The following is a 57671-nucleotide window of genomic DNA, read 5'->3' on the forward strand; positions in this document are numbered from 1 at the left end:
GACATGGGCGAAGGAGTTAGGCGGAAAAGGCATTACGGTAAATGCAGTAGCGCCTGGATTTATTAGAACGCCAATGACAGAAGCTGTGCCTGGGAAAATCTTAGAAATGATGCGGGCGAAAGTACCGGTGCAGCGCCTGGGCGAACCGGAAGATATCGCGCGTGCCTATATGTTTCTAGCGTCGCCTCACTCTTCCTATATTAACGGAGCTGTGCTTTCTGTGGACGGAGGAGTTGTTCTATAATTTTCTCTTTTCAAAATCTCCTCCATCTTCTACTATGTATATATTATTACAAAGTTAGATGGAGGGGAATTTATATGAACAGCAAATTGGCAAAAGGGTACGGCGCGAAGCAAGAAATGATTAACAAATTTGTGGATAAGCATGCGGCATGGACAGTAGAAGTGCGGCGCTACCTCCATCAATATCCGGAATTGTCGCATCAAGAATCAAAAACGGCGCGGTACATTCGCGAACAGCTTGAAAGCATGGGGTTAGCCGTGCGGTCTTATACAGGCAAAGATGTCGTCACCTACATAGAGGGAACAGCGCCTGGCAAAACGGTAGCATTGCGTGCTGATATTGATGCGCTCCCGATTCAGGAAGAGACGGGACTTCCATATGCATCGAAAAATCCGGGCATTATGCATGCGTGCGGGCATGACGGTCATACCGCGATTTTATTGGGAGCGGCGCGCGCATTAACGGAAGCGAAGCTATTGTTTGCTGGCCGGATTAAACTTATTTTTCAGCATGCTGAAGAAGTGGTACCTGGCGGAGCATCCGAATTGGTGGAAGCCGGCGTTTTGGAAGATGTAGATGCTATTTTTGGTTTGCATTTGTGGCAAAATTTAGAGGTTGGTCTTTTAGGTACCTGCTCTGGCCCGATCATGGCTGGTTCCGATTCCTTTACGATAAAAATTCAGGGGAAAGGCGGACATGGTTCGATGCCGCATCTGACGGTTGATCCGATTGTCATTGCGGCTCATCTTGTCACACAGATACAGACGGTAGTGAGCCGTTCTCTTGATCCATTATATCCAGCGGTCGTGAGTGTAGGGCAGATTCATGCCGGCGACACGTACAACATAATTCCGGACACTGCGCAACTGCAAGGAACGGTACGCTATTTCCACCCGGATGTACAGAAAGAAATTCCAGCGATCTTAGAGCGCTTGGCGAACGGCGTGTGTGCGTCATTTGGCGCGACGGCAACGTTTGAATATGTGGAAGGTGATCCTTCTGTTGTTAATGACTCGCGAATGAATAATATCGTAGAACAGGTGGGATGTACAGTGCTGGGGAAAGAAAATGTGCGACCAGCTGTTCCGAGCATGGCAGGAGAAGACTTCTCTTATTATCTGCGGCAGGTGCCTGGCGCGTATTTTTTCCTGGGTATCCAAGGAGACGAGGCGGCGTATGGCCACCATCACCCTCGCTTTACTATTGATGAGCGGATGCTTTCTGTCGGAAGCAAACTTTTGGCAGGTATCGCTCTTATGTATTTAGACCAGCAAGCGAAGTAGGCGCAGATAAGTTGGAAGAAACATGAACGCATGCGTGGAAGCGGAAGGGCACACCCTATGTAATAGGGAAGGGCTGTTCGCTTTCACGCGCCGGCTCTCCCTTGATTTAGCAAAAGGGGGGGTTTTTATGCCACAAGGTGTAAAATGCAGCGTTTCAAACTGTACGTACTGGGGACAGGGAAATAATTGTGTGGCTGAAGCCATTATGGTTGATATTGACCGTCACGCAGATACGAATTATAAGGAAGAAATTGGGGAAATTGGGATTTCTTCAGATCGACAAGAAGTAGCCCAATATTCCAGCGAGACGTGCTGTCATACGTTTAAGCCGAAACAAAAAGCATAATAAGCCCGAATATTCCAGCGAAAGAGATGAGAATGGGCATGAAAAGAACAAAACGCCGTGATAACATCATTTTGTTCCCGTTTCGGGAAGAAGTAGCCAGTGAATTTCATGTGCCGGCTCCGTCGCGCCGCATAATTAAACGGCGGAGAAGTCGGCAAGGAGATTTGGAAGCGGGCGAACGGAAGAAAGCAGGTGGAACAGGACTGGGCGTTCTGGGACTTATTATGAGTCTGCTTGCTTTTTTTATGATGCCAGTTGCGCTTGGGATATCCGGTTTTATCGTCGGATACATTGCCGCAATGCGTGGTTCTGGAATTGGAAGATGGGCGATGGGACTCGCTGTTGTTGCTGTCGTTTTGCCTTTGTTTTTGCGTGTATTTTACTAATGTATTGATCAGATCAGCCGGATTCTTAATCCGGCTTTTTGTCGCTTAAGAAATACGGCCGTTGCCTACCCGATGCCTACCATAAGGAAAAGAGGAAGTAAAGAATACGTCTCTTCCTTCTCCGCGCCTTTTGACTTTCCAATTATTATAATATTGAAACTTTATGCGTTTTCCTGCGTATGGACATAATAAGAAAAATTTCTTGACTTAACCGTAAGGAGGCAATCAATCATTGGCGGAGACAAAAAAGAAAAGGCGCGGATGGGGTGCGCTGGGGGGACTGATTGGATTTCTTGCGCTCTTAGGCAGCAAACTGAAATTTTTGCTTCCCTTATTAAAAATGGGCAAGTTCGGAACAACCATCTGGACAATGGCGCTGTCAGTCGGGGCTTATATGCTGATTTACCCGTGGACATTTGCGATCGGGCTTGTTATTATGCTGTTTATTCATGAAATGGGACATGTATGGGCGGCCAAACGCAAAAAACTACCCGTTTCCGTCCCTGCTTTTATTCCGTTTTTGGGGGCGTTGATTACGATGAAAAAGCAGCCAAAAGACGCGGAAACGGAAGCGTACGTGGCACTTGGTGGTCCGCTTCTGGGTACGATTGGTGCGGCAGCTGCGTTGTTTCTGGGGATTGTTACCGGTTATCCGGTGCTTTATGCTATTGCAATGATCGGTTTTTTTCTTAACTTAATTAATCTGCTTCCGATTCATCCGCTCGATGGAGGGAGAATTGTAACCGCGATTTCCCGTTGGCTTTGGGCGTTTGGGCTAATTGGCGGACTTATTATCATTTTGTATTTGAAAGCGATTATTTTCCTATTGTTCTGGGCACTATTCGCTTGGGAGTTGTACGATAAATATATACGTAAGAGGAAAAAGGAGCGAAACGGCTCCCGGTTGCGGAAAGAGTATGTATTTTTATGGATTCCGGTACAGCAATTTGATGAGAAAGGGTTATTTATTCCGGCAGCCGAGCATTGCCGTTCTCTGCCATTTACACATGTAGGAGATATGGCGGCAAAGCGGGATATGCTGAAGATTGACTATCCGGGAATTGAAGAAACGAAAACGTTTGAATATACGTCCGGGCTGGTGCATAATGCGCAGCTTGTGAAAACAGAAATCGCAAATGACCAGGTGAAGATGACAGTTGAGCTTACGGTGGAACCTTATAAAGAGGAGCAGGGCTTGATTCGGGATGACAAATATTATGAAGTGTCGCCGCGCACTCGCTGGATATACGGTCTCGCTTACTTTGGGCTGGCGATTGTGCTCGGTCTTTTGATGGTGTATACATCGGTAAAGATTCCGCAAATTCCGCTCGCAGGATAAATGCCAAAAAGGGCCGAAACTTTTCCGCTGCATGAGTTTCGGCCTTTTATTTATGCGTTAGCCGTTGTATACTTCGGTGAGAAATACATCGGTATCCAAGCGTTCGAATCCTTGAATGGGTTGTTCCTGAAGTGCTTTTAATTCACGTTGCAGTCGAGCGATTTCTGCTTCCATTTTTTTTAGTTTTTCTACTTTCACCATTACAGTCATATTAATCTCTCCTTTATTTAAATATTCAGAAAAAATATTGAATTTTTCTGCAATCTTTTGTTGAAAATTATGAAAAAGAAGACTATGAATTTTTAATTTATTGAAAAATATAATAGCAAGCAAGGTTTCATTTGTAAATAGGTTTTTTAAATGTAATCGTTTGCAAAAAAGAAAAATAAAGAATGCACAGGGAGAAGGGATAGATTCGTCAATAACTATATTTTCTAAACAAAAATAAATGTGCTATGATAAAATTCGAGCTTTTTTCTATATGTGCGGGTAATACTATGAGAAAAGGTAAGAAGGGGAAATTATGATCTATTTTGATAATAGCGCAACAACTCTTCCTCATCCGGACGTTGTAAAAGCGTTTGGCGATGTGGCAAGCCAATTTTTCGGCAATCCGTCTTCGCTCCATCATCTCGGCGGAAAGTCGGCGCAATTGCTCGATCAAGCGCGCAAAGTCGCTGCGGATTGTCTCGGTGTTCAGCCGGGGGAAATTGTATTTACATCCGGTGGTACTGAGAGCAATAATGCCGCGTTGAAAGGTGTAGCGATTCAGCATCGTTCGCGCGGTAAACATATTATTACAAGCAGCATAGAACACGCTTCGGTGTACGAAACATGTAAACAGTTAGAGGAATTAGGATATTCAGTAACATATTTGCCGACAGATGATAAAGGGCGTGTGCGGCCGGAGGATGTACAGCGCGCGCTCTCTGATGATACGATTCTTGTCTCGGTAATGTATGTGAACAGCGAACTAGGTACGGTGCAACCGATCGAGGAAATCGGTCGAATTTTGTCCGCGTATCCGAAAACATATTTTCATGTGGATGCGGTACAGGGGTTTGGTAAGTTGCCGCTTATGCCAGGAAAATGGGGCATTGACCTGTTGTCGCTGTCCGCGCACAAATTTCATGGGGTGCGCGGTTGCGGTCTTCTGTATGTTCGACGCGGCGTGATGCTGTCTCCGCTTATTATCGGAGGCGGACAGGAAGGAGGACTTCGTTCCGGCACAGAAAATGTACCAGGTATCGTCGCAATGGCTAAAGCGATGCGCATGCAACATGAGAGGCTCCAGGAAAACCATGAACATATGAAAAAGCTGCGTGCCCGCTTGATCGATGGCCTTCTGCCGCTTGAGTACTGCAAATTGAATGGCCCAGGCAAGGACGATGCTTATGCGGCACCGCATATTGTGAATGTCTCGTTTCCGGGCATAAAGGCGGAGGTTGTATTGCACGCACTTGAGAAGGAAGAAATTTATGTATCAACCCGTTCCGCTTGTTCTTCTAAGAACAGTAAACCGTCCCGAGTATTACTTGCGGCCGGGATTGACGAGGAGCGAGCACGCAGCGCATTGCGCATAAGCTTCTCGCCTGATAATACGGAAGCGGAAGTGGACGTGTTCATACGGGCGATCCAAAAAATTGTGCCAAATTTAGCAAAGATAATGAGGGTGTGAAGCATGCAGTATGAACATATTTTAATCCGTTATGGCGAGCTAGCGCTCAAAAAGCGTAACCGTGGCGATTTTGAAGCGCAGCTTGTCCGCAACATTAAAAAAAGCTTACAGGCTCACCCGAACGTACAGGTTGAGCGGGTGTACGGTCGGCTATATCTCGCATTAAACGGTGAACCGTATGAGCAGGTAGCAGAAAAGTTGAAGAAAGTATTTGGAATTTATTCGTTTAGCCCGACTCGCTTTCTTAAGACGTTCGAACTCGAAACGATCCAGCAAGCGGCACTGGAAGTGTTGAGAGACGTAGAACCAGTCCCGCGTACGTTTAAAGTAACGGTGAAGCGGCCAAACAAGCAGTTTCCGTATCGTTCCCAGGAGATGAACCATTTGGTGGGTAGTTACATCCTGCGCAATACGGAGAATATAAAAGTGGACGTGCACCATCCGGAAGTCGAACTCGTTGTGGAAATTCGTATCGAGGGGGTGTTTATTTCTTGTCGCACCATCCGCGGTATGGGTGGGCTGCCGACTGGAAGCAGTGGAAAAGCGATGTTGATGCTTTCTGGTGGTATTGATAGTCCAGTAGCGGGCTGGATGACCATGAAGCGCGGCGTACGCATTGAAGGCGTGCATTTTCACAGCTATCCATTCACTTCGGAACGGGCCAAGCAAAAGGTGATCGATCTGGCACGAATTTTATCGCAGTACAGCGGCGGAATGAAATTGCATATCGTGCCGTTTACGGAGATTCAAACCCAGATTCGTCAGCACTGCCCGGAGCATTATATGATTACGATTATGCGCCGCTTTATGATGCGCATTACGGAACGGTTGGCGCAGAAGCACGGAGCGCTGGCGATTGCGACTGGAGAAAGCCTGGGCCAAGTCGCTTCGCAGACGATGGAGAGTATGTATACGATTAATAGCGCGATCCATACGCCGGTTATTCGTCCGTTGATAGCGATGGATAAGGAAGAGATCATGGCAATTTCGAGACGAATTGGAACATATGAAACATCGATTTTGCCCTATGAAGATTGCTGTACGATTTTTGTGCCCAAATCTCCGGTGACGAAACCAAAACCGGAGCAGGCGGAAAAATTTGAGCGTGCGTTGGATGTGGAACGTCTCATTGAAGAAGCGGTTAACGGGGTAGAAACGATATGGATTGAATTTGGAGACGAAAAAGTAGAGCATCAAAATTTCTTCTAGAATTAGAATAACAGGGAAAATCATCTGAATTTCTTTGTCTCTTATATGCAAAAAAAGAGCAGAAATAACCTGCTCTTTTTTTGCGTTGCCTTTTTTATTTTGATCTTTGTTCCAGCCAGTCTCCGATCGTCGGATAAGTCTTGTTGATCGCCTGACGGCCGAAGCAAACGGAGACGTGACCGGTAGGCATTACCACATACGTTTTGTCTTTGCTTGAAATAACGGGCATTAAAGCTTCAATCTGGTGTGGAAGTGCGATATGATCGCGTTCGGCGGCAATGTTTAGCACGTTTGCCTTAATATTGCTCAAATCGACTCTGCGTCCCCGGATATACAATTCGCCTTTTAGCAGTTTATTATGTTGATAGAATTCACGAATCCATTGGCGGAACGCTTCACCAGGAAATGGTATTCCGTCATTTACCCATTTTTGCATTAATTTCCATCCGGTAACGAAATTATCATTTTCCGCCCGGTCAACGAGATTTACATATGGCCCATAGAAGTTTACGATTGGTTTCAACATTTTATTTCCAAAGTCGATCATCTCCGGTGGAATGATACCCAGTGTATCGACCATTTTATCCAGATTGAAATATTTTTCATCGAGCCAGTGCGTAAATAAGCCAGCGTCAGCGAAGTCAAACGGACTCGTCATAAAGATAATGTTGCGGATCGGCAGATCAGGGTGGAGTGAAGCGAAAATAGACGTCATCGTGCCGCCCATGCAGTAACCGAGTAAGGAAATTTCGTCAGCTCCAGATGTTTTCAGCACTTTACGGACAGCGCGCGGAATGTAGTCCATGATGTAGTCGTCCAGCTTCATGTTACGATCTTCCAGCGCGGGTGTGCCCCAATCGATAAGATAGATGTCGAAGCCGCGATTTACCAAGTATTCGATAAGGCTGTTACCAGGGGATAAATCAAGAATATATGGCTTATTGATCAGTGCATAAATCATCAGTAACGGCACGCGGTGTTTTTTGGGTATGGCCGGCTGATAGCGGTATAGCTTTGCTTTGTTTTTTGTCCAGATAATTTCCTTTGGAGTCAGACCTACTTCCGGTTCAGCTTCTGTCGTCAGTACTTCCGTCGCTTTTTTAAAGCGGCGGTACGTGCGCTTTATCTCCTGGGGCATGGAGTCCAGCAAATCTTCCCAACTTTTTTTTGTTACTGGAGTTGCCATGTTTCCTCTTCCCTCCAACCTTCGAAATATTGGTGAAATATTTTGTCTTTTTATGTAACTACATGTAAAGACCGCCGTTAATGTTTAATTGTTGTCCTGTGATATATTCCCCGTCTTGGCACAAGTAAATAACGCCGCGCGCGATTTCCTCTGGAAGACCGAAACGTCGCACAGGGATTTTAGCCACGATTTGTGCACGGATTTCGTCCGGAATGGCCTGCACCATTTCGGTGTCGATAAATCCGGGGCAGATGGCGTTCACGGTGGTACCTGTTTTTGCCAGCTCAAGCGCGAGCGATTTGGTAAAGCCAATCATGCCAGCTTTAGCCGCAGAGTAGTTTGTTTGACCAAATCCACCGGCCTGGCCAATGATAGAGGAGATGTTAATAATACGTCCCGCGTCAGATTCTAAGATGTGAGAGAGAGCAGCCGTTGTCATATTGTAGACGCTGTTAAGATTGACTTGAATGACTTTATTCCAATCTTCATCGGTGATTTTGCGGAAGGTACGATCACGGGTGATCCCGGCATTATTTATCAGAATATCGAGCTTTCCATATTTGGTGATGGTTTCTTCCACAAGAACACGTGCTTGCACCGTATCGGATACATCAGCTTGTGCGGCAAACGCTTTGCCACCGACTTGCTCGATTTCTTTTACGGTTGTGTCCGCAGCTTCCCTGTTGCTGCTGTAGTTAATCACAACTTTGACGCCATGCGCCGCCAATTCTTTGGCAATCGCTGCGCCGATCCCACGGGAGCCACCTGTCACAATCGCTACTCTACCGTTTAAGTTCACCATAAATGAAACACCCCTTAGCTGACGTCATATTTATTAAAGAAAATAATAGATTAAGCACATTCAAAGAGCAGTCCTATCAAGAAGAGGGCGGACAGAACGTTTACTCTTTTTTCTGCTCCGTTTTTTCTTTGGATGTTGTTTCTTTGCTCGCTTCGACTTTCGTAACAGAAAGGGATGGTGACTTTGCTTGTTTTTGCAGCAGATCCATTACCTGGTTTAGTTTTTTATCAAGGTTTTTCATTTCATTTTTTACCTGAGTAATTTCCCGAGCCATATTGAGACTATTAAGCTGGTGCGATAACTCTTCCTCAATGATTTCTTCTAGGTTGTCAATTTTTGCTTCGAGATTGACGATAAGGGAAGCAAGATTGGAAATGTCTTCCCGGGAAGGCATGTTAGCCTGCGCCAGGTATTTCTCTGTGGATTGTTTTACCATGTTTTGATATTGAAGGTACATGTTGAGAAACTGTCCCATAAATTCGGAGAAGTCTTCTTTGCGCATGGATTCATCAAAAATTTTGCTCCATTGTGATTCAGTTTTGTCATACAAGTCTTTCCACATCGCAAAAAGATCGAACGGGATTTGATTACTCACTTGCTCATCTCCTCTTTGGAATTAAATTTTTCCACCTCACTATATGTATGTAAAGGAGGAATTTTTATGTATGAAAAATACATTTCATGTAAAAGTATAGTAAAGGTGGTAATGAAACTCAAATGAAAACATTCGATAAATTATGATATTTTTTTAAAGATTTTATGAAGGTTTTATGAACTGAAAGGAAAAATTTCATTTTATAGTTTAGGTTCTATGACCTATTCTATTAGTCATGATAAAAACTTTATGAAAAAATTAACGGAAACGTTTGACAAAAATTTCTTATAGGTGTAAATTACATATAAGAGATATTTACAGATTTGTAGGTGATGCACATGTCTGCGAGTGATGAAAAAGCTCGTTCTGGAGCCCAAATCAAAGAAGAAAAGCCGATTAGTAGTGCGCCCAAGAATTTAATGGTTCCGTTCCTTCTGTTAAGCCTGCGCGGTTGGAACGTGCACGGCTATGAACTGATTCAGCAACTGATTAAATTTGGCTTTCCCTCCATTGATCAGGGAAACGTGTATCGGACGTTGCGGCAGCTGGAGAAAGAAAAAATGGTGAAATCCGAATGGGACACGTCAGCAGGAGGACCAGCTAAACGGGTATATTCGCTGACGGATGCTGGTGAACAGTATTTAAAATCGTGGGCCGCTTCGCTGGAGCAATACCAGACCATGCTGGATCGTTTCTTTGATATGTACACCCAATTCTTCATGTTGGCCCCTAAAGAGAAAAACAAGGCGGAAAAAGAAGAGAAAAAGTAATAACGGCGGTACTGCAGCATGCTGCACTTACCATATACACTTTTCTTTTACTCATTTCTTTAAGGAGGAATTGAGATGGCAGTCAACAAAAAAGCAGAAAAAGAGCCTGTTGCAGTGCAGGCGGCTAACCAGGGCGGCGCAAGCATGATTGATACGATGTGGGATGGCTGGATGAACGGCGTAAAGATGGTATATGCCTACCAGCGCGAGATGGAAAATTTGATGCTGCAGACGCTTGAGCGCCAAAAGGAAATTTGGGAGAAGACAACAGAGAACCTTGAAAAGGTGGAAGAGGAAATGAAGAAATTCCTCGAAGATGCAAAAGTAAGCTACCAGAATAACATGAAAAATGTTGGCGGTGAACAATTGGGCAAAACGTTTGAAGAATGGGCGCAGCGTCTTGATGAAATCGCAAAGCGTATTCAGCAGCTCACGTGGACACCGGGAAAAGCCAGTCTGAATGTCGTGAACAAATCGCAGGAGCAGTTGGAGGTTTCCTTCAAAAACTTGCTTGCTCAGCAACAAAAAACGCGTGATGAAGTGCAGGCATTAATGGATAATTTCTTGCAACAGGTAAAAATGACCCAAAAAGGCTTGCTAGAATCTTTAGAGGCAAACAAAAATAATACCATTAACATGTTTAAATAATATTTTCTCTTCCCCCCGTTGTTCGGGGGATTTTCCTTGTTTTTTTGTCGAAAGATGTCAAAATAAAAAGAAATACGTAAAGAAAGAGGAAAAGAAAATGGATGTATATGAAAAAGCAAAGCATGTAGTAGAAAGAGCATACGAGGATATTAACATTGGGGACAAGGCGGAAATAAGCAAAACAATTACGAACGAGGATATTGTGGCTTTTGCGGAGTTGACCGGCGATGTAAATCCGATTCATTTGGATGAGGAGTTTGCCAAGAAGACGTTTTTTAAGGAAAGAATTGCGCATGGAATGTTGACGGCTAGCTTTATTTCCACCATATTGGGCACGCAATTGCCGGGGACAAATACTATCTATTTATCACAGAATGTAAAATTTAAAGCGCCTGTCAAAATTGGTGATACCGTTCGTGTGATTGCTGAAGTGGTTGAGAAAAGGGATGACAAAAAGATTATCAAACTGCATACTACTTTGGTGAACCAAAACGGCATCACCGTTGTCGAAGGTGAAGCTGTTGTCATGAAAATGAAGTAGAACAATGAGAAAAAATGAAAGAACCCGGAACAAATAGCCGGGTTCTTTTGCTGGAACAAAAATTACTCTGTTTCACCGCGTGCTTGTGCAAGTAGCAAAGTGATTTCATAGACGCTAGGAAATTCCCAATCTTTCCAGTCAATCGCTTCCATTGCTTTCCTCTCCTTTCTTGCAGTTCGGGTTATATCAACGTATACTCAATGAGTGAACAATGAGAGATGAGTAGTAAAGACTTTTTTCAGGTAAGTGTAATTTTCACCTATTTTCTACTAGTCTACCCGAAATGGGTTGCGATTATTCCGCATTTCATATGTTGATTTTTTATACATAATATGACCTGTACTTGAGTAAAAGGAGGTGGAGAGCGTATGCCTCTTTTGTTATACCATCGGGGAGAGGCATGTTGCTCTTTATGATGAAGAAAGTAAAACTGGCCGAGGAAATGGTCGAGGTGGGACGCCGCTTGTACCAGAGTGGATTCGTGGCCGCTAATGATGGAAATATTAGTGTCCGGGTCAATGAGAAGCACGTGCTTATTACGCCAAGCGGTGTGAGCAAAGGGTTTATGAGCGCGAGTTCGATGCTTCTTGTAAACCTTGAAGGTGAGGTAATTGAAGGAGAAGGGCGTCCGTCTACGGAAAGCGCAATGCATTTTGATATTTACAAACATAGACCAGATGTGCAGGCGGTTGTACATGCTCATCCGCCGACGGCAACGGGATTTGCGGTAGCTGGCATTCCGCTTGACCAGTTGGCGATGCCTGAGCTGATTGTCACAATGGGGACAATTCCGCTTGCACCGTACGGCATGCCAGGTACAGATGAACTTCCGTCCACGCTTCGTCCATATTATCAGGAGCACGACGCCATTCTTTTATCCAACCATGGCGCTGTTACCATGGGACGAACGCTTACGGAAGCGCTTTTTAAAATGGAATCGGTGGAGATGTGTGCCAAGATTTTATTTACTGCGCGCATGCTTGGGCGCGTAAGGGAATTATCTGACGAACAGGTAGATAAGCTTGTAGATTCTCGTTCGTTTTATGGGTTAAAAGGCGCCCATCCGGGCAAAAAAATCATTGAACAACGCCGTAAGAAAGGGGAACAATCATGACAAAAACGTATCAACCTCTCCGGTCTGTACGCTGGGAAGATGATGAACTTGTACTTTTGGATCAAACAAAATTGCCGGAACAAACGGAGTTCCTGACGCTAAAAGATGTCAAGCAGGTTTGGGATGCTATCGAGCGCCTGAAAGTCCGCGGCGCCCCGGCTATCGGCATTACCGCCGCATATGGTGTGTACGTGGCCGTGCGCCATTTCCCGGCCGCGACAGCGGAAGAGTTGCTCGCTGAAGTAAAGAAACAGGCCGATTATCTAGCTACTTCGCGCCCGACTGCTGTTAACCTATTCTGGGCGCTAAATCGTATGGTCAAGATAGCGGAAATAGCGACAGCGCAGGGACAATCCCCGGAAGCAATGAAACGGATGCTGCTTGTGGAGGCGCAGGCGATTCAAGCGGAAGATGAAGCGGTGTGCCGCGCGATTGGCGAACATGCGTTGACATTGTTTTCAGATGGCATAGGCGTGTTAACACATTGCAACGCCGGAGGGCTGGCGACTGCCAAATACGGCACGGCTACAGCTCCGATGTATTTGGCACATGAAAAAGGCTGGAAGATAAAAGTTTTTGCCGACGAAACGCGGCCGGTGCTACAGGGAGCGCGTTTGACAGCGTACGAGCTACAGCAAGCCGGCATTGATGTGACGCTGATTTGTGACAATATGGCAGCTAAAGTTATGGCTAACGGATGGGTGCAGGCGGTTATCGTCGGTACGGATCGTGTAGCAGCTAACGGCGATGTAGCGAACAAAATTGGCACCTACGGACTTGCCGTTCTGGCGCGCGCTCACAATATTCCGTTCTATGTGGCTGCGCCGCTGTCATCGATTGATTTAAATACACCGACTGGAAAAGAGATACCGATTGAAGAGCGGGAAGCGGATGAGATTATCCGTGGTATGGGACGCCAAATCGCTCCGAATGATATTAAAGTATATAATCCGGCGTTTGATGTGACCCCGCATGAGCTTGTTACGGCTATTATTACGGAGAAAGGTATTGTACGCGCACCTTATAAAGAAAATTTACGAGCTTTGTTTGAAAAATAAGTAGCGAAAACATTAATAAAATATATCTGTTAAAGCGATACGCCTCTTCTAGTTTTGCAAGAATATAATAACGCATAGCAGAAGAGGCGTATTTGTTTGCAGAAGTTTAAAAAACTAGCGGCGTCAAGTGAAAATAACCGACAAATACCGAACGGTTAGCATAAACCATGGCTTTTGTGGTAGGCTTAGTGTAGAAAAAAAAGGAAAATATGGATATGAAGAAGCAGCGTCGCCACCAAACGTTGTTTATTTCTTTTGCCGCCGGCGGCCCGAATCAGTACACCGGCAAAAGTATGCGGAAAGCGCATAAAGGTATGAATATTAAACATGAGCATTTCATGGCGATCGTTAACCATTTGGCTGCTGCTTTGAAAGAGTTTAATGTGTCTGAAGAAGATATTCAAGCCATCGCTGAAAAATTAATGCTGATGGAAAAAGAAATTGTCGAAGCGTAGAAATTTTATCGTAAAAAGGCTCTTCACCATAAGTTAAGCGCACTTTGTGTGGTGAAGAGCCTTGTTTCTTATTTTCGCCTTCTTTTAGCGTTTATCCTTTTATAAGTTTGCCGAATGTCCCCGTTTTTTTCCTATCCGCTGATCGACAAACCCTTTGACGTTAGCGACAGCTAAATATAAACTCATTGCTAATAGTGCAAGTTCGAATTCATAACCGCTGTTTGTACCATCACCAAGCAGCCCGAATGGCAGTTTTGCTTTTATGATCGCTCCTGCCATAACAATCGTGAAAAGCATGCCAATATAAGGGACGCCTAAACCAATAATGAGAAATATTCCGCCTATCACTTCAATAAAAGCGACAATGTAAGCAAGCATCCCCGGTAGTCCAATGCTTGCGAACCATTGTGCGATTCCGTCTAACCCCGATTGGAATTTCATCATGCCATGAGCAAGAAAAATAATCCCTAAAATGACTTGAATCAATAAATTCGCAACTTGTTGCCGATTGCTCATATATAACTCCTTTCGTTTTTGGTTATATAAAAAAAAGTTTTCTTTTGATAAACTAATGATATAAATACGATAGGTTTTTGTCAAATAAAATTAAAATTAATATAAGTTACTAAAGTCTGTTAAGATAAAAGTATATAAATATAACTTGATACATGGATATCCTTTGGTGGTTTCAGGGAAGAATCAGGTAACCCCATCATAATAAATGTCAAAACATCAAAAGTAATGGATATAAGGAGTAATAGCAGATGAATATTGGTGCAACGATTCGTGAAATACGTCAAAGAAAAGGGATTACGATTGCACAATTATGCGAAGGAACCGGGCTATCAAAAGGGTTTATGAGCCAAGTCGAAAATAATAAAGCCTCCCCTTCCATTGAAACATTAGCCACCATTGCCAAGTTTTTAAATGTTCCGCTTCCTTACCTGCTACTTGAAAAGGAAAATCGGATGAAGGTGGTTCGGCACAACGAACGAGAACGTAGCATATACGGAAAAGACGGGTTAGTTATTGAACATGTTGCTGAGGAAGGAGGATTACGTTTGTCGCTTGTCGAGATTCCGGTCGGATTTCCAAAAGAGAATGAGCCGAATGCTCATGAAGGGGAAGAGTGCCATCTTGTATTGCGCGGAAAATTGGAAGTGCAGCATGGAGAAGATGTTGCCGTTGTAGAAGAAGGGGACTCTTTTTCTTGGTGTGCTTGTGTACCGCATATTGTTCGGAATATTGGGGATGAATCAGCATTGCTTCTTATTTCAAACTATATTGAAAATCGAAGAAGGATTTATTAAACGCTTTGATATGAAGGTAATCCTGTTTCCTATTTTCCTCCTCTTTTATTTGTGATGATCCTTTTCCTTCTTGATATAATCTGCCAGAAAGCGTGGAAAAGTATAAGTACCGAGATGTATAATTTCAGGGAGAAGAAGAAAGCAGGAGATTTGGTATGATTCATAATCGTTACTATCGTATTTTTGTTATTGTATCGATGACAGTGCGCTTTTTTCTTCAGGTGTGGTGGTTTCAACGCACACACCGGAACGGGGAGCGAGCGGATATTCAGGAGCGGTGGGAAGCGCTCGTTGCAAAGCAGGCTCGTGAGTATAAACGGACGGCGCTTCGCCTTGGCGGATTGCTAATTAAAATGGGGCAATTTTTAAGCACGCGCGCCGATATTATGCCACGCGCGTTTACCGTAGAACTGGCGGATTTGACAGACCGCGTGCCCCCGGTGCCGTGGGAGAAAAGCCGGGCGATTATTGAAAAGGAGCTCAATCAGCCGATTGATCACCTGTTTGCTAATCTGTCAGCAAAGCCGGTTGCTTCTGCTTCGATCGGTGAAGTGTACGAAGGGTATTTAAAAAATGGAAAGCGAGTGGCGATCAAAGTACAACGCGCTGGCATCGAAAAAATTATCGATGCCGATTTAGCGGCTGCCAGAGTCGTTGTTCGTCTGGCAAAGCGATTTACCCGCCTTGGAAAAACAATGGATTTGGACGCATTGTACCGCGAATTGGAGCGCACTGTTTCCCGCGAATTGGATTTTCGTAAAGAACACGCCTATGCCAAACGCTTTGCCCAAATGTATGAAAGGGACGATAAAGTGCAGGTGCCTCACTATTACGAAGAATGGATAACGAGGCGGATTCTTGTGATGGAATGGGTGGAAGGAGCGAAAGTTACCGATCACGCATTTTTGGAAGCGCATCGAATTGATCGTGATGATATCGTGCAGCGCTTGACAAACATGTTTTTGCAACAGGTGCTTATTCACGGCTTTTTTCATGCTGATTTGCATCCGGGAAACATTTTTATCCGACCTGACGGCACGATTGTATTGCTTGATTTCGGAATGGTAGGGGAAATTAGGCAGGAATCGCGCAAGCATATTCAAACTCTGATTCAGGCTGTGGTGCTTAAGGATTACGATTTGATGGTACAGGCGCTTGATGCTTTGCATTTTTTGGCACCACATGCTGACAAAGAACAGGTGAAGCTCGCCTTGCAACATGGACTTGAAATGTATTTTAACCGGGTGTTTGAGGTCTTGGATGACGAATTACTGGAAGAAATTCAGCTTAAGATTCAGGAATTTGTGCGGTTACAACCGGTTCAGCTTCCTGCGGAATATGCGTTTCTTGGACGAGCATTCAGCACAATTGTCGGCGTGCTCACGACGATTAAGCCGGATATTGACTTTATAGAAGTGGGGCGTCCGGTCGTTTCGGAATGGCTTAATCAACAGGAGATGTGGCTGGATAACCGTCGTCTGCTCGGCCAATTACTCCGGGATGTTGCCCGGGAAATGGTCGCTTTACCTCGTCAGATAAACCGTTGGATTGATTCGTCGATAGAAAAAGAGTATCGGGAACGAAAGCAGGCAGACATCGCGTGCTGGCTTGAACATTACAGAACGAAGCAGAGGGCGACACTTGTTTTTACGATCGTTGCGTGGGGAAGCGGCTTGACGTTATGGTTGGCCGCTCATACGCTGGAATCATATTTTTGCTTTGGAGTTACAGCATTGGCGCTGCAGCAGTGGATTTCAGCGTATCGTAAAGTCAGAAATTTATTGAAAGAGCATTCCGGAGAAGGATGGAATCGGAGAATAAATTAGGAAAAGCTTGGTTGACTTTTTCGCAAGGAAGCACACCGCCAGGAGGGGGGATTGGAAACGAATCTGTTTCGTAAGCAAAAAAGGCAACCAAGCTTATGGGAAGAAGATAGGGATTGGAGGAGTTTCAGGGTGAAAAATGGTACTCATCTTTAATTATTTTGTAAGTCACGTTTTAATACTGTTGCTTCGACTGTAGCGCCTTTCTCTTTAACCGCGCGTTCTCCCCATTTTTCATATAGTTTATCCACTATTTTTACCGTTCCCCAACCAAGTATCATGCCAGCAATTACATCGATGACCCAGTGAATTTCAAGGTACATGGTTGAAAAAATAATAAGCGAGCAATACGTTACCATAAGCCGGCGGAAGATTTTTCCCTTTTCCCTTAAGGCGAGAAGCAAGATGGCAAATGAAACGGACGTATGCATGCTTGGGAAACAATTCAGTGACCAGACGGCTGCTTGCTCCGGCGTGAAGTTGCGTGCCATTCCATCGGGATGACCGAGCACGTACCACACCTCTTGAAGAAGCACGGTTGTGTAAAATGGCACAATAATCGGAAGCTGGAACGTATGGCTGGAGAGCACATAGCGAAGCATTTTCCCTGTATCTCTTGTCAGAAAACTACGGATGACAGCTACCCATAATGCCAGCGAGAAACCGTATCCGTATACCCAACGCAGGAAGATGGTCAACCACTCCGGCTGGTAGATGCGGACGAAAGACGCATCATTAAAAGGAATGCTACGAAACAAGTGGTTCCAATTGAAAATATGTTTAATGTTTTTCATTTCCCATGAAGCGAGTTTATACCAGATATACGGTGCATAGCGATATATGTAATAAAGAATAAACAGCAGAAGAACGCCTTTGGGCAGGAAAGCGAGCCAGTTAATTGGCTTTTGGTCTTTCTTGAAATCGAGCAGTAACAATCCTAAGAAGATCCAGTTGAAAATAATCCAATTTTCTACAGTTGAGATATTCCAGACGATGATCCCTGCCAATACCAGCCAGATAACAAGCAAAATGCGCCGCGCAACAGGCATGCGCGTGATGCGGTGAAGCAACCCCTCTGTATGTTGTAGCATAGTTACACCTCTTAATTTTTAATATTCTATTTACAAAACGTTAATATTCAACTCATTATACTGAAAAAGATTGAAAGCTCGCTACTTGTTTTATTGGAAATGATAAAGTTGGAAAATAATAAATATGTAAAGTAAAATAACATTACTTTACATAAATATGCTTTCAAGCTATGAATTTATGAAAAAATACGAAAAAAAGAGAAAAAAGCTATGTAAACGGTAAGAATAAAAGATAATTAATGTTATATTTAATGACATAAGTTGCACAAGACAGGTGGTTTTGTATAATATTATGTAATAAAAACTAACATTAGGGGGCTGGGAACATGAATGCAGGAACACTGTTAAACTGGGTTGATGCATCATACGTATTTCTAGCGGCAATTTTAGTCATTTCCATGCAAATGGGGTTTGCGCTTTTAGAAGCAGGTTCTACCAGAATGAAAAATGCTGGTCATATTGCCGGGAAGCAAATTATTAGCTTTGCAATCGCGGGTTTATTCTTTTGGTTTGCTGGATTTGCTGTTACATTCGGGGAAGGCAATGGTTTTATCGGATGGAGTGGATGGATGCTTCAAACGGGAGCGAAAGGCGAGGACAAAGTGTTTGCCTCCCTTTCGTGGGCGGATATTCCGTTGGCGCTGAAGTTTTTATTCCAAATGGCATTTGCTGCGGTATCTCTGGCGATTGCCTGGGGCGGGTTTGCGGAACGGGCTAAATTTTCCGTTTATCTTGTATTTGGTATTTTGTTCACGACGATTATTTACCCGGTAATCGGTCACTGGGTATGGGGAGGCGGCTGGTTAAGCGAAATGGGCATGCAAGATTTCGCAGGGTCTACGGTTGTGCATTTGCAAGGCGCGCTGGCAGCGCTGGTAGCTACATTGTTGCTCGGTCCGCGAATTGGCAAATACACAAAAGATGGAAAACCGAATCTTCTTCCGGGACATAACCAGGTGTATTCCGTATTGGGTGTTATTATTCTCTGGATTGGCTGGTTCGGCTTTAATGCTGGCTCGACCATGTCGGTAAAAGACGGGTTCTTCGGGTATATTGCGCTGACAACTAACCTTGCGACAGCCGCGGGAGCCATTGCGGCCATGCTCATAGCGCGAGCGGTATTGGGGAAAGCGGATATTACGAGCATGTTGAACGGTGTGTTAGCGGCGCTGGTGGCTATTACCGCGGCATGCGCGTTCGTGGAACCATGGGCGGCGGTCATTATCGGCGCGATAGCCAGCGTCCTGACGTTTTTTACATCTCTTTATTTCGAACGTAAAGGGGTGGATGATCCGGTATTTGCTTTTTCTGTGCATGGTGTGGCGGGCATCTGGGGCACGCTTTCCACCGGCTTCTTCGCGTCTCCTCGTCTTGTCGAGTACACCGGAATTGGTCAGGCTGGATTATTCTATGGCGGCAGCTTTCACCAATTTTATGTGCAAATAATCGGTGTGCTAGGCGCGGCTGTATACGTTGCGCTTATAAGCTTTATTATTCTCTATGCACTGAAAGCTACGATAGGATTGCGCGTAACGCCGGAAGAAGAGATAGTCGGTCTGGATTTGAGCGAACACGGTGCCTACGGATACCCGGAACATTTGGAATCAGCTGAAAAGCCAGCATATATCGCTGAAATAAATCCGAAAACCTTGTCACGTACGCTTGATATGAGATTACAGCAACGTGCGGAATGATATAAGAAAGGAAAAGCACACTACGATGACGCGGAGGCTAGACATTAGGAAGCAATGAATGAAAAAATAGAGACAGGGTGTGGAAACACAGAAAGTGTTTCCACACCCTGTTTTTACAATCAATAGTATAAAACGCGTGTTTTATTATGAACGGTATGTTGCAAACGCGATAATGCCTTCCTCATCATCCAATTCGAGTTCTAGGCTGGCTGCGAACGGATCGCGATTCAGTTCATGATGCAAATAGAAACGGATCGCTTCAATCATGTTTGCTTGAATCAGGATTTGTGTATGGCCGTTTTCAGTAGCGGAAGCAGAAAAACCATACTCATCATCCCACATGAGTTCAATGCTTACATCGTGCGGGCTGATCTGTTTCTTGTCCGCAATATAAAGGCAAAGCGCGTTTACGATCTCCTGCTCGGATAGCTTTAATTTCTCCATATATGAGCTTCCTTCTCTTTTTGTTTGTTTTTAAAGTGTACGTAGATTTTGCGGATCAGTACAATGACCATAACCACGAACAGCACGTTGATTAGCAGGCCGAGAATGGCGCCTAATCCGCCCAAGTTTCCGAGCAATCCGCCGAGCAGGAAGCCCGCCAAACCGCCAAACAGAAGCCCTTTCATAAATCCGCCGCTTTTTTGCGGAGTTGGCGCTTTTGTCGGTGCCGTATTTTTCGCCGGGCTGTTTACGTTATTAGAATTAGGTTTAGAAATATTGGAGTTTTGATCCTGTTTCGGCTGGAAGTTTTTCGTACCCGAGTTATACGATTTCTTTCCTTTTGCGCTGGCGTAATCAGCGTTTATAAAAGTGCCTGCACTAAAAACTAACGCGACAGCCATAAACAACATAAGAAACTTTTTCATTGTATTATCCCCCTCTCTAAAAGATCCATAATGATTACATATACTCTATACGGGATGGCCGCAAAAAGGTTTCAAAAATTTTTGCGCGGAAAATATTCGTTCCAGCGACGATTGACAAGCTGGGTAATATCTTCACGCGGCACGAGTTCGTCTGGATAGAATGGCTTCATGCGAGCATCGATAATAATAGGCCCTTCAAATTGCACTTTATTGTGGCTAAGCTTTGTTTTTGCGTATACGTCATGCGCCGGGTCAAAACGGGTAAATGTTGTCCATAGAAACGTCGTCTGGTCTATGATTTCATCCACATCGTCAACAAGGAAGACAAGCGGCCAGTCATGTAGTTTATGCTGCGCATGTTCTACCAGCTTGGCGGGCAGCTGTTCATCCGCGTCGAAGCTGGCACCTGATACGACAAGACACCCTCCGCAGTAAGCCTTGGCTTTGTTGATCCCGGGCAATGGCTCCCCACGGTATTCTCGCTGGAGTTCGCGGATAGGTTCGCCGATGCCGAGCATGATCGCCTTGCTGCCGTGATTGAATTTACGGCCTGTATAATCAAGCGTATCCATGGACGTGTCGTGTACAATTAACAGATCGCGCTGCGGATTGAAACGCGAGAGAATCGTCTCCAAGAATTGCGGGAAGTTTTGCAGATTACACGGTACGTCAGTCAGCATCAAAAACTTTGTCAGCGTCAACTGGCCTTCGCCCATGATGCGGAACGCGTGAGCCATCGCTTCCCGGTAGTAGCTTTCACGCACAATGGCCCCGGCTAGGGAGTGAAAGCCTGTTTCTCCGTATGTCCACAGATCTTTGACGCCTGGCATAACGACTGGAAAAATCGGTGACAGCAGACGCTGCAAATATTCGCCAATGAAGTAGTCTTCTTGGCGCGGTTTGCCGACTACTGTCGCCGGATAGATCGCGTCTTTGCGGCGGTACATTTTTTTTATATTGAACACAGGGAAATCATGTGTCCACGAGTAATAGCCATAGTGGTCGCCAAACGGCCCTTCCGGATGGCGCACGTGCGGCGGCACTTCACCGCAGAATGCGAACTCTGCTTGAGCGATTAGTTTATGCGCATGGTGGTCGATTTGTGTGACGTCCAGCTTGTCGCCCATCAGGAAGGAGGTGAAAATTAATTCCGGTAGCATTTCCGGCAGTGGCGCAATCGCCGTGACGATGAGCGCTGGTGGTCCACCGAGAAAAACAGTTACAGGTAAAGCCTGATTGCGGATTTCCGCTTCATGATGGTGAAACCCTCCGCCTTTATGGATTTGCCAGTGCATACCAGTTTGGTTTTTTTTCTGTACTTGCATGCGGTACATGCCGAGGTTGTGCTCTTTTGTTTCCGGGTGTTCGGTATAAACGAGCGGTAACGTAAAGAACGGCCCACCGTCGAGTTGCCAGCCTGTAAGCACGGGAAGTTTGTGTAGATCTACTTCTTTTTCTTCGACTTCCAGCACCGGGGCTTTGCTGTTGGGAACCGTGCGTAACCCGGTTTTGGCCACATCAAGCAACGGAGCCCGGTATTGCCAAAGCACACTCAGTTTCGGCGGAAATAGCTTATCCATTGCACCAATTAATTGTTTCACTAAATTTTCCGGACGTGGTCCGAATGCAAGTTCTACGCGTCGCTCCGTTCCGAACAGGTTCGTGATGACGGGAAATGAGCTGCCTTTCGGGTTGGTGAACAGCAACGCGGGTCCACCTTCAGCGATAATGCGCCGGTGAATTTCCGGAAGTTCCAGATACGGGTCAACCGGCGTGGAAATTTCCACGATGTCTTTTTCCCTTCGCAGCATTTCGATAAAACTTCGTAAATTGCTGTGCATATCATGCGTTCTCCTTGCCTTAAATTGTTCTTCTTTGCCTATTGTACATGGTTTACGTGTCTACTGCACATGAATTTATGCAAAAAGCGATTCTTTATGAAAATGCGTCGGAAAATCTATGATATGATGAGATAAAGAATAAAAGGGGAGGGAGCGGGAGCATTGATGAAACCGAAAATCGTTGTAACAAGGAAAATTCCGCAACAGGCATTGGAGCTTCTGGAGCGCACGGCGTCTTTGTATGTTTGGGAAAAAGAAGACAAGGTAATGCCGCGCGAATTGCTACTTAAAGAAATAAAAGATGCCCACGGCTTGTATTCTATGCTGGCCGATCGGATTGATACAGAAGTAATGGATGCCGCTCCGCATCTGCGGGTCATCAGCACGATGGCGGTGGGTTATGATAATATCGACATTGCCGAAGCGACGAAGCGCGGCATACGTGTTGGACATACGCCGGACGTGCTTACGGAAGCGACGGCGGATTTAGCTTTTGCCTTATTGATGGCTACCGCGCGCCGCTTGGGTGAAGGAATGGCTTGCATTAAAGAAGGGAAATGGAAGAATTGGTCGCCGATGTTTATGGCAGGGCAGGAGGTGTATGGTTCGACCCTTGGCATTATCGGAATGGGCCGCATTGGGGAAGGGGTCGCCCGTCGTGCCAAGGCGTTTGATATGCGTATTTTGTACCACAACCGGACACGGCGCCTGGAAGCAGAAGAAAAGCTCGGCGCCGTATATTGTTCGCTGGAGGAATTGCTGGATAAATCCGACCATGTGGTATTGCTAACGCCAGCCACAAAAGAAACGTACTATATGATGGGGGCAGCACAGTTTGCTCGCATGAAACGGACGGCTACATTTATTAACGTATCCCGCGGCACGAACGTGGACGAGGACGCGCTTTATCGGGCGCTGGTTAATAAAGAAATTTGGGCAGCAGGGCTTGATGTGTTTGAAAAAGAACCAATTCCTCCTTCGCATCCCTTACTTTCGCTCGATAATGTCGTAGCATTGCCTCATATTGGAAGTGCAACTGTACAGACACGTCTCCGCATGGCGATGGTAGCGGCGGAAAATGTGCTTCTAGGCGTAAAAGGCGAACGGTTAAGATATACGGCGAATCCCGATGTCTATGCATCATTATTATAAAGAAAAGATTCTGGATGGTGAAATATATGGCATACAAACTAGCTGCAATTGACATCGACGGAACGCTACTTACAGACGACTACCGGATTACAGAAAAAAACAAAAAGGCGTTGCGAGCAGCGGAAGAGGAAGGAGTACAAATTGTGCTTTGTTCCGGGCGCGCGCCTGTCAGCGTGCTTCCGATTCTTGAAGAAATCGGCATTCACGGTTATTTTATTTGTCATAACGGCGCGGTTACTACACACTCCAAAACGAAAGAAATTCTGCAGGAAAACGGTTTTTCTATGCAATCATTGAGAGGTGTGGTGGAGTACTGTCGCAGGGAAAATATTCACATGGACTTTTGCACCGCATTTGATATGTATACGGAAAGCATGGAGCGCGAAGACGTGCAACGGATGTACGCAAAATACCTCGCACAGCCAAAACTCATTCAGGATATGTTAACCGTGGAGGATAAGCTGGTTAAATTCACTTTATTTGGCACCGATGAACAGCTTAACAAAGCGTACGATGAATTTGCTGCGATGAATTTGCCGGTGCGGACGCTCCGCAGTGGTCCGTCTTATATCGATATTATTGATAAAGCGACTTCCAAAGGCGCGGCGCTAAGTAACCTTGCCGAATATTTAAATATTTCGCTGGCCGATACGATCGCTATCGGTAATTATTATAACGACCTTGATATGATTACTATGGCGGGAATCGGAGTAGCTGTGGCTAACGCACCGGAGGACGTAAAAGAAAAAGCCGACCTGATCGTCGCCTCTAATAATGAAAGCGGCGTGGCGGAAGCCTTGCAGCGTCTTGTGTTCGGGATGAAAAACTGCGTATAAAGACTTCCTTCGTATCGTTTCGCTGTTCATGTTGAGAAAATATGCATTCTATACAAATTTTTTCTTGAAATGTTAAAATATTATAGACAAAAAAGCGTCGAGACAGTATCATAAGAATAAAAATTGAATAAAGAGCGGGGAAAGGTGCAAATTGCCTGTGTGCTTTTTGCTTAAAAGGGAAGAACGGTGCAAATCCGACGCGGTCCCGCCACTGTAAATGGGGAGTGACTCCAGCAATATACGCCACTGTTTCTGTGATGAAATGGGAAGGTATGGAGAAGCGATGATCCATGAGCCAGGAGACCTGCCTTTCTCTAAGATGTTTCTGATTCTTCGGGGGGTGAGAATAAAGAAACGACAACAGTGTACAATACAGCTGGGCTTTTGTATGCTTTTTTTCTTGTATTGTTCCATTGTTTGTTATTGCAACATTTCATTGTATGTGAGGCCACCCTTGTATAAGGGTGGCTTTGTTTGTTATTGTGCATTGACATTTCTTTAAGAGCGAAGGGGGTAATGAGAAAATGGGTTTCAGAAATACATGGAAAAAGTATTTTGCTTTATTCACGATCTTCTTTCTTTTTATTTCTACAGTGTTAGGGTTTTCTTGGTTTCAACCGAAGCCGGCTTATGCTTCTATTGTACCAAAAATAAGAGGAGATTTGGGGAGCGATACTACAGTAACTCCTGATACAGTAACCGTACAAGAGCAGTCTACTGGCCATTCTGTTGGCATTGAAGAGGCGATTCAGACAGCGAGTCAGTATGCCCTGAGCCATAATCAACTATCTGAATGGGAAGCAATCGGGCTTGCGCGCGCTGGACAAGCGGTTCCGGCAAGCTATCTCGAAAGCATAGAACGGGAGGTCGCGGCCGCAAAAGGACAGTACCGTAAAGTAACCGACTATGAACGAATTGCTTTAGCGGTCAAAGCGGTAGGCGGTGATCCGACCGCAATCGCCGGCTATAACTTCATCGAAAAAATTTACAACAATTCTCGCATGACAAACCAAGGGCTCAACGGACCGATTTTTGCTTTAATCGCCCTTGACTGCGGAGATTACAAAACGCCTGAAGATGCGCAATGGAATCGCGAGAAGCTTATTGCTTACATTGTGCAACATCAATATGCGGACGGAAGTTGGCCGCTTTCGCCCGGAGCCGAAAGCAATCTCGATATAACGGCGATGGCGCTGACCTCTCTTGCGCCATACAAAAACCGTCCTGAAGTGCAAACGGTTGTTGATAAGGCGGTTGCTTATTTATCGGCTCAACAAAATGAAACGGGCGGATACACATTTCGTTTTTTGGGGGACGTAACGGAGCCGAGCGAGACTACAGCCCAGGTGATTATCGCTTTAACCGCGAATGGCATAGACCCGACTTCAGCCGCTTTCACAAAATCAGGAAAAAATTTGTTGCATCATTTACTTTCATACCGGCAGTCGGACGGAGGCTTTGTCCATGTAGCGGGCGGAAAAACGGATAGGATGGCTACGGAACAAGCGTTGCAGGCGCTGGTAGCATATGATTTATTTACGAAGGGGAAATCTCCGCTTTATCGCTTCGCGGCTCAGCCTTCACCACCAACATCGGAAAAACCTCCAACGGAACCAGGGTCGCCGCTTCCCGATGGATCAACACCGCCTGAAGGAGGAACGCCCCCGAATACACCTGTTCCTGTAAAAAAAACAATTACGCTATCCGTAATCGGGGATAGTCAGCGCGGCGTCATTTTGCCTGCTCAGTCGGTAGAGCTGAAGGAGGGGGACACAGCCTATACCGTTCTCCGGCGTATGTTAGGCAATAAAGTAGAATCTCGCGGTTCCGGGGCGACGCTGTACGTAGAAGCCATTGATGGGCTGGGGGAGTTTGATCGCGGTCCGCAGAGCGGTTGGATGTATTCGGTTAACGGCTGGTTTCCCAATTACAGTGCAGGCATTTATATGTTAGAAGATGGGGATGTTGTAGCCTGGCGCTATACGCTTGATCTCGGCAAGGATTTAGGTGCGTATTTTCTTGCGGATACGTACAAAGATGGAACATTTTCCATTCCGGCGCATGTTGAAAATGAACTTAACCGTATTGGTCTTACGCCGAATAATACACAGCCGATAAGCAAAGTGGCCACAACGACGGTTGTGCTAAATGCTGCCGAAAGAATGGATGCCAGGCAAGCGGAGCAGATAAAGCAATCGTTGGCTAATCATACGGTATCGTTACAACAGTCCGTTTCAGCCGCTGTCGAAAGCGTAATTAAAGATAATATGGATGAAGTACAACTCATCGTTCCAGCGCAAGCTTTATCCAAAACAACTTCGCTCACGATTACCGAACAGATGGTTCAACGTCCGGAGCTTGTCTCTGGGATATATGATTTCGGGCCGGATGGTACGAAGTTTAACAAATCGATATACATTATGATAAAAATTCCTATCGAAACGGAGCAATTACACGCTCTTGTATTGGCATGGCTGGACGAGCAGAAAAATGAGTGGATTCCGATCCCCGCAGTATTGGATGCGAAAACAGGTATTATTATCGGAAAAGTGGATCATTTCACAAAATTTGCGGTGATCGATCGCAGCAAAGTAGAGAAGACAGCACAGTCCATTCCATCGTTGGATGTGGAGATTGAATCTCTTTGTAAACGAATTCTCGCAAACGCAAGCGATGGTAATCTTACTGAATGGGGAGCGTTCGCGCTGGCCCGCGCTGGCCGCAAGCTCCCTCCGGGCTATCTTGCCTCCATCGAAAAAATGCTTAGAGAGAAAAATGGACAATTTCGCAAAGTAACCGATTATGAGCGCATTGCCCTAGCCGTGAAAGCAGCAGGAGGGAATCCAGCCAGCATCGGCGGTTACAATTTAATCGAGAAAATTTACAATCATGAGCATATGACCATTCAGGGAACAAATGGGCCGATTTTCGCGCTGTTAGCTTTTGATAGCGGTAAATACGAAATTCCTAATCATGCCAGATGGACAAGAAATACGTTGATCGACTGGTTGGTGCAGCAGCAGAATCCAAATGGTGGTTTTCCGCTTGTAAAAGGAGAGGAAAGCAACGTCGATATTACAGCGATGGCCATTACTGCCTTGTCTTCATATTTAGAGAAAAAAGACGTAAAACAGGCGGTTGACAAAGCGGTACAATGGCTTTCTGAGGTTCAGCTCAAAAATGGCGGCTATAAACTGTTCGGCGATGAAAATAGCGAAAGTGTCTCCCAGGTTATCATTGCCCTTGCTTCAGTTGGAATCGATCCGAAAGATGCAAGATTTGTGAAAGAGGAAGGAGATGTCGTGACCAGTTTATTCCGCTTTAAACAAGCGGATGGCGGATACGCCCATTTTATCGGCCAGCCGGCCGATAAAATGGCAACTGAGCAGGCGCTTATGGCGCTAGTAGCGTATGATCGGTTCCTAACAGGAAAAGAAAAGCTTTATCAAATAACGGAAACACAAGCCCAGGCTACCTTTGACACAGATACAACGCCAATGCGTTTTGTAGACGAGGGGGCGATCTCTGACTGGGCGATGGCGGCTGTGTATCAAGCGTATGAGAAGGGCCTGATGGAAAGCGTTAGCGAGGTGGAACAACGTTTTGCTCCGAAACAGGCCATGACACGGGCGCAGTTGACGGTGTTATTGATGAAATTGCGTAATGAAATGCCTGCGGTTGAGGCAAAACAAGTTTTTATGGATGTTACACCGGAAAATTGGTATTACGGTTATGTTATGAAAGCAAGAGAAAAAGGAATTGTTCAAGGGGTTACCCCTTCTTCTTTCCAACCTGAACAAATTGTTTCCCGTCAGGAAATGGCGGTTATGATTGCAAAAGCATTTGGGCTGTCTCCCGCTTTGAAACAGGCGAGCTTCCGGGACAATGACCGGGCGTTCAGGCAGACTTTGCCATATATACAGGCGGTTCGCGAGCAAAAGATTATGGTTGGAGCGGACGACGCTTTTTATCCGGACGTTCCCGTTACACGGGAAATGGCGGCTGTTGTTGCCATTAAATTATATGAAAAAATGAATAAATAAATGTTTCAAGGGAGGGCGCTTTATGCTTAAAAAAGGAAACACACAACTCTATTTTCTGGCTCGGGTTCTTATCGTGCTGAGCTTGCTTGTTGGTTGTAGCACAGCACCGGCCAATACGCCAGCCAATACCGGAAAGGCGGTGGAAACATCTGCGTTAACACAGCAGGCAGAGCAAAAACAGGCCGAGCAAATGCCGACCGCACAGGCGTCGGCTCCCGCTTTATCCGAATCCCAGGCCCAAACGGCCCAACCTGCGGCAATGAACCATCCATCACAATCCAAACCGATACCGCAAAAACAGGAAAAAGAAAAAAATAATGCTTCTTCTCAGAAACAGGAAAGAGAAACAACGAAAGCAGTCGCAGCGGCAGAACGGACAGTACCGGTTCAAGCGGCTGCGAAAGCGACGGTCGATCATGCGAAAACGAAAAAGGCACAACAGGCTAGCGAAACCTCCCCCGCTAAAAAAATGGTCTCCTTTTCTATTGTAGCGGATAAGGAACGGGGAACGATACTTTCGCCAACCGAAGTTGAAATTCAGGAAGGCGATACTGTACTTGACGTGCTCAAACGGGTTACGCGAGAGAAAAAGATTCAGATGGAATATCGGGGCGTGAAAGCGACCGCCTACGTAGAAGGAATTGACAATCTATACGAATTTGACAGGGGAAGCAAAAGCGGTTGGATGTACCGGGTAAACGGGGTTTTTCCGAATAAAAGCGCCGGTATTTTTCCGGTTAAAGCCGGCGACAAAATTGAGTGGCTATATACCGTTGATTTAGGACGGGATTTAGGGGCGAAACTGGAATGAACGGCGGCTTTGCCTCTTTCCACCCCGTTCCGTGTTTTTTTTATTATACAGGGGTCATTGTATTTGCCATGCTTTTCTTTCACCCCATTTTTTTACTCACCGCTCTGGTGTTGCTTCTTGTGTTGAACGTCTTGCATAAGCGGAGTCAACAATTACGCCGCTTGTTTTCGCTATATTTGGTGCTTGGCGGAGCTTTGATTGTATTAAATCCGCTTTTTTCACAACGTGGTGTGCACATTTTGTTTTATTTTCTTGAGCGACCGATTACATTGGAGGCGGTAGTATATGGATGTACGATGATGCTGTCGGTGTTGGTCATCTTATTAGCGTTTTTATCTTATCATTATGTTATTACGACAGATAAGCTCATGTATCTTTTCTCCCGTTTTGCTCCGAAAACGACTTTGTTAGCGATGATGGCGATTCGCTTCGTTCCGTTGCTTAGGCGCAGGCTGTATCAGATTGCCCTGGTTCAGCGGACAAAGGGAGTTTCTATCTACCATGGATCTCTGGCAAAACGGGCGCGCGATGGAATGAAGCTGCTGCACATACTATTAATCTGGTCGTTGGAAGAGGCATTGCAAACGGCCGATTCCATGAAGGGGCGCGGATATGGCACTGCAAAGCGCAGTTTTTATTTTCCTTATCGTATGGAACGCAGGGACTGGGCGGTTCTGCTTGCGCTTGGTGTCACTGGTATCGTTTGTATAGCAGGATGGGGAATAGGTTATGGTGTATTGCCCATTTATCCGCGACTTGGCCATCTTCTGTTGACCCCCGCAGAAACGGTCATCTATGTTGTTTTTTGCATATATTTGCTCATTCCGCTGTGGATAGAAGGAAAGGAGAGAAAAGTGTGGCAACGTTTGAAGTGAAAAACTTGACTTTTTGCTATCCAGATGAAGAGATAGCCGCTCTTTCCGATATTTCGTTTACCGTTGCGGAAGGGGAGTTTATTGTGCTGTGCGGGCCATCCGGTTGCGGGAAAACAACTTTACTGCGTCATTTTAAAAAGGAGCTAATGCCCGTAGGAACACGAACAGGAGAAATTTTATACAATGGAAAATCATTAGTGGAACAAGATGACATGACAGCTGCAGCTGAAATTGGAATGGTTTTGCAAAATCCAGAAAATCAAATGGTGATGGATACGGTTTGGCATGAGCTTGCCTTTTCGATGGAGAATTTAGGATATTCGGTTCCGGTAATGCGTAAGCGCCTTGCTGAAATCGTGCAGTTTTTTGGTTTGGAACGTTTATTATATATGCCGGTACATGAACTTTCCGGTGGACAACAGCAAATGATAAATCTGGCGTCCGTCCTTTTATTACAGCCGCGTGTTTTGTTGCTGGATGAGCCGACGGCCCAGCTTGATCCGGTTGCATCCCGCGAGTTTCTGCAAATGATTCGTCAAATAAACGATGAATTTTCGCTTACTGTCATTATGTGTGAACATCGGTTAGAAGAAGTATTGCCGCTTGCAGATCGGGTGTTGATGCTACAGCACGGGCGAATGAAATATCAGGGAACACCCGAAGAAATGAGCCGGGAAATCGCAGTGCGGCAGGATACTGCGTATTTTTCTTACTTGCCTTCTGTTGCCCGTTTGTATTTAAGCGCTCAAAGCAATGATTTATCCTCTTCGATCCCCTTAACGGTACGTGAGGGAAAACGGTGGTTGCAAGCGGTGATGAATGAAACGGAAAGGAGGCCAACTTTGTCTTCTTCCGCTTCACATGTTGCTGATTGTAACTCAAATATATTCCTGGAGTGTCACGATATTGCTTTTCAGTATAAACAGGAATTACCTCCGGTTTTGCAAAAGCTTACACTTACTGTATATGAAAAAGAGCTTCTTGCTATTTTGGGCGGGAATGGCACGGGAAAATCGACGCTGCTGCAAGTGATGGGCGGGATGCTTGTACCGCAGCGCGGTAGCATATGGCTAAGGGGCCGCTCAGTTCATAAGATAAAAGAAGCGGAGCGCTATCGCATGATTGGATATTTGGCGCAAAATCCTCTCCTGTATTTTCTTCATGATACTGTGGAAGAAGAGTTGTGGTATATGGCGGATTATGTGGGGAGCGAGAGACCTGAGGAAGAAATCTCTTATCTCTTATCGCTTTTAGAAATAGAAGATGTACTGAAAAAACATCCACATGATTTAAGCGGGGGACAGCAGCAAAAGGTTGCCCTTGCGTTGATACTGCTATCACGGCCACACATCCTGCTTGTAGATGAGCCGACGAAAGGAATGGACCCATTGGTCAAAGAGCGTTTTGCTGAGCTGCTTGATACGCTGCGTGCGCAGGGTATGACGGTCGTAATGGTTACGCACGATATCGAATTTGCGGCGCGCCATGCTTCCCGCTGCGCTCTGCTGTTTGATGGGGCGATTACGACAGAAGCTGAACCTTCTGTTTTTTTCAGTGAAAATTATTTTTATACGACCGCTATTAATCGCGTAGTGCGGCAGTATTGGCCGGAGGCGTTAACCTATGAGGATGTGATGGACAGATGGCGCGTTCTCATCGGTTAATTTTGGTTAGTCTCGTTCTCCTTTTGACCATTCTTGCGCTTTCGTCCGCGTTTACGGACGAACACTACTTATTGCTTAGTTTCGTATTCATTGGAGTCACTTTGCTTCCGTTTTTTGCTAAGTTTGAACGGAGGCATATTGAAGCGCGGGAATTGGTACTGCTTGCCGTATTAGCGGCTATCGCCGCCGTTGGGCGCGTCCCTTTTGCGCCTTTACCGAGCGTACAGCCGACTTCGTTTGTCATTATCGTATCTGCCCTCGTTTTCGGTGCGGAGGCCGGATTTGTCATTGGCGCGGTTGCCGCTCTTATTTCTAACGTTTTTCTTGGTCAGGGGCCGTGGACGCCATGGCAAATGTTTTGTTGGGGCATGATTGGTGTGACGGCAGGTTGGTTCAAAGATACGTGGTGGATGAAAAAGCGACTAGGGTTGCTGGCATTTGGTTTCGTATGGGGATTTTTGTTTGGGTGGATCATGAACATATGGTATTTGATTGCCCTGCCGGATGCATTCAGCTGGCAATTGGTTGTCGTCGCTTATGCGCAGAGTTTCTATTTCGATCTTGCACATGCTTTGTCCAATGTGTTTTTTCTTGCCGTGTTTGGGACAAGCTGGACGAAAATTTTGCTGCGTTTTCGACGAAAATATGCTTTGCTTTAATGGAAGGCGTGCCTTTGATAAGATGTACCTTTGCCTATCCCCATGTTGAAGGAGAACATTTTCAGCTTGCAATTCTTAGATGAATATTATACGGTGTTTCTATGAGAACAGACGCTGGCACTGCTCAATCTGTTCTATATATGAGTCAAGGAGATGAACGCCATGCGCGCAGAAGCAGTTAAGTCCAGTAGAACTTTCACAGATCCGATTGAAAAGCACTTTTATGATATTATCAGTTTGATTGGTGAAGATCCAGAACGGGAAGGATTGCAAGAGACACCGAAGCGCATTGCCAAAATGTATCGGGAGATTTTTAGCGGGCTTCACGAAGATCCGGCTGAAGTGCTTGGAAAGACATTTCCAGCTGAAGGAACAAATGATATTGTGATCGTGCAGGATATTCCGTTTTATAGTGTATGCGAACATCATTTTGTTCCTTTCTTCGGAAAGGTTCATATCGGTTATATCCCAAACGGTCGTATTGTCGGCTTGAGCAAATTTGCTCGTCTTGTTGAGATTTTGGCACGCCGTCCGCAGGTACAGGAGCGGATTACGAATCAAATTGTGGACACGCTTGAAAAAGTGATTGAACCGGTGGGCGCGATCGCTGTGGTGGAAGCCGAACATCTGTGCATGAGCATGCGCGGGGTGAAAAAGCCGGGCAGCAAGACAAGAACCATTGCCCGCCGCGGTATTTTTGAAAAAGACAATGGCGTACAGGAAGAACGGTTCTTCCGTTTGCTGGAGAAAGAATGAAAAGATTGGAAAGGGCGGGCCTCCGCCTTTTTTCTTTGCCTAGCTTTTGGAATGATGTATAATAGTCAGAAAATAAAATTCATACATAAGTGGTGGAGGATAAACAGAGATGGTAGCACAGAAAGTAAAAACGATGTTCCAGGAGAAGTACAGAGGAGTGGGCCGGATATTGATTTCGTGTCCGGATCGGCCGGGGATTGTTGCGGCGGTTTCTAAGTTTTTACATGAAAATGGCGCCAATATTTTACAATCGGATCAGTATACGCAGGATCCGGAAGGCGGCATGTTTTTTATGCGAATTGAATTTTTTAAGGAAGGTCTTGAAGAAACGGTTGACGAGTTGCGCCGCGCGTTTACGACGGTGGCGGATCAATTTAGCATGAATTGGAAAATTACGCTGGCCAATCGTCCTAAAAAAATGGTGATCTTTGTATCTAAAGAGGATCATTGCTTGCGTGAATTGCTTTGGAATTGGCAGGCAGGCGATCTGAACGCTGAGATTACAATGGTAATCAGCAACCATGAAGATTCGCGGGAACTTGTTGAGTCGCTGGGGATTCCATATCACTATTTGCCGGTAACGCCAGAGACGAAGCCGGAAGTGGAGAAAAAACAGCGCGAATTAATGGAAGGAAACGTTGATTTCATCGTGCTGGCACGCTATATGCAGATTTTGTCTTCGTATTTGGTGGAGCATTTCCGCAATCGAATTATTAATATTCACCATTCCTTCTTGCCGGCATTTATCGGTGGCAAGCCGTATGATCAAGCGTACAAGCGCGGGGTAAAAATTATCGGCGCGACCGCGCATTATGTAACAGAAGAACTTGATGCAGGACCGATTATCGAGCAGGATGTAAGCCGCGTCAGCCATCGCGACAATGTGAACGACTTGAAGAAAGAAGGCCGTCACATCGAACGCATCGTTCTTGCCCGTGCCGTAAAATGGCACATCGAAGACCGTATTCTTGTAGATAAGAACAAGACTGTTGTATTTACATAAAAAACGGAATTGCCCCCGCATAGGGGGTTTTTTTTCGCGAGGCGTCTGCCAGACGTTGCTTTTTCCGTGTGGAGCGTGTGGCACGGAGGAAGAGAAAGATAGGCAACGTTTGCGCATTTTTCTCATTTTTGTATGCAGAGGCAATAAAACGCTCATAATAAATTCAGCAATAGGACTGGATGATACGGAAGGTTCCCTTTACTATTTTTATGATTGCATACCTGTTAAGGGATACGTTCCTAGTATGTGGTAAATCGGACCTTGCGGTGTCAGCGTGGAATGAAACAATGCAATTTCTTGCACAGTCCAAGCAATAGCTTGTACACAAGGCAGTTTTTCCATGGGAAGAGGAAAGGAAGCAGCATCTGGTTCGCGTGCTAAAGTAATGTGCGGGCGATAGCGCTTTTCTTCCTTATAAAGGCCGAGATGAGCCAAACGCGCCGCCAATGTTTTTTGCAAATCATATAACCCGGGGGTCTGTTCCTGCACCCCGGCCCAAAGTACGCGGGGCCAGGTTAGATTAGGGAATGCTCCAATTTTGGCTAGGCGCAAAGAAAAGGCTGGAGATGTGGTGGCTACGGCTTCCATTTCCTGCTGCACAAGTTCGGACTGTTGTCTGGAAAGCTCGCCGAGAAAATGCAGGGTCAAATGCATATGATGCGGCGTTTGCCATTTTCGGCATTTGACATTTCGTTTTAGTTCGCGTTGTAGTCGCAAAAGTTCTTGGATGGTTTCTTCATTAAATTGAATCGCGGTAAATAGTCTCATACAACCTCCTCCTTTTGTTCTATTTTATGCTTTTTTAGTAATAAGCGGGGAGAGGGAAGGAATTCCGCGTGCAGCGTCGAATCAATAAAATTATCAGGTAAATAAGGCATTGGTTTTGGAAATGCCATAAATATGATTTGAGGTGATTGTATGAGCAAGCGTGTACTAATCGTAACAGGGGATGCCGTTGAGGCACTAGAGGTGTTTTATCCGTATTATCGTTGCCTGGAAGAAGGCTTTGAAGTGACGATTGCTTCGCCTTCTGTAAAGAGATTGCAAACGGTAAGCCATGATTTTGTGGAAGGGATGGAGACATACGTCGAAAAACCGGCATATGGCTTAGAATCTCATGTGGCATTTGCCGATGTGGACCCGGCCGCATACGATGGGTTGATTATTCCGGGCGGACGAGCACCTGAATATATTCGTCTAAATGAGCACTTACCGCGAATTGTGCGCCACTTCTTTGAGGCCAATAAACCGGTAGGTGCCATTTGTCATGCGGCTCAAGTGCTTTCGGTTGTACCCGATTTAATGAAAGGAAGGGAATATACAGCCTACTCAGCTTGCAAGCCTGATGTCGTTGCTTGCGGTGCAACTTATATTGAAGAAACGCTACATACGCAAGGAAACCTTGTGTCTGGTCATGCTTGGCCGGATTTGCCAGGGTTCATGCGCGAGTTTATTAATTTGTTGCGTTAGGAAAGCCGGTGCCGCTTTTGGGGAGGCACCTTATTTTTCCTTAAGGATAGAAAAGAGGGGAAAATAGTGAAGGCTCAAGCTTTGTGCGATTTTCTTGGCACAGTTCCCCTATTCGCTTCACTTACGGAGCAGGAGCGGAAAGAAATTGCTGGCTTGATGTTGCATAAGAGAGTAAAGAAGCGCGACATCCTGTTTTATGAAGGCAAGTCTTGTACCGCCATTTATCTGCTGAAACAAGGCACGGTCAAAGTCTATAAGATAACTGAAGATGGCAGGGAACAAATCGTGAATGTACTGCATACAGGCGATATGTTTCCACACGTTGGCGTGTTTGGGGGAGGAGTGTACCCAGCGACGGCGGAAGCGCTTGAAGATGCTTCTCTTTATTTTATTAATGTGAAAGAATTGACAGCACTTTTGACTAGCAATCCGTCTCTTTGTCTTCGTTTGTTGCAAGTGTTGGAGGCTAAGATTCTTGAGTTACAGCGGCGCCTTTCTGATGTTCTCAGCAGGGACATGAAGGAAAAAATTATAAATACCTTATTGTCACTGGCAAGGTCAAAGGGCAAGGAAGAAGCGGGTGGTTATTCGCTGGAGATGGAGCTAACCCACCAGGATTTGGCTGATATGGTGGGAACGACCCGGGAAACGGTTAGCCGTATTATTAGTCAATTGAAAAAAGACGGGTTCATCGAATTTAATGTGCACCGCATTTGGATTAGGCATTCTTAGGCAAAAGGAGCCGGATGCGGTGAGAAAAGGGCAAATAAAGAAAGCAAATCTTAAATAGGTTCTCCTTTCACATCATTACCTACTTTCGTGGCATAGCCTGTCTGTCTGCCGAATATATTGGGTGCTAGAAGGTGGTGGACAGGAGTTATGGATGTCTCGTTTTGGATAAGGTTTGTTAATATTATTATTATCGATATTGTACTGAGTGGAGACAATGCGGTTGTTATCGGTATGGCAAGCAGGAAACTGCCGCCCCCTCAACGGAAAAAAGCAGTTATTTTTGGGACGGCTGGCGCGGTGGGGCTGCGCATTGTTCTGACGGCTCTTGCCACCTGGGTGCTGCTGATTCCATATCTGAAGGCAATTGGGGGCGTTGTGCTCGCTTGGATTGCATTTAAATTGCTGATTGGTGATGGAGAAGAAACTTCCGATATCAAAGCAGGACATACATTATTTACCGCCGTGCAGACGATTATTATAGCCGATTTTGTTATGAGCCTGGACAACGTGCTGGCGGTTGGAGGGGCTGCACATGGTGACTTTATGCTGTTACTATTTGGTTTGGGGCTGAGCATTCCGTTACTCATGGTCGGTAGTAACGCTGTGGCTGCTTTGATGGATCAGGTTCCGTTATTGATTTATATCGGCGCCGGGATTCTTAGCTATACGGCGGGTACGATGATTATATCAGAAGAAGCGGTACAGCACCGTATCGCTCCTGTATATTATTATTTGGATTGGCTGTTTCCTTTGTTGTTGACTGCTGTCATACTCGGGTTAGGGATCTGGTGGCGGAAGCGGCTGTATCAGTCAATTATTTGATGTGTTGTGTGCTCCAACATTTACCTTTCTTTCAACTGTATGCAACCTCCTTTGTGGTGACATTCTATAGATACACCACACAAGGAGGTGAAACAACATGGCACAAAACAACAATCGTAGCTCTAACAATCTGGTTGTGCCTCAAGCTCAAAACGCTCTGGACCAAATGAAGTATGAAATCGCTTCTGAGTTCGGCGTAACGCTTGGACCGGATACAACCGCTCGTCAAAACGGTTCTGTAGGTGGCGAGATTACGAAGCGTCTTGTTCAAATGGCTGAACAACAGCTTGGCGGCCGTGCATAACTTTCATAATTGGCTTAAAGGGTCGGCGAAAATTCGCCGACCTTCTTTATTTCTGGAAGAAGGACGGGTGGGGAGTGCCTGGGGGCTTTCTTTATTTTTTGGATGCGAACTTATATCTAAATTTTGAATACCACATTTTTTCTAATAATTTAGGAAAATAAAGAAGGAAAATAACAAAAAAGATAGAATAATTAACTTACGGTAAACGTTTTCAAAGGAAGTAAGAATGTTTACCACTCTTACAAAAGTAAACAAAATTTGGAGGAGATGGAGAATGGCCGAATTACAGTTGCATGCACCCGAGTACTATAACATGGTGAATGACATCGAGCGGCATGCGAAAGACCCGAGTAAGCTGGCATTGCTGTGGGAGAATGAAGAAGGGAAGACAAAACAATTTACGTATTCTGAATTATGTCGACTTTCCAATCGGTTGGCGAATGGATTGGTAGAGTTAGGCATTAGTAAGGGCGATAAAGTCATGATTATTCTTCCACGTATTGAGCATGCGTATATTAGCTATATGGCGGTGCTAAAAATTGGCGCTATCGTGCTTCCGAGCTCGGAAATGCTAATGCCGAAAGACATTCTCTACCGTGCGACGCACGCTGGCGTTAAAGCGGTAATCGCCTATCACGAACTTACGGAACGCATTGATGAAGTGCGTTCAGATTGCCGCACGATGGATACGTTTATTGTGTGCGGTGGCGAGAGAGAAGGATGGATTTCTTTTGATAAAGTGATTGAGGGTCAGAGCGAAGAATTCAAGGTTGAAAATACGCGTGCGGACGATATTGCATTTTTAAACTATACCTCAGGCACCACCGGTAATCCGAAAGGAGTTATTCACACTCATAGCTGGGCGTATGCCCATCAAGCGATTGCGGCTAAGCTATGGCTTGATGTTCAGGAAAACGATGTTGTCTGGGCAACAGCCAGTCCTGGTTGGGCAAAGTGGAATTGGAGTCCGTTTATTTCCGTACTCGGTTCCGGTGCGGCAGGGTTTGTGTATATGGGCAGGTTTGAACCGAAGAAATATCTCTCCTTGCTTGAGAAATACAAAGTAAACGTATTGTGCTGCACGCCGACTGAGTATCGCATTATGGCAAAGGAAGAAGGACTTGAAAAGTATAACTTAGAGCATCTTCGCAGCACGGTCAGCGCGGGTGAACCGCTAAACCGCGAAGTGATTGACACATTTAAAAAATATTTTAATGTTACGGTGCGTGACGGCTACGGTCAAACCGAAAACACGTTGCTTATTGGGACGCTGAAGGGAATGGAAGTCAAACCTGGCTCCATGGGTAAGCCAACTCCTGGAAACCGGATTGCGATTATTGATGAGGAAGGTAACCCAGTGCCGTGCGGACAGGTGGGCGATATTGCAGTGCATCGCAGTGTGCCGGCATTGTTCAAAGGCTATCTCAATGATCCGGAGCGTACGGCGGCCGCATTTCGTGGCGAATGGTACCTGACAGGCGACCAGGCAAGAGAAGATGAAGACGGTTACTACTGGTTTGAAGGTCGTTCCGATGATATTATTATTAGCTCCGGTTATACGATTGGACCATTTGAGGTGGAAGACGCGCTGGTGAAACATTCGGCCGTAAAAGAGTGCGCGGTTGTCGCAAGCCCGGATCCGGTGCGCGGCAGCATCGTAAAAGCATTCGTGATTTTGCGTGACCCGAACGCCGCTTCTGATGCTCTTGTGAAAGAGTTGCAAGAGCATGTGAAGAGCGTGACTGCCCCGTACAAATATCCACGGGAAATCGAGTTTGTATCCGACCTGCCGAAGACAACATCCGGCAAAATCCGCCGTGTTGAACTGCGTCAGGCGGAGAAAGCACGCAAAGCTGCTCAGACGCAATAATAACAACAATCTTCGGGCTAAGGCTCGAAGATTGTTTGTGTTAAAAGGAGGCAAGCGTTCGTTCATAAAGATAAATAGTTGACGAAAAAACAAAAACATGCATCATAGACATTTTTCTGAATTTATTTAAAAATAATAATTGAAAACATATAAATAAATAGGAGTGAAGGAGGAGCCAAACATGGTGGATAAGCGCTGTTCTTTACAGGAAGCGATACAAATGATTAATGACAACGATATGATTACTTTTAGTGGCTTCGTTATCTGGCGTCGTCCCATGGCTGCCGTTTATGAGATGTTGCGTCAGGAAAAAAAGGGCCTACACCTTGTGGAAGTTAATTCTGGCACCCACGCGGAAGTACTTGTGGGGGCAGGAGCGGTTTCTATCTGGGAGTCGTGCTGGATTGGACATGAACTATACGGAAAAATCCCATATTGTCTTGACCGAAAACTGAAAGAGCGCTCAGTCATAGTGGAAGATTATAGTCACCAGCATATGCTGTACCGGATGACTGCGGGTGCGATGGGCATTCCTTATCTGCCGACCTGGGCGTCGCGTGGTACCGATATTTTAAATCCGGAATACGATATGCTGGAAAAAGCGGGCTTACGCGATGGTTCTAACGAAAAAATTCCAGCGAAAAAATTCGATTTTGCGCAGGATCCATTTTACAACGAGGGAGAACTTATCCATGTGCCTGCTGTACAGCCGCACGTTTGCATTGTGCATGCTCAACAGGTGGGAGAAGAAGGAACCATTAGGATTTCCGGGCAGACGTACTCGGACGAGCAGGCCATTAAAGCGTCCGATTTAGTGATTGTACTGGCGGAAGAAATCGTGCCTGAATCATATTTGCGCGAAGAGCCGGAACGCAATTTGATTCCAGGTTATTTAGTGGATGCGATTGTAGAACTTCCATGGAGCGCGCATCCGACAGGAGCGTACGGTTATTATGACGCAGACGGCGCTTTTATTCGCGAATTCGCAGCCGCTTCAAAAACGGATGAAGGATTCAAAGCATGGGCTGACGAATGGGTGTTTGGTGTAAGAAGCCATGCAGAATATCTGAATAAGTTAGGGGTATCACGTCTGGAAAAGCTGCGGGCGAATTCGTACCGGAAATATAGCACAAAAGTGAAACGGGGGGAACGGTAAGATGACGCACAAAACGTACGCAAAACTTGGCGAATATTCAATCATAGACATGTTGGCGGTAGCGGCGGCTCGCGAGGTAAAGGACGAAGAAGTTGTATTCGCTGGTACTGGGCTGCCAATGTTAGCGATTATGCTGGCCCAACGGCTAAATGCGCCAAATTGCAAGCTTATTTATGAAGCGGGTACGATAGATTCCAGAAGTGATTCACTGCCGTCATCCGTAGGTGATCCGCGTTGTGTGACGAAGGCTGCAGTCGCCTCCGGTCTATTTGATGTATTTAACCAATTGCAAAGAGGAAAAATCGATCTTGCGTATCTCGGCGGAGCGGAAATTGACAAATATGGCAATGTAAATACTACGGTTGTTGGCGATTATACAAATCCTACTATGCGTTTTCCTGGCAGTGGGGGCAACCCGGATATCAACTCGCTCGCCAAACGTACCGTATTTATTATGGTACAGGAAAAACGCCGTTTTAAAGAACGAGTAGACTATATCACATCCCCAGGTTGGATGGTGAAGAAATGGCCGGAAGGAACGCTGGTACCCCGTAGGCAGGTATATGGCAAAAAGTTTTTGGGCGGTCCGAGCGCAGTGATTACCAATATGGCGGTATTTCGTTTTAACGAGGAAACGGGAATGATGTATGTGGATACGATCCACCCGGGCGTTTCACAGGAGCAATTGCAGGAGAACACAGGTTTTGAATTGGACTTTTCTCGTTGCAAAGGGGAAACGGAACCACCGACGTATGAAGAGTTACGCATTCTTTACGAAGCTGTGGATCCGGAAGGCATTTTTCTTACGCCACAAAGGAAAAAATAAATAAGCAGTTTAACCAAAAACGGAGCGGGAGTAATGTGTCACGCTCCGTTTTGGCGTTATACGTTGAACCTTGTTATTTCTCGTCCGTTAACACGGACAATGATAGTTTTGATATTGCTTTCTTTTACCACGATGGTACGGGTCTGTTTAAATCCGGAGACAGAAGAGCTATCGTCCAGTTTTACTTGATCTACATCAATATTAATTTGCTGCCCGGAACGGGTTACGACAATAATTTGTCCGTTATATCCTGCACTGGGCAGATCGTATGTAAATGTAATGTATAGATTGCCGTTTTTATAGTACGCGTCCTGAATGGTGGTCAACCGAGAGCCTGAACGTACGCCGACGTCTTCGTACGGAACAATTTGACCGAAACGGTAAATGACGTAAGCGGCTTCACCCCGGGTAAGGGTGGCGCGTGGAGCGAATTTACCGTTATCGCGCCCGGAGATGAGGTTAATTTTATCGGCGATGACGACATCGGCTCTATATCCCGGAGCAATATCCTTTGCATCTTTGAAAGGAATACGACTTGTATTAATGTGGGAAGATAAGTCTTGTTTGTAGAGATAGCGGTATGCATTTACGAGATAGTGCGCCATTTCCTGGCGTGTAATGTTTCGCCCGCCGCGAAAACTTCCCCTGTTGTCTATGATGTTGGCTTTGCACAGGCGAACCAATTCGTCCGCGTAATAATCGGAAGCCTTCACATCTGTAAAATAGTTTTTTACTTCGTGTCTGTATCCTGTTGTTTTCAGATCGTTTTTAAGAATTTTTGCCAGCATGACTACAAATTGTCCGCGGGTCAAAGGGCGATCCGGGGCAAATGTGTGATTGTTTATGCCGCTAATGACCCCTTGACTGGTGAGGGAAAGAATTTGCGCTTCGGCCCAGTGTCCATTTACGTCCGAAAACGGAGCAGCGGCTGCCGCAGAACCCCCTCCCGCAAGCAGACTACCTACAGCAACAGCTGCGCTGGCAGCAAGTATGATCCAGTTTTTCTTCATTATTTCGTCACCGTCTTCTGTAATCTCTTCTATTGTTTTGACTCATTTTTTGTGCAAAAGTTGCTAAAAAATAATACAAGCACAAGCACCGATAGTTGTATGAGGAAAGGAAAATCAGCCCATACTACCTGTGGAAAGGTGGAGCGGACTATGGGCTGGCTTGTTTTTTTAAGCGGTATAGCAATTTTTATATTGTTGATTTGGTTTATGTCTGTCCGAATTAAAATCGTATATGAACGTACAAACGAGAATGACCGAATTGATATTGAAATATCGGTGCTTAAAAGGTTGTTGAAATATCGCTTTACAGTGAATCAGCTTCAGATCCGAAGCATTTCTGAAGGGATCAAAGTTTCGGAAAGAGTGGAGGTCGGGCAGCAAGCTCCGAAACGGGCAAAGAAAACATGGATTACACCGCGTACCATTCAGGTGTGGCAGTGGAAATTTGCGCGTTTGCTGCGGAATGTATACGATTTGAACCAGATTTTGCGCCGAACGTTAGAGAATGTTCGGGGCGAGGAATTAATATGGAAAACAAATATTGGGCTCGGAGAAGCGTCGGCTACCGGTGCGGTTGTTGGTGTGGTTTGGACGGTAAAAAGTGCGCTGATAGCGCTTCTTTCCCATTATATTTCTTTGCGCGCCAGACCGCGGTTGTACGTCATTCCAGATTTTCAGCGCGAAATGTTGGATATTTACTTGCTTTGCATACTCCGGTTGCGAATCGGACATGCTATCATTGCGGTTATCCGAATTATGATAAATTATATCCGGAAAGGACGTGAACGTGTATGGGAGAACATCCGATTCAAGGCTTGATGAAAACGGCGATGGAAAATATTAAAGAAATGGTAGATGTTAATACCATTATTGGAGATCCGGTGGAAACACCGGATGGAAGTGTAATTATTCCTGTCTCTAAGGTGGGATTCGGATTTGCGGCTGGAGGTAGCGAGTTTGAGACACAACAGGAAACCAGTGAAAGTGGACGTCGAAGTTATGAGAGCGATGTGACGCGTCAGCATGGAAACAGTGGAAAAAAAGGAGAGCTTCCATTCGGGGGAGGAAGCGGTGGTGGAATTTCCATTACTCCTGTAGCATTTCTGGTTGTCGGAAAACAAGGGATTCGTTCTATCACGCTGCAAGGACAGGCCCATCTTTATGAGCGAATGATGGATTTGGCGCCAGCTGTTGTGGAAAAAATTCAAGGAATGATTCGGAATAAGGATTCGGAAAAAAAGTGCAATAGCGGTGATAAAAGCGGCAATGAAATTATGGAGGAATTGCATTAAAGAAAAAAGAGCAAAAAGAGCACGTGACAGTGCTCTTTTTTGTAGGAGAAAACTTTTTTATTTTTTAACAATGACGAGCAGCAAATCGCCCGTTTCGATCGAATCGCCTTCTTTAACATGGATCTCTTTGACTACGCCATCGAACGGTGCCTGCATGGTCGTTTCCATCTTCATTGCTTCGGTGACGATGACATGTTCACCTTTTTTCACTTTGTCGCCTTGCTCCACCATGATTTTCAGCACTTTGCCTGGCATGGAAGCGCCGATTTGTCCTAGTTCGGACGGATCAGCCTTGGCACGCTGGACTGTGGTCACTTTTGCCGATGCGTCGCGCACATTAATTTCGCGCGGCTGGCCGTTTAACTCGTAGTAGATGGTACGCATACCGTCCGGTCTGACTTCTCCGATGGATACAAGCTTCACTATCAGCGTTTTTCCTTGTTCAATGTCGACGGCGATTTCTTCACCCAGGCGTAGACCATAGAAGAAGGTTGGTGTATCCAGCACAGACACGTCACCGAATTCTTGCTGGCGTTTTTGCATATCAAGGAAGACTTGCGGATACATCACGTACGACATTAAATCATAGTCGGTTACCGAGCGCTCCAGCTTTTCTTCCAGCATCGCTCTAATCTCGTCAAAATCAGCGGATGGCAGCAATTCGCCTGGACGGGTGGTGAAAGCTTCGCGGCCTTTCAGGATGATGCGCTGCAACTCCTCGGGAAATCCGCCGTACGGCTGGCCGAGATAACCCTGGAAGAACGTAATGACTGATTCAGGAAAGTCAATGGTTTCGCCTTTTTCGTATACATTCTGTTCGTTCAGGTTGTTTTGCACCATGAACAATGCCATATCGCCCACTACTTTGGAAGACGGCGTTACCTTGACGATATCCCCGAACATACGGTTGACCGTGGCGTACATCTCTTTCACTTCGCCCCAGCGGTCGCCAAGCCCGACGGCTTTCGCCTGTTGTTCCAGATTGGTGTACTGACCGCCCGGCATTTCATGCTTGTATACTTCGGCGTTGCTTGCTTTCATCTCCGTTTCAAATCCAACATAGTACTTGCGTACATCTTCCCAGTAATCGGCGAGCTTCTGATAGTTTTCGTGACAAAGACCAGGCGTCCGCTCATGGTGTTCGAGCGCGTATGCAATGGCGTTCAGGCTCGGCTGTGAGGTTAGACCGGACATGGAACTTAGCGCCACATCGACAATGTCGACACCGGCTTCGGAGGCTTTCAGCAGCATCGCGCCCGCGTTGCCGCTAGTATCATGCGTATGCAGGTGAATCGGAATGCCGATTTCTTGTTTCAACGCTTTGATCAATTCGTACGCGGCATATGGTTTCAGAAGACCAGCCATATCTTTAATTGCCAGGATGTGAGCCCCGGCTTTTTCCAGTTCTTTTGCTAGATTCACGTAGTACTTCAGATTATATTTATCACGTTTCGGGTTCAAAATATCGCCGGTATAGCAAATGGCCGCTTCCGCGATTTTGCCTGTTTCGCGCACCGTTTCGATCGCCAGGCGCATCCCTTCCACCCAGTTGAGACTGTCGAAAATGCGGAACACGTCAATGCCGGCACGTGCCGCAGTTTCAATAAACTTCTGGATAACGTTGTCCGGATAGTTCGTGTAGCCAACAGCGTTGGCACCGCGGAACAGCATCTGGAACAGAAGATTCGGGATTTTTTCACGCAGTTTGAGTAAACGTTCCCATGGATCCTCATTCAAAAAGCGCATGCTCGTATCAAACGTCGCGCCACCCCACATTTCCAGCGAGAACAAATCGGGCGCAAGCTTGCCGGTCGCTTCGGCGATTTGTAGCAAGTCGTATGTGCGGACACGGGTTGCGAGCAGCGACTGGTGCGCATCACGAAACGTCGTATCAGTGAGCAGCAGTTTTTTCTGTTGCTGAATCCATTTCACTACGCCTTCCGGTCCGTGCTCGTCCAGAATTTGTTTGGTGCCTACTGGGTATTCCTGCCAATATGAAGTTTCCGGGATACGCGCTTTCGGAAATGTTGGTTTTTTGTCCATCTTCGCCAAGCCTGGGTGCCCGTTGACAATCGTCTGGCCGATATAGGTAAGCAGCTTGGTGCCGCGGTCTTTTCGTTTTGGAAACTCGAACAATTCCGGCTTCGTATCAATAAAAGAGGTGTCGTATGTGCCGCGCAGGAAATCCGGGTGTTGCATGACGTTTTCTAAGAACGGGATGTTAGTCTTTACCCCGCGAATCCGGAATTCCTTGAGCGTGCGCAGCATTTTTCGCGCAGCGCGTTCAAATGTGAGCGCATGTGTCGACACTTTCACGAGCAGAGAATCGTAGTATGGTGTGATGGTGGCGCCAGGCGCGCCGATTCCTGCGTCCAGACGAACGCCGAACCCGCTGGCCGAACGGTATGCGAGCAGGCGGCCAGTATCCGGTAGAAAGTTGTTTTCCGGATCTTCTGTTGTCACACGCGATTGAATGGCGTACCCACGCATTTGTACGCTCGACTGAGATGGAATGCCGACTTCCGGATCTTCTAACGCATATCCTTCCGCGATGCGGATTTGCGATTGCACGATATCAATTCCGGTGATCATCTCTGTAATCGTGTGCTCGACTTGAATGCGCGGATTCACTTCGATAAAATAGAAATTCCCATCGGGTGTGACCAGAAATTCGACCGTACCGGCATTGATGTAACGGGACGTCTTGGCCAAGCGCAGGGCTGCATTGCAGATGTCTTCCCGCTGTCGCTCAGTCAAGGACAGGCTTGGGGCGACTTCGACCACCTTTTGGTGCCGGCGCTGGATGGAACAGTCGCGCTCGAACAGGTGGACGGCGTGCCCATACCGGTCAGCCAAGATCTGTACTTCGATATGTTTCGGGTGTTCAAGATATTTTTCAAGATAAACAGCCGGGTTGCCGAACGCGGACTTCGCTTCGGAACGGGCGCGGTCGAGGGCGCTTTGCAGTTCATCCTGCTTGCGAACGATGCGCATGCCGCGACCGCCGCCCCCGGACGACGCTTTGATGATAATGGGATAGCCATGCTCTTTGACGAAACGAAGCGCTTCTTCGAGCGTGCGTACTGGTTCCGGGGTGCCGGGGATGACCGGAATGCCAGCTTCGATCGCCATTTGGCGGGCGGTCACTTTATCGCCGAACATGCGGATGTGTTCAGATGTCGGACCAATGAACGTGATGCCTTCTTCTTCACAACGTCGGGCGAATTGTTCGTTTTCCGACAGGAAGCCGTAACCGGGATGAATGGCATCGACGTCATGGCGTTTGGCGATTTCGATGATGCCCTCAATGTCCAGATAGGCTTCGATTGGGCCTTTGCCTTCTCCGATGACATACGCTTCGTCAGCTTTAAAACGATGCAGAGCAATATTGTCTTGCTCGGAATACACGGCAACTGTGCGAATGCCAAGCTCCGTGCAGGCTCGGAAAATTCGGATGGCAATCTCGCCGCGGTTGGCCACCAGTACTTTTTTGAACGTTTTGATCTGAGCCATTCAATCTCCCTCTCCTACATTGAAATTTTTATTTTTCTTAAAGTAAAAAGCTATGTTAAATTTGATAACTATAATTAATAATAACACATGAATGAATATTCAAACACATGAAAACACCAAAATGGATAATTTTCTTGCAAAGCAGAAAAAGCGGAAACGATTATGAGGTGAGGCTTGGAGGATGAAAGAAATGAATGAGAACCATGACATACAACAAGTGATTCGGTTTACTGTACCGTGGAAAGCAGATAGAGGAGAACAGGAAAAAAGAAACGTGCGCAGCTTTTTGCGCGAAGAACACGGCATCTCCCGCAGTTTGCTCGTCGAACTGAAGCGCGCCAAAGGGATTCGCTTGAACGGTGTTCCAACCTATCTAGATCATCCGCTTGCTCCGGGGGACACGGTAGAACTATATTTACCTGAAGAAAAATCTGAAAATGTTGAGCCTGAGCCGATCCCATTTTTCATTATTTATGAAGACGATTATATTCTTGTGGTGGATAAAGCGCCGAATCTTTGCGTACATCCAACGATGCTTCATCCGAATGGCACGTTGGCGAATGGTGTAGTCTACCATTGGCAGCGGCAGGGAATTTCACGTAAATTCCGCCCGGTTAATCGTCTTGATAAAGACACATCAGGTCTTGTGCTAATCGCGAAAAATCAATATTCACACCAGCAGCTAGCTGCCGTGCAGCGCGCGGGAGGCATTATCCGCTACTATGAAGCTTTCGTGCATGGACAAGTGAGGGAGGATACAGGGACAATTGACGCTCCAATCCGGCGCAAAGCAGATTCGCTGATGGAGCGAATCGTGCATGAGGATGGACAGTGGGCGCGTACCCATTATACAGTGCTAGGAAGGTACGCAACATTTACTCACTTACGTTTGAAATTGGATACGGGTCGCACGCATCAAATTCGTGTTCATATGAGTTATATGGGACATCCATTGCTTGGTGATGATTTATACGGTGGAGAAAGGATGCTAATTGGTCGCCAGGCGCTGCATGCTCGCATGTTGTCCTTTCCGCATCCGCGCGATAAAAGGATGCTATCGTTTGAGGCTCCGTTGCCGGACGATATGGCAACGTTGCTTGTTGCCGCCCACAACAAGCTATCGTTTCGTTAAGTCTATGAGCGGATATTGTTTTTATCCTTCATTAATATGATGAATAGGATAAAGAAAGGAGCTATTATTGGTTTGTTTATCAAGTAATAGCTCTTTTTTTGCTTTTTTCATTAGACGCGTTAAAGCAGAAAATTCAAGTAATTTAATCTGATTCTTTTAAAAAAAAAGAATATTTCGCTTAATTTTTTGCTTTAAAGTAAAATAGATCGTGTTATAATGAATATATTAAATTTTTATAATAAAGAAAAAAATTAAAGATGTAGGGGGAATGTGTATGGTGAGAAAAAGGCGATGGCTGGCATTGCTTTTTGTGACGATGCTAGTGTTGCTGAGCGCTTGCGGAGGACAAAGCGTTAACCAGCAAGCAGAAGAAACAGAGAAGAAAGCCGGGACGGAAGCTGGAGCGAGCGCCGATAAGAAATTCAAAATAGGTGTTTCACAGTATGTTGAGCATCCGGCATTGGATGCGGCGCGGGAAGGTTTCATTAAAGCGTTGAAAGATAACGGTTTAGAAGAAGGAAAGAACCTGGAAATTGATTATCAAAACGCGCAGGCTGATCAGACAAATGTCAATACGATCGCACAAACATTTGCCGCTGATAAAAAAGATTTGATTCTTGCCATCGCGACGCCGAATGCGCAGGCGATGTTGCAAAACATAAAAGATACGCCGATTCTTTTTACAGCTGTTTCCGATCCGTTAAGCGCCAAGCTGGTGGATAATCTCGAGAAGCCGGGCAAAAATATCACCGGTTTTTCTGACACGCCGCCGGATGTAATTCCGAACACAATGAAAGCCATTAAAGATTTCTTCCCGCAGGCGAAAAAAGTTGGCATTATCTATAATAGCGGAGAAGCGAATTCCGTGGCGAACGTGAAAGTGGCAAAGGAAGAGTTGGGCAAACTTCAGCTTACCCCGGTGGAAGCTACCGCGACCAATACGAGTGAAATAAAGCAGGCAGCAGAGTCGCTTGTGGGTAAGGTGGATGCCATATATGTACCGCAGGATAACACCGCGGTGGCGGCACTGAAATCAATCGTGAGCGTTGCGAATAAAAACGACATTCCCCTATTTGTGGGAGAACTTGAATCCGTGCGCAATGGGGGTTTTGCTGGCGTCGGATTTGAGTATTCCGATATCGGATACGAAACCGGCTTGATGGCGGTTAAAATCTTGAAAGAAGGAGCAAAGCCGGGAGATTTGCCTGTTGGCTACCCAAGCAAGTTGAATCTTGTGTTTAACAAAGAAGCGGCAAAAGAACAGGGAATCGATTTTGAGAAACTGCCGAAAGAAGCAATGGATAAGTGGAAGCCAGAAATGCTTGAAAAAACAGAAGCAAAATAATGCGACCGCATGAAAGCAGGTCCTCCGGTGAAAGGAATCGATGAGCCGGTTCCTTTCCGGAAACCGCATCCCGTGCGTAACGATAATAAAGAATGATAAAAGAGGAGCAGGTGTGAAAGGAGGACGTCATGAACGTAGCAGCGTTATTAGGATCGATTGAGTCAGGCTTTATTTTTGCTATTATGGCGCTTGGCGTATACTTGACGTTTCGGATTTTGGATTTTCCTGATCTGACGGTGGATGGGAGTTTCGCCACCGGGGGCGCAATCGGCGCGACGATGATAACGGCGGGATTTGCCCCGTTTTTGTCCACGGTATCTGCCGTGGCTGCTGGTTTGCTTGTTGGCGCAATGACTGGAATTTTACATACGAAGGGAAAAATCAACGCCCTTCTGTCAGGAATTCTTTCGATGATTGCGTTGTACTCTATCAATTTGCGTATTATGGGCAAAACGAATGTGCCTTTGCTCGGCGAAGAAACGCTGTTGACCCAAATCAAGGACGCGCTCTCTATACTGGGAGATTATGGACAACTGTTTGCTGTTGCAGTGATCGCTCTCATTATTAAGTTTATTAACGATTGGTTTCTGCATACGGAAGTAGGTCTTGCCATCCGCGCGACAGGCAACAACCAGCGCATGATTCGAAGCTTTTCTGCGAACACGGATAGCATGATCATCATCGGATTAAGTCTCTCCAATGGGATGGTGGCGCTCGCCGGAGCGCTGTACGCCCAGTATCAGGGATTCGCCGACGTATCGATGGGAATCGGGATGATTATTATTGGCCTTGCGTCCGTTATTATTGGAGAAGCGATTTTTGGTAACCGCACCATTGTCTGGGCTACATTTGCGGTTATTGGGGGAGCGATTATTTACCGGATGGTTGTGGCGCTGGCGATGCAAATTGGTCTCGACCCGTCTGATATGAAGTTGATGATGTCTTTAATCGTTATTATTGCACTTATCATGCCGCGCATATCTGCAAATTATAAGGAACGTAAGCGCCGTGCTGCGCGTGCGAAAAACCATGGCCAGCGGCCGGCAGTGCTTGAAGGAGGCGAGGTGAAGAAGCATGCTTAAGTTAAAGGATCTCTATGTTGTGTTTAATGAAGGGACCGTTGATGAAAAAGTGGCGCTGAACTATGTCAATCTTCACCTAAAGCCAGGTGACTTTGTGACGATTATTGGCAGTAATGGTGCGGGAAAATCCACGCTAATGAACATTATCTCAGGCGTGTTAAAACCGGATTACGGCACGGTAGAGATCGATGCAGTAGATGTTACTCATCTTCCGGAATATAAACGGGCGCCGATGATTGGCCGCGTATTCCAAGACCCGATGGCCGGTACAGCCCCTTCGATGACGATCGAAGAGAATCTAGCACTGGCGTATGCGCGTGACAAACGCCGCACGTTGCGCAAAGGGGTGACAGCCAAACGGCGCGATGAGTTCCGGACTTACCTGGAGACGCTTCATCTTGGACTTGAAAACCGGTTGAGTGCGAAAGTCGGGCTATTGTCTGGTGGGGAGCGTCAGGCGCTGAGCTTGCTCATGGCAACGTTTACAAAGCCGAAAGTGCTTTTGCTTGACGAGCATACGGCGGCGCTTGATCCCGCTCGTGCGCAGCGAATTACCGAATTAACAGAAGAAATTGTGACCAGGCAGAAGCTAACAACACTAATGGTTACGCATAATATGCAGCAGGCGCTCGATTTGGGAAATCGGCTGATTATGATGGACAAAGGCTCCATTATTCTTGATGTTCCGTCAGAGGAGAAGAAAAATTTGACAGTCGAACGATTGCTGGCTGAATTTCAGCGTTTGTGCGGCGAAAAGTTTGCCAGTGATAGGGCGATACTTGCTTAGTGGTTCGCATAACGTAATAAAAAATCCCCGATAAATCCGGGGATTTTTTATTTGACGTCTTTTTCAAGTTGCAGAGCAAGGCGCCGACCTTGCCGTTTCTTTCGATATAATTGGAGCGCGTAGAACACCAGAACATAGCAAATGATCGCGACGATCGAACCGTTAGCGGCGCTGCCGACAAAAAATGCAATTCCTTTTTCTTTTATAAATTGCCAAAGCATCATAAAACCCATATGGCTCATTTGTTCGCTTACGTCCTGCCCAAATTTGTTTCCGACCAACAGATTGCCTACGCTCATATTAAGCACGAAAAACAGCGGCAAAATGAATTTACCCATCACGAACCCGATAAGCGAAGCAGCGAAATTGCCGCGAATTAACAAGTTAAGCGGATAAAGGAGCAAGAATGCTGAGCCAAGTGTTGGCAGCGTGATAAACTCGATGAAAATACCGAGCGAAAAGCTGCGGGCCACAATCGAAGGCGCTCCTTTGGAGCGAAGCAATTTTAAATATTGATATCTCATTTTCCGGTAAAGTTTTTTTAGCATAGAGATTCTCCGTTTCTTATGCAAAATGCTTAGCCGATCATTAGGGTATTATGTATTATTATAGCGAAAAAACACATGGAATGTTAGTATTTCTTTGATTTTTATAGTATCATTTATAATGTAAGAAGGCGTATATGTTGATAAATAAAGGAGGCGTGAGACATTGTCAATTTTTACTCCATTCACACAAAAAAATGTAACATTGCGTAATCGTATTGTTATGTCACCAATGTGCATGTATACGGCAGGTGATGACGGTAAAGCGACCGATTGGCATTATGTACATTACGGTACGCGTGCGGTCGGTGGGGTTGGCCTGGTGATGCTGGAGGCAACGGCGGTAGAGAGCAGAGGCCGCATTAGCCATCAGGATCTTGGAATTTGGAGTGATGAGCATATCAAACCGTTGCGCCGAATTGTACACTTCGTGAAGGCGCAGGGAGCAGCGGCTGCGATTCAATTGGCGCACGCCGGACGCAAAGCGCAGGTGAAAGATGCGATTGTGGCGCCGAGCGCAGTTCCGTTTGACGAGAATTCGCCTGTGCCGCAAGAACTGAGCGAAGAAGAAATTGAAAAAGTGTTAGACGCCTGGCGGCAGGCGGCCCGGCGCGCGCGTGAGGCGGGATTTGACATTGTGGAAATTCACGGCGCGCACGGTTATTTAATTAATGAATTTTTGTCACCGCTTGCCAACAAACGGACTGATCGTTATGGTGGAAGTTTGGAGGGACGTTTTCTTTTCTTGAAGCGGGTGATCGAAGCGGTAAAGCAGGAGTGGCCGGAGGAAAATCCGCTTTATTTGCGTATTTCGGCGGTTGATCACGTGGAGGGCGGATTAACGATTGAAGACAGTATCAAAATCGCCGGAATGGCTAAAGAAGCAGGTGTTGATCTGATCGATTGCTCGTCTGGCGCCATCCTACCTGTTGTACCAAAGAAAATTTTTCCGGGTTATCAAGTATCATACGCGGAAGCAATCCGTAAACAAGCCGGCATCGCGACAGGGTGCGTTGGATTGATCGATGATCCTTCGCTGGCTAATGAAATTATTGGCAACGAAAGGGCGGATCTTGTTTTTTTGGGACGTGTGCTCTTACGTAATCCGTATTGGGTATTGCAAGCCGCGAAACAACGGAACCGTGAATATGAAGGGCCGCGTCAGTACGAGCGAGGGTTTAAATAAATGAGCTGGGAAAAAACATTCCGGATAAAAGTCGGAATGTTTTTTTTGTAGGGTGGCACCTGCTTTTTTCTTCATGAAACTGCCGCGTTCCATTGTCCGTATAGAAGGGTAAGATAATGTATAGCAGCGAATCCAGAAAAGGAGTCGAGAGACGAATGAAGATAAACGAACAAATCCTTAATGCTGTAGTAGTGCCACGGCTTAATCAACTCCTGTCAAACATGTATATAAACTCGTTTCATTCGTATGAAGGATACGCAGTTGTAAATGCTCAGGTACGGACAAGAGGGGAGTGGCTTCCTGTCCTGTATACGCTTAAACTCGATGCGTTCCGTTTTGATCTATCCGGCCGGTATGTGTCATTTATTTATACAGAAGATGTACAAAGAGAAAAAGTATCACTTACGCAAAAGCTGTCGCACGAAACGGAAATGTTTCTGGCCAAGAACGTAACGGGTAAAACATTATTAATGAACGCGTTGGGAAACAAACGGGAGGTTCACGTTTCGGATAATCGGGTTACTATCCAACTGGCCCCATTGGTAAACATGTATCCGGTATTGCAGGATATTAAGGTGGACAAACTGATTTTTGAAGAAGGGGTGCTTCATCTGGAAATCACAGTACCGCCGGAACTTGCACCTGAGGCTTTGGAATTCGACTGGATGAAATCGATGGAAGAAGTGGAGCCATCTTCTGAGAGCGGAGAAACGGAAGTTCATACAGGTGGTGAATTGATCGTACTGAATCGTGAGCATGAACGATATTACGATCAGTTACGCGGAAGAATTGAAAAATATATGCGTGAAAAAATCGGGGATACCCGGGCGGAAAAAATCGCACCGTACTTGCTGCTTGCTCCAGATTTATTCGTTTTGCTTGCCCGGCTGGCCAAAGATAGACGCGTGCCGCTGCGCTCGAAATCGATCGCGTTGGCCGCGCTTGTGTACTTTATGTCACCGCTTGATATTATTCCGGAATTTATCGCTGGCCCCGGTGGTTTTATTGACGATATTATTTTCGCTGTTCTGGCGCTGAACAAAATGTTGGTAGATGTGGACGAAGAGATTATTCACGAACACTGGAACGGAGATAAAAACGTTGTCGGTATTATTCGTGATGTACTAAGCAAAGCCGATTCGCTCGTCGGCAAAAGCCGATTTGAAATGATAAAAAACGTGTTGAAAAAGCGAAAATAGAAGAAAGATATCATGGGACAGGAAACGGAGGATGGAAAGTGAGAATAAGGGAAGAAAAGGGGCTTACCTCCTTCCCTTATTGTTTTTATGCCAGAGCTTGTTTTGGGAACATCATTTCATGCTTCGCTCTCATTTTACCCCGACCGGTGTGGGAGCAAGTTCTCTTATCATCGCAATCTCATCGCAGCTTGGAAATTTTGAGCAATTAATGCAGTCTTTCCATACTTTGTGTGGCAGTGTTTCTTTTTTTACGACGTAAAACTTACACTTCTCAAAGAACTCCTGCTGATATGTCAATGACATGACACGACGGAGACCAAGTTCTCTCGCTTCATCTATGAGATGGTTCACCAATTTCTTTCCAAGACCTTTTCCTTTTGCTTTTTCTGAAATGGCGAGCGAGCGTACTTCAGCTAAATCTTCCCACAGAATGTGAAGACCGCCCACACCCACAACTTCACCTGGTTCGCCAACTTCCCCTATATCGTCAATGACAACGGAAAAGCAATGCAACGTTTCACAGAGTGATAGCTTTGAACGGGGCAGCATTAGCCCTTGCTGTGCGTACTCGTTAATTAAAGCCATCATCCCGTCAAGGTCTTGTATTTTTGCCTTTCGGATTAACATAGCTATCCCTCCATGAGAATATTGTGTATATGTAATTAAGAATATGTATAATTATCGAATTTATAATAATAAATATACACTCTTGTCTTTGATATGTCTAGGATGTAAATTGGATAAAATGTATTTTTATAAGAATGGACAAGGTGGTTTTGATATGGTGGCGCTTAACAGTGAAGAATCGTGGGAAAGAAATATTCTGGTCTTATAGAAACAAAACCGTAGGAAAAATGGGCAAAAGACTAAAATTACCGCCCATGCAGAGGTGGAACATGGTATGATAATACACGATAAGACATGTGCAAAGGGGTCTTAAAATGAGTGAGTTAGTATATACAGCAAGCAGCATGTTAAAAAAGGTATTCCGTAATGGAGAGCGCTCGCTTTCTAGGCAGGAATTAGAAAGTCGCCTGCAGAATACATACGGCATAAGCTTACAACGCACAGGCCAATCGCCGGGCGAAGTGATTGAGGAAGCGCTTGCTGAAGAAGCTTCGCCTTTTCATGTGGGAAGTTCTCACGCGGTGGTCGAGATGGATGCGCCGTTCCGCGATCATATCGCCGAAGAGCTGGTGCGTTATTTCCTTGAAAACAAAGGGCCTTTGACGGCAGAACAATGTTTAAAAAAGCTGCGCTGGCATAACATAATTTCCTACAGCTACGCTGAAAACAAGCTTCCTCTGTACAAAGACCCTCGGTTTGTCCGTTTTATCGGATCAGACTTGTGGTATTTGGCCCGCTGGGAGATAGCCAATGACCACATTTACCGTTTCCTTGTGGACAAACAGGTTAAACAACTGCCTTTGGCGCAACTGCTGCTAATGATGGAGCATGAATTGAATCTGTCGCGCCGCGAATACGTATTTGTACCGGAGGGAGACCCACGTTTTCACATAGTTGAAGGTTTGGTTATCGTCAGTTATGAAAGAGAAAGCGAGCCACAGCCTGAAGCGGAAGAAGTACAGGTGAATGTGCTGCAGGAGCAAGAACAAGAAGATGTCATTGTGAATGAGAATATTCAAAGGGAAGAGGAGGTTGCTGTAACAATGGCAAATGAATTGAAAACAGCAAGCGTATTTGAAGATGTATTGGTAAATGCCCAGGATTCGACTGAGAAGTTAGAACTCCGTATTAAAGAAATGGAGGAAGAAGTGCTTGAGCATTTCAAGAGCAACAACATGTCCGCCATTTCTCAACTTGTGGCGGAAAAAGAAAAATGTGAAGCGATTGTTGCTGCGCTTGAAAAAGTTATTGAAATCGTAAACAAATAATGAGAAATAAGGATGACCGTATCAATGGAAGCGATTGAAGAGCTTGACGGCCTGCATCGTCGCTTTGAGCGCTTACGCTTGGTGGTGGAGAGCAAGCGGATGCAGGTGAAGTGGATAGAAGAAGAAGTTCGGCTCTGCTTTCAGGAAAGTGACATGCAAGGAATTGCCGAACTGGCCCGCGAGCGGGAGCGGTTGCTCAAGTGGATTGAGATGATGGAGAAATTTATCATCAAGTGGGAGCGATACTGGCACGTTTATGAATCTGCGTCGGGCTGGTTGTCTCCGGGCCTGCATGCGCAAGAATAGGTAGGGCGCTGCTTTCGCCCTGCCGTTTTTTCTAAAACATTTTTTCTGTTTTTCCAAAAAATAATCTTGCGCATTAGAAGCCTTATATGATATTATAAATTCTGTCGCTGCTATATAAGAAGACACGAAATCATGTCCCAGTAGCTCAGCTGGATAGAGCAACGGCCTTCTAAGCCGTCGGTCGGGAGTTCGAATCTCTCCTGGGACGCCAGCAAGGAGCCATTAGCTCAGTTGGTAGAGCACCTGACTTTTAATCAGGGTGTCACTGGTTCGAGTCCAGTATGGCTCACCATTTTTATGCGGATGTGGCGGAATCGGCAGACGCGCTAGATTCAGGTTCTAGTGGTGGCAACACCGTGGGGGTTCAAGTCCCTTCATCCGCACCATTTTTTTTATAACATGTAACGAATGAATTGGTTTTTAATATATTGTTGATAAATGTATAACATAAGAAGTGCGGACAGTCGCTGTTCATGCTTTTGCATGGATAGAGGAAAGTCCAGGCTCGCCCGGGCTGAGAGGCTCGGAGTGTTTGTGCCTGCCGCAAGGCAGGGCAGTCGCGCAAGCGGCTGACGGCGGTGAAATCGGCTACGTTCCTTTTGGAATATGCCGAGAATAGCCTGAAAGTGCCACAGTGACGTAGCTCTACTGGAAACAGTAGGGGTGGAACGAGGTAAACCCCGCAAGCGAGCAACCCAAATTTTGGTAGGGGCACTATCCGAAGGGAAATGAACCGGAGGATAGACGGGACAGGAGTCTCGTAGATAGATGACTGTCGCTTCCATGTACCAGGCTGGCTGCCGTGATGAGTACGGGAAGTACAAAACCTGGCTTACAGCACTTCTTATAGCCGATATATGATCTTATAAGGAAACCGTTCCGTTATTTAGGAACGGTTTTTTCTACATTTGTTGTCAATTTGAAACCCAGGAGGCGGAAGAATGAATTTTACGATTACACCGGAAGCGGTACAGGCCTACAAAAAATATGCGGGATTTCGGGAAGGGGATTGCTACCGGTTGTATGTACGTACTGGTGGTCCTGGTGCGGGTGGACTGTTTTATGCTATCGAAAAAAGCTCGCAGAATGAAATGAAGGCAGGAGATGCTGTGTTTGAG

At 45.9% G+C, this 57671-nt stretch carries 57 protein-coding genes, 3 tRNA genes, 1 other RNA gene and 1 riboswitch (2 of these 62 only partly in view); of the genes, 47 read left to right on the top strand and 14 right to left on the bottom strand.

The genetic code is table 11. The annotated features are described in order from the left end of the window. The 5 genes from fabG to K3F53_RS05265 all read left to right on the top strand — a co-directional run. Positions 1 to 244, top strand: partial view of a 3-oxoacyl-ACP reductase FabG gene (fabG, locus tag K3F53_RS05245; protein WP_057899529.1) — the final stretch only. Its footprint begins 497 nt before the window's first position; 244 of the gene's 741 nt are visible here — the last part of the coding sequence; its start codon lies off the left edge, out of view; it ends in the stop codon at positions 242 to 244. Between the two features lie 74 nt (positions 245 to 318). Then, complete coding sequence (locus tag K3F53_RS05250) at positions 319 to 1527, top strand: M20 metallopeptidase family protein (protein WP_236781891.1); 1209 nt, start codon at positions 319 to 321, stop codon at positions 1525 to 1527. A 127-nt stretch (positions 1528 to 1654) separates the two neighbouring features. Next, entirely contained in the window at positions 1655 to 1873 is a 219-nt protein-coding gene (locus K3F53_RS05255) for a DUF1540 domain-containing protein (RefSeq protein WP_057899528.1), read from the top strand. Positions 1874 to 1911: 38 nt separating this feature from the next. Continuing rightward, entirely contained in the window at positions 1912 to 2259 is a 348-nt protein-coding gene (locus K3F53_RS05260) for a DUF4190 domain-containing protein (protein WP_139184921.1), read from the top strand. 232 nt (positions 2260 to 2491) lie between these two features. Continuing rightward, a complete protein-coding gene (locus K3F53_RS05265; RefSeq protein ID WP_057899526.1) occupies positions 2492 to 3598 on the top strand; it encodes a site-2 protease family protein in 1107 nt (368 codons plus the stop codon). Between the two features lie 57 nt (positions 3599 to 3655). Here K3F53_RS05265 and K3F53_RS05270 read toward each other — a convergent pair whose 3' ends face one another. Then, positions 3656 to 3808 (bottom strand): hypothetical protein, encoded by a 153-nt coding sequence (locus tag K3F53_RS05270; RefSeq protein WP_156424079.1) that lies wholly within the window; start codon positions 3806 to 3808, stop codon positions 3656 to 3658. A 313-nt stretch (positions 3809 to 4121) separates the two neighbouring features. On the opposite strand from K3F53_RS05270, the gene K3F53_RS05275 reads away from it, so the two are divergent. Both K3F53_RS05275 and thiI read left to right on the top strand, forming a co-directional pair. Next, positions 4122 to 5276, top strand: a complete 1155-nt coding sequence (locus tag K3F53_RS05275) for a cysteine desulfurase family protein (protein ID WP_057899525.1) — start codon at positions 4122 to 4124, stop codon at positions 5274 to 5276. Positions 5277 to 5279: 3 nt separating this feature from the next. Next, positions 5280 to 6485: a tRNA uracil 4-sulfurtransferase ThiI gene (gene thiI, locus K3F53_RS05280; protein ID WP_057899524.1), complete on the top strand. Its 1206-nt coding sequence runs from the start codon at positions 5280 to 5282 to the stop codon at positions 6483 to 6485. Positions 6486 to 6579: 94 nt separating this feature from the next. On the opposite strand, the gene phaC is transcribed toward thiI, so the two are convergent. From phaC to K3F53_RS05295, 3 genes are all read right to left on the bottom strand, one after another. Continuing rightward, on the bottom strand, positions 6580 to 7671 hold the full coding sequence (gene phaC / locus K3F53_RS05285) for a class III poly(R)-hydroxyalkanoic acid synthase subunit PhaC (RefSeq protein WP_057899523.1): 1092 nt from the start codon (positions 7669 to 7671) through the stop codon (positions 6580 to 6582). A 58-nt stretch (positions 7672 to 7729) separates the two neighbouring features. Then, the gene (phbB, locus tag K3F53_RS05290) at positions 7730 to 8473 is read right to left on the bottom strand and encodes an acetoacetyl-CoA reductase (protein ID WP_057899522.1); all 744 of its coding nucleotides are present in this window, start codon (positions 8471 to 8473) and stop codon (positions 7730 to 7732) included. Between the two features lie 100 nt (positions 8474 to 8573). Continuing rightward, entirely contained in the window at positions 8574 to 9068 is a 495-nt protein-coding gene (locus K3F53_RS05295) for a poly(R)-hydroxyalkanoic acid synthase subunit PhaE (protein WP_057899521.1), read from the bottom strand. Positions 9069 to 9406: 338 nt separating this feature from the next. On the opposite strand from K3F53_RS05295, the gene phaQ reads away from it, so the two are divergent. The 6 genes from phaQ (at position 9407) to K3F53_RS05325 (ending at position 13654) form a co-directional block, all read left to right on the top strand. Continuing rightward, positions 9407 to 9838 carry a poly-beta-hydroxybutyrate-responsive repressor gene (gene phaQ / locus K3F53_RS05300; RefSeq protein WP_057899520.1) on the top strand — a complete coding sequence of 144 codons (432 nt, stop codon included), beginning with the start codon at positions 9407 to 9409 and terminating at the stop codon, positions 9836 to 9838. A 75-nt stretch (positions 9839 to 9913) separates the two neighbouring features. Beyond that, a complete protein-coding gene (phaP, locus tag K3F53_RS05305) occupies positions 9914 to 10486 on the top strand; it encodes a polyhydroxyalkanoic acid inclusion protein PhaP (RefSeq protein ID WP_057899519.1) in 573 nt (190 codons plus the stop codon). Between the two features lie 97 nt (positions 10487 to 10583). Beyond that, positions 10584 to 11027 carry a MaoC family dehydratase gene (locus K3F53_RS05310; RefSeq protein WP_057899518.1) on the top strand — a complete coding sequence of 148 codons (444 nt, stop codon included), beginning with the start codon at positions 10584 to 10586 and terminating at the stop codon, positions 11025 to 11027. 412 nt (positions 11028 to 11439) lie between these two features. Further along, positions 11440 to 12141, top strand: a complete 702-nt coding sequence (locus K3F53_RS05315) for a class II aldolase/adducin family protein (protein ID WP_204244838.1) — start codon at positions 11440 to 11442, stop codon at positions 12139 to 12141. Next, positions 12138 to 13199: an S-methyl-5-thioribose-1-phosphate isomerase gene (mtnA, locus tag K3F53_RS05320; RefSeq protein WP_057899517.1), complete on the top strand. Its 1062-nt coding sequence runs from the start codon at positions 12138 to 12140 to the stop codon at positions 13197 to 13199. Before K3F53_RS05315 ends, mtnA begins: the two co-directional genes overlap by 4 nt. Positions 13200 to 13414: 215 nt before the next feature. After that, entirely contained in the window at positions 13415 to 13654 is a 240-nt protein-coding gene (locus K3F53_RS05325) for a group I truncated hemoglobin (protein WP_057899516.1), read from the top strand. Between the two features lie 99 nt (positions 13655 to 13753). Here K3F53_RS05325 and K3F53_RS05330 read toward each other — a convergent pair whose 3' ends face one another. Next, positions 13754 to 14170 (bottom strand): DoxX family protein, encoded by a 417-nt coding sequence (locus K3F53_RS05330; RefSeq protein ID WP_057899515.1) that lies wholly within the window; start codon positions 14168 to 14170, stop codon positions 13754 to 13756. Between the two features lie 248 nt (positions 14171 to 14418). Here K3F53_RS05330 and K3F53_RS05335 point away from each other — a divergent pair, with 248 nt between their 5' ends. Both K3F53_RS05335 and K3F53_RS05340 read left to right on the top strand, forming a co-directional pair. Then, the gene (locus K3F53_RS05335; RefSeq protein WP_057899514.1) at positions 14419 to 14964 is read left to right on the top strand and encodes a helix-turn-helix domain-containing protein; all 546 of its coding nucleotides are present in this window, start codon (positions 14419 to 14421) and stop codon (positions 14962 to 14964) included. A gap of 155 nt (positions 14965 to 15119) precedes the next feature. Continuing rightward, a complete protein-coding gene (locus tag K3F53_RS05340; RefSeq protein WP_057899513.1) occupies positions 15120 to 16790 on the top strand; it encodes an ABC1 kinase family protein in 1671 nt (556 codons plus the stop codon). 149 nt (positions 16791 to 16939) lie between these two features. Here K3F53_RS05340 and K3F53_RS05345 read toward each other — a convergent pair whose 3' ends face one another. Then, complete coding sequence (locus tag K3F53_RS05345; RefSeq protein ID WP_057899512.1) at positions 16940 to 17878, bottom strand: phosphatase PAP2 family protein; 939 nt, start codon at positions 17876 to 17878, stop codon at positions 16940 to 16942. Between the two features lie 326 nt (positions 17879 to 18204). On the opposite strand from K3F53_RS05345, the gene K3F53_RS05350 reads away from it, so the two are divergent. Continuing rightward, a complete protein-coding gene (locus K3F53_RS05350) occupies positions 18205 to 19572 on the top strand; it encodes an ammonium transporter (protein ID WP_220559657.1) in 1368 nt (455 codons plus the stop codon). Positions 19573 to 19716: 144 nt separating this feature from the next. On the opposite strand, the gene K3F53_RS05355 is transcribed toward K3F53_RS05350, so the two are convergent. The 3 genes from K3F53_RS05355 to K3F53_RS05365 all read right to left on the bottom strand — a co-directional run bounded on the left by K3F53_RS05355 (position 19717) and on the right by K3F53_RS05365 (position 22282). Further along, a complete protein-coding gene (locus tag K3F53_RS05355) occupies positions 19717 to 20016 on the bottom strand; it encodes a YxcD family protein (protein ID WP_057899510.1) in 300 nt (99 codons plus the stop codon). Further along, positions 20004 to 20441: a hypothetical protein gene (locus K3F53_RS05360; protein ID WP_057899509.1), complete on the bottom strand. Its 438-nt coding sequence runs from the start codon at positions 20439 to 20441 to the stop codon at positions 20004 to 20006. The genes K3F53_RS05355 and K3F53_RS05360 overlap by 13 nt, the downstream gene beginning before the upstream one ends. 71 nt (positions 20442 to 20512) lie before the next feature. Beyond that, a complete protein-coding gene (locus tag K3F53_RS05365; protein WP_057899508.1) occupies positions 20513 to 22282 on the bottom strand; it encodes a UbiD family decarboxylase in 1770 nt (589 codons plus the stop codon). Between the two features lie 165 nt (positions 22283 to 22447). On the opposite strand from K3F53_RS05365, the gene K3F53_RS05370 reads away from it, so the two are divergent. The 9 genes from K3F53_RS05370 to purU all read left to right on the top strand — a co-directional run bounded on the left by K3F53_RS05370 (position 22448) and on the right by purU (position 34081). Beyond that, entirely contained in the window at positions 22448 to 23434 is a 987-nt protein-coding gene (locus tag K3F53_RS05370; RefSeq protein ID WP_057899507.1) for a 2-hydroxyacid dehydrogenase, read from the top strand. A gap of 26 nt (positions 23435 to 23460) precedes the next feature. Next, a complete protein-coding gene (locus K3F53_RS05375) occupies positions 23461 to 24270 on the top strand; it encodes a Cof-type HAD-IIB family hydrolase (RefSeq protein ID WP_057899506.1) in 810 nt (269 codons plus the stop codon). 125 nt (positions 24271 to 24395) lie between these two features. Next, positions 24396 to 24596, top strand: a riboswitch (cobalamin riboswitch). A 198-nt stretch (positions 24597 to 24794) separates the two neighbouring features. Beyond that, positions 24795 to 28313: an S-layer homology domain-containing protein gene (locus K3F53_RS05380; protein WP_057899505.1), complete on the top strand. Its 3519-nt coding sequence runs from the start codon at positions 24795 to 24797 to the stop codon at positions 28311 to 28313. Positions 28314 to 28335: 22 nt separating this feature from the next. Next, positions 28336 to 29124, top strand: a complete 789-nt coding sequence (locus tag K3F53_RS05385) for a DUF4430 domain-containing protein (protein WP_057899504.1) — start codon at positions 28336 to 28338, stop codon at positions 29122 to 29124. Continuing rightward, positions 29121 to 29999: an energy-coupling factor transporter transmembrane component T gene (locus K3F53_RS05390; RefSeq protein ID WP_057899503.1), complete on the top strand. Its 879-nt coding sequence runs from the start codon at positions 29121 to 29123 to the stop codon at positions 29997 to 29999. The genes K3F53_RS05385 and K3F53_RS05390 overlap by 4 nt, the downstream gene beginning before the upstream one ends. Next, the gene (locus K3F53_RS05395; protein ID WP_057899502.1) at positions 29981 to 31663 is read left to right on the top strand and encodes an ABC transporter ATP-binding protein; all 1683 of its coding nucleotides are present in this window, start codon (positions 29981 to 29983) and stop codon (positions 31661 to 31663) included. The genes K3F53_RS05390 and K3F53_RS05395 overlap by 19 nt, the downstream gene beginning before the upstream one ends. Next, a complete protein-coding gene (locus K3F53_RS05400; protein WP_057899501.1) occupies positions 31642 to 32322 on the top strand; it encodes an ECF transporter S component in 681 nt (226 codons plus the stop codon). The genes K3F53_RS05395 and K3F53_RS05400 overlap by 22 nt, the downstream gene beginning before the upstream one ends. Before the next feature lie 162 nt (positions 32323 to 32484). Beyond that, complete coding sequence (folE, locus tag K3F53_RS05405; protein ID WP_082706064.1) at positions 32485 to 33078, top strand: GTP cyclohydrolase I FolE; 594 nt, start codon at positions 32485 to 32487, stop codon at positions 33076 to 33078. 109 nt (positions 33079 to 33187) lie between these two features. After that, the gene (gene purU / locus K3F53_RS05410; protein ID WP_057899499.1) at positions 33188 to 34081 is read left to right on the top strand and encodes a formyltetrahydrofolate deformylase; all 894 of its coding nucleotides are present in this window, start codon (positions 33188 to 33190) and stop codon (positions 34079 to 34081) included. Between the two features lie 207 nt (positions 34082 to 34288). On the opposite strand, the gene thpR is transcribed toward purU, so the two are convergent. Then, entirely contained in the window at positions 34289 to 34849 is a 561-nt protein-coding gene (thpR, locus tag K3F53_RS05415; RefSeq protein WP_057899498.1) for an RNA 2',3'-cyclic phosphodiesterase, read from the bottom strand. A gap of 150 nt (positions 34850 to 34999) precedes the next feature. On the opposite strand from thpR, the gene K3F53_RS05420 reads away from it, so the two are divergent. The 7 genes from K3F53_RS05420 (at position 35000) to K3F53_RS05450 (ending at position 41261) form a co-directional block, all read left to right on the top strand. Next, positions 35000 to 35551, top strand: coding sequence for a DJ-1/PfpI family protein (locus K3F53_RS05420; RefSeq protein ID WP_057899497.1), 552 nt, complete (start codon positions 35000 to 35002; stop codon positions 35549 to 35551). 66 nt (positions 35552 to 35617) lie between these two features. Beyond that, positions 35618 to 36283, top strand: coding sequence for a Crp/Fnr family transcriptional regulator (locus K3F53_RS05425; protein WP_057899496.1), 666 nt, complete (start codon positions 35618 to 35620; stop codon positions 36281 to 36283). A 147-nt stretch (positions 36284 to 36430) separates the two neighbouring features. Next, positions 36431 to 37105, top strand: coding sequence for a TerC family protein (locus K3F53_RS05430; RefSeq protein WP_057899495.1), 675 nt, complete (start codon positions 36431 to 36433; stop codon positions 37103 to 37105). Between the two features lie 97 nt (positions 37106 to 37202). Next, positions 37203 to 37409, top strand: a complete 207-nt coding sequence (locus tag K3F53_RS05435) for an alpha/beta-type small acid-soluble spore protein (RefSeq protein ID WP_057899494.1) — start codon at positions 37203 to 37205, stop codon at positions 37407 to 37409. 274 nt (positions 37410 to 37683) lie between these two features. Continuing rightward, positions 37684 to 39279, top strand: a complete 1596-nt coding sequence (mbcS, locus tag K3F53_RS05440; protein WP_057899493.1) for an acyl-CoA synthetase MbcS — start codon at positions 37684 to 37686, stop codon at positions 39277 to 39279. 181 nt (positions 39280 to 39460) lie between these two features. After that, entirely contained in the window at positions 39461 to 40435 is a 975-nt protein-coding gene (locus tag K3F53_RS05445; protein WP_057899492.1) for a CoA transferase subunit A, read from the top strand. Position 40436: 1 nt separating this feature from the next. Beyond that, on the top strand, positions 40437 to 41261 hold the full coding sequence (locus tag K3F53_RS05450; protein ID WP_057899491.1) for a CoA-transferase subunit beta: 825 nt from the start codon (positions 40437 to 40439) through the stop codon (positions 41259 to 41261). Positions 41262 to 41317: 56 nt separating this feature from the next. Here the strand turns inward: K3F53_RS05450 and K3F53_RS05455 are convergent, their stop codons facing one another. Continuing rightward, positions 41318 to 42271, bottom strand: coding sequence for an S-layer homology domain-containing protein (locus K3F53_RS05455; protein WP_057899490.1), 954 nt, complete (start codon positions 42269 to 42271; stop codon positions 41318 to 41320). A 150-nt stretch (positions 42272 to 42421) separates the two neighbouring features. On the opposite strand from K3F53_RS05455, the gene K3F53_RS05460 reads away from it, so the two are divergent. Continuing rightward, on the top strand, positions 42422 to 43090 hold the full coding sequence (locus tag K3F53_RS05460) for a DUF2953 domain-containing protein (RefSeq protein ID WP_057899489.1): 669 nt from the start codon (positions 42422 to 42424) through the stop codon (positions 43088 to 43090). Further along, positions 43063 to 43563 carry a GerW family sporulation protein gene (gene ytfJ, locus K3F53_RS05465; protein ID WP_057899488.1) on the top strand — a complete coding sequence of 167 codons (501 nt, stop codon included), beginning with the start codon at positions 43063 to 43065 and terminating at the stop codon, positions 43561 to 43563. The genes K3F53_RS05460 and ytfJ overlap by 28 nt, the downstream gene beginning before the upstream one ends. A gap of 57 nt (positions 43564 to 43620) precedes the next feature. Here ytfJ and pyc read toward each other — a convergent pair whose 3' ends face one another. Continuing rightward, the gene (gene pyc, locus K3F53_RS05470) at positions 43621 to 47076 is read right to left on the bottom strand and encodes a pyruvate carboxylase (RefSeq protein WP_057899487.1); all 3456 of its coding nucleotides are present in this window, start codon (positions 47074 to 47076) and stop codon (positions 43621 to 43623) included. Between the two features lie 190 nt (positions 47077 to 47266). On the opposite strand from pyc, the gene K3F53_RS05475 reads away from it, so the two are divergent. The 4 genes from K3F53_RS05475 (at position 47267) to K3F53_RS05490 (ending at position 51422) form a co-directional block, all read left to right on the top strand. Then, positions 47267 to 48208 (top strand): RluA family pseudouridine synthase, encoded by a 942-nt coding sequence (locus K3F53_RS05475; protein WP_082706199.1) that lies wholly within the window; start codon positions 47267 to 47269, stop codon positions 48206 to 48208. A 274-nt stretch (positions 48209 to 48482) separates the two neighbouring features. Further along, positions 48483 to 49553, top strand: coding sequence for an ABC transporter substrate-binding protein (locus K3F53_RS05480; RefSeq protein ID WP_057899486.1), 1071 nt, complete (start codon positions 48483 to 48485; stop codon positions 49551 to 49553). Between the two features lie 128 nt (positions 49554 to 49681). After that, positions 49682 to 50635, top strand: coding sequence for an ABC transporter permease (locus K3F53_RS05485; protein WP_057899485.1), 954 nt, complete (start codon positions 49682 to 49684; stop codon positions 50633 to 50635). Next, positions 50628 to 51422: an ABC transporter ATP-binding protein gene (locus K3F53_RS05490; RefSeq protein ID WP_057899484.1), complete on the top strand. Its 795-nt coding sequence runs from the start codon at positions 50628 to 50630 to the stop codon at positions 51420 to 51422. Before K3F53_RS05485 ends, K3F53_RS05490 begins: the two co-directional genes overlap by 8 nt. Before the next feature lie 47 nt (positions 51423 to 51469). Here K3F53_RS05490 and K3F53_RS05495 read toward each other — a convergent pair whose 3' ends face one another. Further along, on the bottom strand, positions 51470 to 51970 hold the full coding sequence (locus tag K3F53_RS05495; RefSeq protein ID WP_057899483.1) for a DUF2062 domain-containing protein: 501 nt from the start codon (positions 51968 to 51970) through the stop codon (positions 51470 to 51472). Positions 51971 to 52133: 163 nt separating this feature from the next. Here K3F53_RS05495 and namA point away from each other — a divergent pair, with 163 nt between their 5' ends. Together namA and K3F53_RS19335 are read left to right on the top strand one after the other, a co-directional pair. Then, positions 52134 to 53153, top strand: coding sequence for an NADPH dehydrogenase NamA (gene namA, locus K3F53_RS05500; RefSeq protein ID WP_057899482.1), 1020 nt, complete (start codon positions 52134 to 52136; stop codon positions 53151 to 53153). Positions 53154 to 53308: 155 nt separating this feature from the next. Continuing rightward, positions 53309 to 54352, top strand: coding sequence for a YkvA family protein (locus K3F53_RS19335; protein WP_236781889.1), 1044 nt, complete (start codon positions 53309 to 53311; stop codon positions 54350 to 54352). A gap of 129 nt (positions 54353 to 54481) precedes the next feature. Here the strand turns inward: K3F53_RS19335 and K3F53_RS05510 are convergent, their stop codons facing one another. Further along, positions 54482 to 54979: an N-acetyltransferase gene (locus K3F53_RS05510; protein WP_057899481.1), complete on the bottom strand. Its 498-nt coding sequence runs from the start codon at positions 54977 to 54979 to the stop codon at positions 54482 to 54484. A 314-nt stretch (positions 54980 to 55293) separates the two neighbouring features. Here K3F53_RS05510 and K3F53_RS05515 point away from each other — a divergent pair, with 314 nt between their 5' ends. From K3F53_RS05515 to K3F53_RS05545, 7 genes are all read left to right on the top strand, one after another. Next, the gene (locus K3F53_RS05515) at positions 55294 to 56247 is read left to right on the top strand and encodes a hypothetical protein (RefSeq protein ID WP_057899480.1); all 954 of its coding nucleotides are present in this window, start codon (positions 55294 to 55296) and stop codon (positions 56245 to 56247) included. Between the two features lie 12 nt (positions 56248 to 56259). Then, positions 56260 to 56553: a hypothetical protein gene (locus tag K3F53_RS05520; protein ID WP_139184922.1), complete on the top strand. Its 294-nt coding sequence runs from the start codon at positions 56260 to 56262 to the stop codon at positions 56551 to 56553. Positions 56554 to 56687: 134 nt separating this feature from the next. Next, positions 56688 to 56764, top strand: a tRNA-Arg gene (locus K3F53_RS05525). Between the two features lie 5 nt (positions 56765 to 56769). Then, positions 56770 to 56845, top strand: a tRNA-Lys gene (locus tag K3F53_RS05530). A 7-nt stretch (positions 56846 to 56852) separates the two neighbouring features. Then, a tRNA-Leu gene (locus K3F53_RS05535) sits at positions 56853 to 56939 on the top strand. Between the two features lie 66 nt (positions 56940 to 57005). Beyond that, positions 57006 to 57393, top strand: an RNA gene (gene rnpB, locus K3F53_RS05540) — RNase P RNA component class B. Positions 57394 to 57494: 101 nt separating this feature from the next. Then, positions 57495 to 57671: the 5' portion of an iron-sulfur cluster biosynthesis family protein gene (locus K3F53_RS05545; protein ID WP_057899478.1), read on the top strand. It continues 123 nt past the right edge of the window; only the first 177 of its 300 coding nucleotides appear in the window; the start codon lies at positions 57495 to 57497; its stop codon lies beyond the right edge, outside the window.

The organism is Aneurinibacillus thermoaerophilus, assembly GCF_019603355.1.
In the GTDB taxonomy this organism is placed as follows: domain Bacteria; phylum Bacillota; class Bacilli; order Aneurinibacillales; family Aneurinibacillaceae; genus Aneurinibacillus; species Aneurinibacillus thermoaerophilus.

Coding starts and splice junctions, on each gene's coding strand:
- K3F53_RS05315 (WP_204244838.1), top strand. CDS start 11,440: ATGATGAAGAAAGTAAAACTGGCCGAGGAAATGGTCGAGGTGGGACGC.
- K3F53_RS05485 (WP_057899485.1), top strand. CDS start 49,682: ATGAACGTAGCAGCGTTATTAGGATCGATTGAGTCAGGCTTTATTTTT.
- K3F53_RS05420 (WP_057899497.1), top strand. CDS start 35,000: ATGAGCAAGCGTGTACTAATCGTAACAGGGGATGCCGTTGAGGCACTA.
- K3F53_RS05275 (WP_057899525.1), top strand. CDS start 4,122: ATGATCTATTTTGATAATAGCGCAACAACTCTTCCTCATCCGGACGTT.
- ytfJ (WP_057899488.1), top strand. CDS start 43,063: ATGGGAGAACATCCGATTCAAGGCTTGATGAAAACGGCGATGGAAAAT.
- K3F53_RS05515 (WP_057899480.1), top strand. CDS start 55,294: ATGAGTGAGTTAGTATATACAGCAAGCAGCATGTTAAAAAAGGTATTC.
- mbcS (WP_057899493.1), top strand. CDS start 37,684: ATGGCCGAATTACAGTTGCATGCACCCGAGTACTATAACATGGTGAAT.
- phbB (WP_057899522.1), bottom strand. CDS start 8,473: ATGGTGAACTTAAACGGTAGAGTAGCGATTGTGACAGGTGGCTCCCGT.
- K3F53_RS05370 (WP_057899507.1), top strand. CDS start 22,448: ATGAAACCGAAAATCGTTGTAACAAGGAAAATTCCGCAACAGGCATTG.
- K3F53_RS05330 (WP_057899515.1), bottom strand. CDS start 14,170: ATGAGCAATCGGCAACAAGTTGCGAATTTATTGATTCAAGTCATTTTA.
- K3F53_RS05345 (WP_057899512.1), bottom strand. CDS start 17,878: ATGCTACAACATACAGAGGGGTTGCTTCACCGCATCACGCGCATGCCT.
- K3F53_RS05510 (WP_057899481.1), bottom strand. CDS start 54,979: ATGTTAATCCGAAAGGCAAAAATACAAGACCTTGACGGGATGATGGCT.
- mtnA (WP_057899517.1), top strand. CDS start 12,138: ATGACAAAAACGTATCAACCTCTCCGGTCTGTACGCTGGGAAGATGAT.
- K3F53_RS05310 (WP_057899518.1), top strand. CDS start 10,584: ATGGATGTATATGAAAAAGCAAAGCATGTAGTAGAAAGAGCATACGAG.
- thiI (WP_057899524.1), top strand. CDS start 5,280: ATGCAGTATGAACATATTTTAATCCGTTATGGCGAGCTAGCGCTCAAA.
- phaP (WP_057899519.1), top strand. CDS start 9,914: ATGGCAGTCAACAAAAAAGCAGAAAAAGAGCCTGTTGCAGTGCAGGCG.
- purU (WP_057899499.1), top strand. CDS start 33,188: ATGGTAGCACAGAAAGTAAAAACGATGTTCCAGGAGAAGTACAGAGGA.
- K3F53_RS05460 (WP_057899489.1), top strand. CDS start 42,422: ATGGGCTGGCTTGTTTTTTTAAGCGGTATAGCAATTTTTATATTGTTG.
- phaQ (WP_057899520.1), top strand. CDS start 9,407: ATGTCTGCGAGTGATGAAAAAGCTCGTTCTGGAGCCCAAATCAAAGAA.
- K3F53_RS05375 (WP_057899506.1), top strand. CDS start 23,461: ATGGCATACAAACTAGCTGCAATTGACATCGACGGAACGCTACTTACA.
- K3F53_RS05445 (WP_057899492.1), top strand. CDS start 39,461: ATGGTGGATAAGCGCTGTTCTTTACAGGAAGCGATACAAATGATTAAT.
- K3F53_RS05435 (WP_057899494.1), top strand. CDS start 37,203: ATGGCACAAAACAACAATCGTAGCTCTAACAATCTGGTTGTGCCTCAA.
- K3F53_RS05380 (WP_057899505.1), top strand. CDS start 24,795: ATGGGTTTCAGAAATACATGGAAAAAGTATTTTGCTTTATTCACGATC.
- K3F53_RS05360 (WP_057899509.1), bottom strand. CDS start 20,441: ATGAAAAAGTTTCTTATGTTGTTTATGGCTGTCGCGTTAGTTTTTAGT.
- phaC (WP_057899523.1), bottom strand. CDS start 7,671: ATGGCAACTCCAGTAACAAAAAAAAGTTGGGAAGATTTGCTGGACTCC.
- K3F53_RS05390 (WP_057899503.1), top strand. CDS start 29,121: ATGAACGGCGGCTTTGCCTCTTTCCACCCCGTTCCGTGTTTTTTTTAT.
- K3F53_RS05355 (WP_057899510.1), bottom strand. CDS start 20,016: ATGGAGAAATTAAAGCTATCCGAGCAGGAGATCGTAAACGCGCTTTGC.
- K3F53_RS05340 (WP_057899513.1), top strand. CDS start 15,120: ATGATTCATAATCGTTACTATCGTATTTTTGTTATTGTATCGATGACA.
- K3F53_RS05335 (WP_057899514.1), top strand. CDS start 14,419: ATGAATATTGGTGCAACGATTCGTGAAATACGTCAAAGAAAAGGGATT.
- K3F53_RS05255 (WP_057899528.1), top strand. CDS start 1,655: ATGCCACAAGGTGTAAAATGCAGCGTTTCAAACTGTACGTACTGGGGA.
- folE (WP_082706064.1), top strand. CDS start 32,485: ATGCGCGCAGAAGCAGTTAAGTCCAGTAGAACTTTCACAGATCCGATT.
- K3F53_RS05385 (WP_057899504.1), top strand. CDS start 28,336: ATGCTTAAAAAAGGAAACACACAACTCTATTTTCTGGCTCGGGTTCTT.
- K3F53_RS05325 (WP_057899516.1), top strand. CDS start 13,415: ATGAAGAAGCAGCGTCGCCACCAAACGTTGTTTATTTCTTTTGCCGCC.
- K3F53_RS05495 (WP_057899483.1), bottom strand. CDS start 51,970: ATGCTAAAAAAACTTTACCGGAAAATGAGATATCAATATTTAAAATTG.
- K3F53_RS05270 (WP_156424079.1), bottom strand. CDS start 3,808: ATGACTGTAATGGTGAAAGTAGAAAAACTAAAAAAAATGGAAGCAGAA.
- K3F53_RS05475 (WP_082706199.1), top strand. CDS start 47,267: ATGAATGAGAACCATGACATACAACAAGTGATTCGGTTTACTGTACCG.
- K3F53_RS05450 (WP_057899491.1), top strand. CDS start 40,437: ATGACGCACAAAACGTACGCAAAACTTGGCGAATATTCAATCATAGAC.
- K3F53_RS05520 (WP_139184922.1), top strand. CDS start 56,260: ATGACCGTATCAATGGAAGCGATTGAAGAGCTTGACGGCCTGCATCGT.
- K3F53_RS05480 (WP_057899486.1), top strand. CDS start 48,483: ATGGTGAGAAAAAGGCGATGGCTGGCATTGCTTTTTGTGACGATGCTA.
- K3F53_RS05350 (WP_220559657.1), top strand. CDS start 18,205: ATGAATGCAGGAACACTGTTAAACTGGGTTGATGCATCATACGTATTT.
- K3F53_RS05250 (WP_236781891.1), top strand. CDS start 319: ATGAACAGCAAATTGGCAAAAGGGTACGGCGCGAAGCAAGAAATGATT.
- K3F53_RS05400 (WP_057899501.1), top strand. CDS start 31,642: ATGGCGCGTTCTCATCGGTTAATTTTGGTTAGTCTCGTTCTCCTTTTG.
- K3F53_RS05490 (WP_057899484.1), top strand. CDS start 50,628: ATGCTTAAGTTAAAGGATCTCTATGTTGTGTTTAATGAAGGGACCGTT.
- K3F53_RS19335 (WP_236781889.1), top strand. CDS start 53,309: ATGAAGATAAACGAACAAATCCTTAATGCTGTAGTAGTGCCACGGCTT.
- K3F53_RS05365 (WP_057899508.1), bottom strand. CDS start 22,282: ATGCACAGCAATTTACGAAGTTTTATCGAAATGCTGCGAAGGGAAAAA.
- K3F53_RS05455 (WP_057899490.1), bottom strand. CDS start 42,271: ATGAAGAAAAACTGGATCATACTTGCTGCCAGCGCAGCTGTTGCTGTA.
- pyc (WP_057899487.1), bottom strand. CDS start 47,076: ATGGCTCAGATCAAAACGTTCAAAAAAGTACTGGTGGCCAACCGCGGC.
- thpR (WP_057899498.1), bottom strand. CDS start 34,849: ATGAGACTATTTACCGCGATTCAATTTAATGAAGAAACCATCCAAGAA.
- K3F53_RS05260 (WP_139184921.1), top strand. CDS start 1,912: ATGAAAAGAACAAAACGCCGTGATAACATCATTTTGTTCCCGTTTCGG.
- K3F53_RS05430 (WP_057899495.1), top strand. CDS start 36,431: ATGGATGTCTCGTTTTGGATAAGGTTTGTTAATATTATTATTATCGAT.